Annotated in this window: 40 protein-coding genes; 24 read left to right on the top strand and 16 right to left on the bottom strand. The window is 41.8% G+C overall.

Annotated elements, in window-relative coordinates; genetic code table 11:
- Window positions 1–9: 9 nt before the first annotated feature.
- The 3 genes from A3775_RS07790 (at window position 10) to ilvB (ending at window position 4,282) form a co-directional block, all read left to right on the top strand.
- Entirely contained in the window at window positions 10–585 is a 576-nt protein-coding gene (locus A3775_RS07790) for a hypothetical protein (protein ID WP_066424429.1), read from the top strand.
- A 182-nt stretch (window positions 586–767) separates the two neighbouring features.
- Window positions 768–2,033, top strand: a complete 1,266-nt coding sequence (locus A3775_RS07795; protein WP_066377849.1) for an MFS transporter — start codon at window positions 768–770, stop codon at window positions 2,031–2,033.
- Window positions 2,034–2,383: 350 nt separating this feature from the next.
- A complete protein-coding gene (gene ilvB, locus A3775_RS07800) occupies window positions 2,384–4,282 on the top strand; it encodes a biosynthetic-type acetolactate synthase large subunit (RefSeq protein ID WP_066424431.1) in 1,899 nt (632 codons plus the stop codon).
- A 659-nt stretch (window positions 4,283–4,941) separates the two neighbouring features.
- Here ilvB and A3775_RS07805 read toward each other — a convergent pair.
- The 4 genes from A3775_RS07805 to A3775_RS07820 all read right to left on the bottom strand — a co-directional run bounded on the left by A3775_RS07805 (window position 4,942) and on the right by A3775_RS07820 (window position 9,219).
- Window positions 4,942–6,057 (bottom strand): Gfo/Idh/MocA family protein, encoded by a 1,116-nt coding sequence (locus A3775_RS07805; RefSeq protein ID WP_066424432.1) that lies wholly within the window; start codon window positions 6,055–6,057, stop codon window positions 4,942–4,944.
- A 199-nt stretch (window positions 6,058–6,256) separates the two neighbouring features.
- On the bottom strand, window positions 6,257–6,724 hold the full coding sequence (locus tag A3775_RS07810) for a DUF4870 domain-containing protein (protein ID WP_066383981.1): 468 nt from the start codon (window positions 6,722–6,724) through the stop codon (window positions 6,257–6,259).
- Window positions 6,725–6,795: 71 nt separating this feature from the next.
- The gene (locus tag A3775_RS07815; protein WP_066424433.1) at window positions 6,796–7,959 is read right to left on the bottom strand and encodes a DUF1822 family protein; all 1,164 of its coding nucleotides are present in this window, start codon (window positions 7,957–7,959) and stop codon (window positions 6,796–6,798) included.
- An 84-nt stretch (window positions 7,960–8,043) separates the two neighbouring features.
- Window positions 8,044–9,219, bottom strand: a complete 1,176-nt coding sequence (locus tag A3775_RS07820; RefSeq protein ID WP_066424434.1) for a sigma-70 family RNA polymerase sigma factor — start codon at window positions 9,217–9,219, stop codon at window positions 8,044–8,046.
- A gap of 82 nt (window positions 9,220–9,301) precedes the next feature.
- Between A3775_RS07820 and A3775_RS07825 the strand changes: the two genes are divergently transcribed.
- A complete protein-coding gene (locus tag A3775_RS07825; RefSeq protein ID WP_066424437.1) occupies window positions 9,302–10,096 on the top strand; it encodes a hypothetical protein in 795 nt (264 codons plus the stop codon).
- Between the two features lie 134 nt (window positions 10,097–10,230).
- On the opposite strand, the gene A3775_RS07830 is transcribed toward A3775_RS07825, so the two are convergent.
- The 3 genes from A3775_RS07830 to A3775_RS07840 all read right to left on the bottom strand — a co-directional run bounded on the left by A3775_RS07830 (window position 10,231) and on the right by A3775_RS07840 (window position 12,076).
- Window positions 10,231–10,638 (bottom strand): hypothetical protein, encoded by a 408-nt coding sequence (locus tag A3775_RS07830; protein ID WP_066424439.1) that lies wholly within the window; start codon window positions 10,636–10,638, stop codon window positions 10,231–10,233.
- Between the two features lie 266 nt (window positions 10,639–10,904).
- Window positions 10,905–11,336 carry a CAAD domain-containing protein gene (locus A3775_RS07835; RefSeq protein WP_066383969.1) on the bottom strand — a complete coding sequence of 144 codons (432 nt, stop codon included), beginning with the start codon at window positions 11,334–11,336 and terminating at the stop codon, window positions 10,905–10,907.
- 215 nt (window positions 11,337–11,551) lie between these two features.
- The gene (locus A3775_RS07840; RefSeq protein WP_066383966.1) at window positions 11,552–12,076 is read right to left on the bottom strand and encodes a signal transduction histidine kinase LytS; all 525 of its coding nucleotides are present in this window, start codon (window positions 12,074–12,076) and stop codon (window positions 11,552–11,554) included.
- Window positions 12,077–12,550: 474 nt separating this feature from the next.
- On the opposite strand from A3775_RS07840, the gene A3775_RS07845 reads away from it, so the two are divergent.
- The 6 genes from A3775_RS07845 (at window position 12,551) to A3775_RS07870 (ending at window position 22,044) form a co-directional block, all read left to right on the top strand.
- A complete protein-coding gene (locus A3775_RS07845) occupies window positions 12,551–15,703 on the top strand; it encodes a hypothetical protein (protein ID WP_066424441.1) in 3,153 nt (1,050 codons plus the stop codon).
- Between the two features lie 556 nt (window positions 15,704–16,259).
- Complete coding sequence (locus tag A3775_RS07850) at window positions 16,260–17,030, top strand: pentapeptide repeat-containing protein (RefSeq protein WP_066383963.1); 771 nt, start codon at window positions 16,260–16,262, stop codon at window positions 17,028–17,030.
- Between the two features lie 98 nt (window positions 17,031–17,128).
- Window positions 17,129–17,752, top strand: coding sequence for a TenA family protein (locus A3775_RS07855; RefSeq protein WP_066424446.1), 624 nt, complete (start codon window positions 17,129–17,131; stop codon window positions 17,750–17,752).
- Window positions 17,753–18,101: 349 nt separating this feature from the next.
- Window positions 18,102–19,793: a dihydroxy-acid dehydratase gene (gene ilvD, locus A3775_RS07860; protein WP_066424447.1), complete on the top strand. Its 1,692-nt coding sequence runs from the start codon at window positions 18,102–18,104 to the stop codon at window positions 19,791–19,793.
- A 239-nt stretch (window positions 19,794–20,032) separates the two neighbouring features.
- The gene (locus A3775_RS07865; RefSeq protein ID WP_066383954.1) at window positions 20,033–21,346 is read left to right on the top strand and encodes a cytochrome P450; all 1,314 of its coding nucleotides are present in this window, start codon (window positions 20,033–20,035) and stop codon (window positions 21,344–21,346) included.
- 29 nt (window positions 21,347–21,375) lie between these two features.
- Complete coding sequence (locus A3775_RS07870; RefSeq protein ID WP_066424450.1) at window positions 21,376–22,044, top strand: hypothetical protein; 669 nt, start codon at window positions 21,376–21,378, stop codon at window positions 22,042–22,044.
- A gap of 108 nt (window positions 22,045–22,152) precedes the next feature.
- Here the strand turns inward: A3775_RS07870 and A3775_RS07875 are convergent, their stop codons facing one another.
- From A3775_RS07875 to topA, 7 genes are all read right to left on the bottom strand, one after another.
- Window positions 22,153–23,295, bottom strand: coding sequence for an FAD-binding oxidoreductase (locus A3775_RS07875; protein ID WP_066424453.1), 1,143 nt, complete (start codon window positions 23,293–23,295; stop codon window positions 22,153–22,155).
- The gene (locus tag A3775_RS07880) at window positions 23,296–24,204 is read right to left on the bottom strand and encodes an isopenicillin N synthase family oxygenase (protein ID WP_066383945.1); all 909 of its coding nucleotides are present in this window, start codon (window positions 24,202–24,204) and stop codon (window positions 23,296–23,298) included.
- Between the two features lie 277 nt (window positions 24,205–24,481).
- Window positions 24,482–27,118, bottom strand: coding sequence for an HD family phosphohydrolase (locus A3775_RS07885; protein ID WP_066383943.1), 2,637 nt, complete (start codon window positions 27,116–27,118; stop codon window positions 24,482–24,484).
- 131 nt (window positions 27,119–27,249) lie between these two features.
- Entirely contained in the window at window positions 27,250–28,188 is a 939-nt protein-coding gene (locus tag A3775_RS07890; protein WP_066383940.1) for a hypothetical protein, read from the bottom strand.
- A gap of 57 nt (window positions 28,189–28,245) precedes the next feature.
- The gene (gene aroQ, locus A3775_RS07895) at window positions 28,246–28,695 is read right to left on the bottom strand and encodes a type II 3-dehydroquinate dehydratase (RefSeq protein WP_066383937.1); all 450 of its coding nucleotides are present in this window, start codon (window positions 28,693–28,695) and stop codon (window positions 28,246–28,248) included.
- A gap of 19 nt (window positions 28,696–28,714) precedes the next feature.
- Window positions 28,715–28,852, bottom strand: a complete 138-nt coding sequence (locus A3775_RS24605; RefSeq protein WP_197480108.1) for a hypothetical protein — start codon at window positions 28,850–28,852, stop codon at window positions 28,715–28,717.
- 315 nt (window positions 28,853–29,167) lie between these two features.
- Window positions 29,168–31,801 (bottom strand): type I DNA topoisomerase, encoded by a 2,634-nt coding sequence (gene topA, locus A3775_RS07900; protein WP_066424455.1) that lies wholly within the window; start codon window positions 31,799–31,801, stop codon window positions 29,168–29,170.
- A gap of 1,082 nt (window positions 31,802–32,883) precedes the next feature.
- On the opposite strand from topA, the gene A3775_RS07905 reads away from it, so the two are divergent.
- The 12 genes from A3775_RS07905 (at window position 32,884) to A3775_RS07960 (ending at window position 46,120) form a co-directional block, all read left to right on the top strand.
- Window positions 32,884–33,195, top strand: coding sequence for an RNA-binding protein (locus tag A3775_RS07905; protein ID WP_066383934.1), 312 nt, complete (start codon window positions 32,884–32,886; stop codon window positions 33,193–33,195).
- Between the two features lie 201 nt (window positions 33,196–33,396).
- Window positions 33,397–34,641 (top strand): hypothetical protein, encoded by a 1,245-nt coding sequence (locus A3775_RS07910; RefSeq protein ID WP_066383933.1) that lies wholly within the window; start codon window positions 33,397–33,399, stop codon window positions 34,639–34,641.
- An 87-nt stretch (window positions 34,642–34,728) separates the two neighbouring features.
- A complete protein-coding gene (gene rpmI, locus A3775_RS07915) occupies window positions 34,729–34,926 on the top strand; it encodes a 50S ribosomal protein L35 (protein WP_066383932.1) in 198 nt (65 codons plus the stop codon).
- Window positions 34,927–34,952: 26 nt separating this feature from the next.
- Window positions 34,953–35,309 (top strand): 50S ribosomal protein L20, encoded by a 357-nt coding sequence (gene rplT, locus A3775_RS07920; RefSeq protein WP_066424457.1) that lies wholly within the window; start codon window positions 34,953–34,955, stop codon window positions 35,307–35,309.
- A gap of 12 nt (window positions 35,310–35,321) precedes the next feature.
- A complete protein-coding gene (locus A3775_RS07925; RefSeq protein WP_066424459.1) occupies window positions 35,322–36,149 on the top strand; it encodes a transporter substrate-binding domain-containing protein in 828 nt (275 codons plus the stop codon).
- Window positions 36,150–36,276: 127 nt separating this feature from the next.
- Window positions 36,277–36,801, top strand: coding sequence for a tetratricopeptide repeat protein (locus tag A3775_RS07930; RefSeq protein ID WP_066383922.1), 525 nt, complete (start codon window positions 36,277–36,279; stop codon window positions 36,799–36,801).
- Between the two features lie 528 nt (window positions 36,802–37,329).
- Window positions 37,330–39,309 carry a primary-amine oxidase gene (locus A3775_RS07935; RefSeq protein WP_066424461.1) on the top strand — a complete coding sequence of 660 codons (1,980 nt, stop codon included), beginning with the start codon at window positions 37,330–37,332 and terminating at the stop codon, window positions 39,307–39,309.
- A gap of 291 nt (window positions 39,310–39,600) precedes the next feature.
- The gene (locus tag A3775_RS07940) at window positions 39,601–39,948 is read left to right on the top strand and encodes a hypothetical protein (protein WP_156481578.1); all 348 of its coding nucleotides are present in this window, start codon (window positions 39,601–39,603) and stop codon (window positions 39,946–39,948) included.
- Window positions 39,949–40,179: 231 nt separating this feature from the next.
- Window positions 40,180–41,706: a ferredoxin:protochlorophyllide reductase (ATP-dependent) subunit B gene (bchB, locus tag A3775_RS07945; protein WP_066383917.1), complete on the top strand. Its 1,527-nt coding sequence runs from the start codon at window positions 40,180–40,182 to the stop codon at window positions 41,704–41,706.
- Window positions 41,707–42,175: 469 nt separating this feature from the next.
- Window positions 42,176–43,372 (top strand): site-2 protease family protein, encoded by a 1,197-nt coding sequence (locus A3775_RS07950; RefSeq protein ID WP_066424466.1) that lies wholly within the window; start codon window positions 42,176–42,178, stop codon window positions 43,370–43,372.
- Between the two features lie 344 nt (window positions 43,373–43,716).
- Window positions 43,717–45,399, top strand: coding sequence for a serine/threonine-protein kinase (locus tag A3775_RS24985; protein ID WP_231866964.1), 1,683 nt, complete (start codon window positions 43,717–43,719; stop codon window positions 45,397–45,399).
- Window positions 45,400–45,505: 106 nt separating this feature from the next.
- A complete protein-coding gene (locus A3775_RS07960; RefSeq protein WP_066424467.1) occupies window positions 45,506–46,120 on the top strand; it encodes an HD domain-containing protein in 615 nt (204 codons plus the stop codon).
- Window positions 46,121–46,369: 249 nt separating this feature from the next.
- Here the strand turns inward: A3775_RS07960 and A3775_RS07965 are convergent, their stop codons facing one another.
- Both A3775_RS07965 and A3775_RS07970 read right to left on the bottom strand, forming a co-directional pair.
- Window positions 46,370–47,089, bottom strand: a complete 720-nt coding sequence (locus tag A3775_RS07965; protein ID WP_066424468.1) for a biotin/lipoate A/B protein ligase family protein — start codon at window positions 47,087–47,089, stop codon at window positions 46,370–46,372.
- 17 nt (window positions 47,090–47,106) lie between these two features.
- Complete coding sequence (locus A3775_RS07970) at window positions 47,107–47,583, bottom strand: YbjN domain-containing protein (protein WP_066383894.1); 477 nt, start codon at window positions 47,581–47,583, stop codon at window positions 47,107–47,109.
- Window positions 47,584–47,832: 249 nt separating this feature from the next.
- Here A3775_RS07970 and A3775_RS07975 point away from each other — a divergent pair, with 249 nt between their 5' ends.
- Window positions 47,833–48,879 (top strand): aromatic ring-hydroxylating dioxygenase subunit alpha, encoded by a 1,047-nt coding sequence (locus tag A3775_RS07975; RefSeq protein WP_066424469.1) that lies wholly within the window; start codon window positions 47,833–47,835, stop codon window positions 48,877–48,879.
- Window positions 48,880–49,177: 298 nt separating this feature from the next.
- The coding region (locus A3775_RS07980) for a DUF4351 domain-containing protein (protein WP_231866965.1) at window positions 49,178–49,526 on the top strand (349 nt) is incomplete at its 3' end.

Consider the following 49,526-nt stretch of genomic DNA (forward strand, 5'->3'; position numbering starts at 1 on the left):
TGAATTGAAATGACTATAATTATTTGCCCTGGAATTCATGAAGCAGATTTAACTGAAAGCTTTATTTCAGGGTGTTGGGGTGGTTTAACGACAGATATTTTTAGTCAAGAGAGAGAGAATATATTAGTTGCGCCTGTACCGGGGGTGTTGGCGGTATCGTCATGGCATATTTTGCAGTTTGTACGCGATCGCTTACACTCTAGTCTAGAATCGCCAGTCATCTTCATCAGCTTTAGTGCTGGTGTAGTCGGAGCGATAGGTGCAGCTTGGCAATGGCAACTTTTGGGTGGTCATGTCAAAGCATTTATTGCTATAGATGGTTGGGGGGTACCATTATGGGGTAACTTTCCCATACATCGGCTCAGTCATGACTATTTTACTCATTGGAGTTCATCTTGGCTCGGTAGTGGGCAAGATAACTTTTATGCAGAGCCAGCAGTTGACCATTTAACTATATGGCGATCGCCCCAAATAGTACAAGGCTGGTGGGTAAATTCCTCCCAAGGTGAAATTTCTCCCCCAAAAAACCGGCTCACGGCTGCCGAATTTCTACATTTATTATTAAAACGCTATGAACAAAAATGATCCGGAAAACAATATAAGCACAAAGGAGTGAGAAATAGAGGATTTTGGGCTACAGAGTCAAGATCATAAATCAGATGAGCCAGGGAGCAGGGGAGAAGAACTTTTACCCAGTCCCCAATCCCCAGTCCCCAATCCCCAATCCCCACTCCCCATCTACCCTAGTAAAAATACCAACGTGAATCATGTTTCCAACTGAACCGGCGGATGTCAATATCGGGTTTGGCGCACTGCTAAAAAATCGAAATTTTATGCTCCTATGGATAGGACAGTTACTATCCCAATTAGGCGATAAAGTTTTTTTTGTTTTAATGGTGGCTTTGCTGGAAAATTACCCACCGCTTCCGGGTTTAGCAGAAAACTCCATGTACTCAATTTTGATGGTGGCATTCACTCTACCAGCAATTTTATTAGGTTCTGCGGGTGGTATTTTTGTTGATCGCTTCTCTAAAAAGCTGATTTTACTAGGCTCGAATATATTACAGGCTATATTGACGCTATTAATAGCATTTGCGCCGCGAGACTTTGTGATTTTTTTAATTCTGACTTTTGCGATTTCTGCCTTAGCACAGTTTTTTGCACCCGCAGAACAGGCGGCGATTCCGGTTGTGGTGCCAAGAGAAAATTTTATGGCGGCGAATGCTCTTTACAGTAGCACAATGATGGGGGCGTTAATTGTTGGTTTTGCGATAGGGGAGCCGATATTGAGTTGGGCAAAGGCTTGGTTAGGTGCAGGGTATGGTCAACAAGCGGTAGTAGGTGGATTATATTTATTGTCAGCAGTTGCCTTTCAGTTTGTTGATTTTAGATCAGAAAACAAAACTGTGAGCGATCGCCGCACATTAATCACTCCTTGGGCAGATTTTAAAGCTGGCTTACGTTATCTGACAAAAAATCGCCTTGTATTAAACGCCATGCTGCAACTGACGACTTTATACTGTGTGTTTGCAGCTTTAATGGTACTCGCAATTAGATTAGCAGCAGATTTTGGTTTACAAGAAAAACAATTCGGCTTTTTCTTAGCAGCAGCCGGAGTAGGTATAGTATTAGGTGCAGCTAGTTTGGGACATTGGGGCGACAAATTGCACCATAAACCCTTACCCTTAATTGGATTTTTGGTAATGGCATTAGTTTTAGGACTATTTACCTTTACACATAATCTTTTGCTAGCTCTAGGACTTTGTGCATTATTGGGTATTGGTGCAGCCTTTATCGGCGTACCCATGCAAACCCTGATACAACAGCAAACACCACCAACAATGTATGGTAAAGTATTCGGCTTTCAAAACCATGCGGTAAACATAGCCCTATCAGCACCGTTAGCAATTACCGGGCCATTAACCGATGCTTTAGGCTTGAGAACTGTATTAGTAGGAATGAGTTTTTTAGTTGCGGCTGTAGGTGTGTGGGCGTGGCAAAATACCCGCAGAGTCTTGCAAGATGTAATTTAGTTATTAGTCATTAGTTATTAGTTATTAGTCATTAGTCATTAGTCATTAGTTTTTCTCCCCCTGCTCCCCTGCTCCCCCTACTCCCCCTACTCCCCCTGCTCCCCCTGCTCCCCCTGCTCCCCCTGCTCCCTCCACCCCAAGTCAGGGAAAATTAACTCAAAAGATGTGCTTTAGTCCTAAACTAAAATTATGATTTATGTTGTGTGGACAGTTTTTAGCATGATTGCGCTACATCAGCCACATCCAGAAGACATAAATTTCAGTCATAATTAGGTTGAGATTTTCAATTAGAATTGAAATATTAAATACAGAATTCCCGCATAAACTTAGCTATCCTCTGAGGTTTGATCGTGACTGTGAGCTTGCCTTCCCCGACTAGTCCCTCACAAACAGAGCAAAATAAACACTCTGCCAGTTCTACATCATCAGTTGTCACCCCGAAACGGGTAACAGGTGGTTCTGCACTACTGGATAGCCTCCTGCGCCACGGTGTTGAATATATTTTTGGCTATCCTGGTGGAGCTATACTACCAATCTATGACGACCTCTACAAAGTCGAAGCAACTGGCAGCATTAAACATATTCTAGTGAGGCACGAACAAGGGGCGGCTCATGCTGCTGATGGTTATGCCCGTGCGACTGGAAAAGTGGGTGTGTGCTTTGGTACTTCTGGCCCTGGAGCGACTAACTTGGTAACAGGTATCGCTACAGCATACATGGATTCGATTCCGATGGTGATTGTCACCGGACAAGTACCCCGGAAAATGATTGGTACAGATGCTTTCCAAGAAACAGATATTTACGGAATTACTCTACCCATAGTTAAACATTCCTATGTGGTACGTGACCCGGCTGATATGGCGCGGGTTGTGGCTGAGGCGTTCCACATTGCTAGTACAGGTCGTCCTGGGCCTGTGTTAATTGATGTGCCTAAAGATGTGGCGTTTGAAGAATTTGATTATGTGCCTGTAGAACCGGGTTCTGTGAAATTACCGGGTTATCGTCCGACTGTCAAGGGTAATCCTCGGCAAATCAACGCCGCAATTCAATTAATTCAAGAAAGCCGTCGTCCTTTACTTTACGTTGGTGGGGGTGCGATCGCATCCGGCGCACACGCTGAAATTCAAGAACTAGCAGAGTTATTCAACATCCCCGTCACTACCACCTTGATGGGTATCGGTGCATTTGATGAACACCATCCCCTGTCTGTGGGAATGTTGGGTATGCACGGTACTGCTTACGCTAACTTTGCGGTGACGGATTGTGATTTGCTGATTTGTGTCGGTGCCAGGTTTGATGACCGTGTAACTGGCAAGTTAGATGAATTCGCTTCCCGTGCTAAAGTAATTCATATCGACATCGACCCCGCAGAGGTGGGTAAAAACCGCGTCCCAGAAGTACCCATTGTTGGTGATGTGCGGAAGGTGTTAATTGACTTGTTGCGTCGCTGCAAACAAGCTAATATCAAACCCACACCTAACCAAACTACCGAATGGTTGAATTTAATTAACCGTTGGCGTGAAGAGTATCCTTTGGTAGTTCCACACCATGCTGACAGCATCTCACCGCAAGAGGTAATTGTAGAAGTCGGTAGCCAAGCACCCCACGCTTTTTATACTACTGATGTTGGTCAACATCAAATGTGGTCGGCGCAATTCCTCAAGAATGGCCCTCGACGCTGGATTTCTAGCGCAGGTTTGGGAACTATGGGTTTTGGTTTACCTGCGGCTATTGGTGCGAAGGTGGCTTTTCCCGATGATGAAGTCGTTTGTATTAGCGGTGATGCTAGTTTTCAAATGTGTTTGCAAGAGTTGGGTACTGCTGCACAATATGGCATAAATGTCAAGACCGTAATTTTAAATAACGGTTGGCAGGGGATGGTACGCCAATGGCAACAAGCTTTCCACGGGGAACGCTATTCATGCTCAAATATGGAAGTAGGGATGCCAAATATTGAGTATTTGGCTAAAGCCTATGGAATTAAGGGGATAATAGTGACAGAGCGTGAACAGTTGAAGGATGCGATCGCCCAAATGTTAGCCCATAATGGCCCGGTAATTTTGGATGTTCACGTTACCAAAGACGAAAACTGTTATCCAATGGTAGCTCCTGGTAAGAGCAACGCTCAAATGATTGGTTTACCCAAGCAACCACCGAAAGCCAGTGTAGAACCAGTTTATTGTAGTCATTGCGGTACAAGCAACGCCTCTGACCATAAGTTCTGTTCTGAGTGCGGGACTAAGTTGTAGTTAGCGGCTGTGGTGATAATTTGAAGTCTTCAGTAGCAACCAGGAATTTGAGATAATTTCTGGTTGCTTGCTTTTTGCGGTGAAGAAACTGGATGGAATTGATATTGAACGCAGATGGACGCAGATAAACGCGGATAAAGACAGATAAATCAATCTATTTGATAATTATGAGCAACTTCACATAAAGTTGGTATTACCTATAAAGGGAATGGGGGAATTATGTAGAGACGTTGCATGCAACGTCTCTACATTTGTAGGGTTAACAGCTAGTTAGTGTTTTACTAACGAAACCTAACAAATGGTTACATTTAAGTACGATTTATGTCTACTGATTCACTGAAAAACCAGCCGCTCGCTAGACAATTTTGAGACTAGGGGAGCATAAACAGTGCTATTATTGATAGGTATTTAGGTGATAACCAAGCCTAAATACTTAATAGTAGGGTGAGATCCACCCGATCTTAAAGCCTGTAGACTGAGTAGTGCCGACACTTTCAGGATGAAGCAGGAAGAAAAAGCTACCTCGTGTTAGCATTAGTTAGCTTTTTTGGATCGGAATACGTTAATTCTCTTGTAGGATGGGCATCTTGCCCGTCCTAGCTTCGGGGCGGGCAAGATGCCCACCCCACAAGATGGATAATTTATTTGTTGGAAAGCCCTTATAGTTCTAAACTTGGGACATTAACCCAGTTACCAGTATTATGAGATTGATGAGATAAGTCCATCAATAATTGGGAATAAAGGCCTTCTTTGAGGGATGGTATGGTTTGCGTTTGGCTGTCTATTCCTTCTACCCATTGGTTAACTACTCTGAGAAATGCACAAATGCGTCCGTCTGGGTAATGTTGGGGGAATAATAATCTTTGGGGTATTTCGATTTCTTGCAGGGGTTGACCGGGCTGTGAACCCCAAACTTTAAATCCATGTATATAATCTTTTTGATTGTCGCTGCCTAATACTAGAGTACCGCGATCGCCATACACTTCTACCCAATGGGTGCGGGAAGCATGAACTACAGAACTAATGGCAATTTGACAAGGTGTACCATTCGCTAATTCTAAAGACAGCAAACAAGTATCATCTGTCTCTACTGGTTTTATTTCACCGCTAGCAGGTTCTACCCTTGTAGAAATAGCAGTAGTTAAGTAGGCGTTTAATCTTTTGACTCCACCGAATAACCAATAGATATAATCAAAAGCATGAGAACCTAACGCACCTAACGCACCCCCTCCTTTCTCCTGAGATGAATACCAATTCCAAGGGCGAGAACTATCGGCACGAGAAGAACCTAACCAATCTATTCTAATTAAACGTTGGTTTCCTACATAGTCGGTTGTCAATAATTCCGCGAACAATTGCCACGCAGGAACAAAACGAAACTCAAAGTCTACAGTAGCAATCACACCTTTCGCTTTGGCTAATTCATACAATTCTTTCGCTTCAGCAAAATTTAAAGTTACGGGTTTTTCTAATAATAAATGTTTCCCGGCTTGCAATACTTGCTTTGCCATTTCATAATGGAGAAACGGCGGTGTAGAAATGCTGACTGCTTGCACTGTTGGTAAAGTGAGAATATCAGCCAGGGTATCACAAGCATGGGGAATATTATGAGCTTCTGCAATGGCTTTGGCTTTATTAATATCTCGGTGATAAATCGCAACTATTTCTGTGCGATGATGGGCTTGAAATGCGGGAATGTGGACTTTTTGACCAAATCCAGTCCCAACAATTGCTACTCCAATTTTACCCTGATTTGTTTGTATGCCAGAAACCATATATCTTATTGGTTAAATTTACTCTGTATTTCATAAGTCAGCATACAGAAAAAAGGGGCATTAGTCATTAGTCATTAGTTATTAGTCATTAGTCATTAGTCATTAGTCATTAGTCATTAGTCATTAGTCATTCTCCCTCATCCCCCTCATCCCCAATCCCCAATCCCTTCCAATCCCTTCCAGTCCCTTCCAGTCCCCATTACCTCAAGACTCGCATGGTGAAGGGATAGCGGTAATGTTGTCCATTATAGGCTTTGGTGGCTGCAAAGGTGACTAAAAATAATTGTAATAACAGTAGGGCGAATATAAAAGATATCCAAATTAATACTAGGGTGTCTAAAACTGTTGTGACTTGATTGACTTCACCGTTAGTTGTAACGGCAATACCACAACTGGTGAGAACTAATAGTAAGGATATTACTATGACAATTACTATATAAAAGGTGAGGGTGATTTGAAAATTGAGCGATTCTTTACCCTGAAAATCTACCCAAGGATATTTGACTTTTCTCAATTGCCAAATTGTGAACGGTATTAAGATATTTAAGGGCAGAAATAAAGGAATACCCCAGAAGACTAAGGTACATAAAAGTATCCATGCTAATAATGCTGAGAGATGACACAACATAGCCCAGATACGCATTTGTTGTAGGTGTGTTTCTCTCATGGCTGTTTATCTGATGTGGATTGATAAAGAATGCTTATCCACATTAACAATAAAAAAACACCACCAACAGCCTAGAATCTCAAAATTTCTCGGTCATAATTTTCGGGATGAGGTTCTATTTCCCAGACTATACCTTCGCCAGTATCTAGGGCAACTTCAACGTAGAGTTGTTCGACTGCGGTTGTGGCTATGTCTTCGTTGTTGGGAAAGGGTTGTAAGTCTTCTGTCAGCAGTCTGAGTTTAAAACCGCCGGGAATAACTGCGCCTAGGGTGGCATTTCGTAACTCAAACCGCCAGTAGGGTGCTTCTGATTCGCCTTGGGGTGAAATTAATAGTTCGTAGGTTTGTCCAGCGATCGCCAACCTCCGAGATAATGTTACTGTTGGTTGTACTGCTTCTACACTCCTAGCAGCCGCACTTAATTGTAAGTTCCATCTTCCCCAACCTATCGCCTCAGCTATTTGGGAAACTCCGTTTTCTAACCATTGCACGACTGAACGCTGTTCTGCAAGCCCTAAGCGGCGTTCATACAGGCTAGTGCGCCAACCACCATGTTCTATGAGTCCCCCCCACATCTCAAAAGGCACGGCTAACCGGGGGTTGATAACTTCGGGGTTGCCTAAACGAGTAATTAAGTTTTGGGCTTGGGTTAGGGGTATGCTGGCTAAGGGTGCAACTTGGCTACGTGTGGCTATTTGTGAACAAAATTGTAACTCTACAGGTAGCACGCTGATGTCAGTTGTCATCTGACTCGCATCTATAGTATAAGTGCGATCGCCTGCATCATATCTACCTTGATTCTTCAATATTGCATGGGTACTATAACCCCAAACCCTCACATAACCCCCATCCGCTTCTACTTGCACCGCTAAATAATAATCTCCCACCCAGCTAGGTAAATCTACCCATTCTTGCGGTACACGCAACCCACTGCAATCAATAGTTTCACTGGGAACTAAGATAAATCTAGTTCCGTCTAATGTGATGGCAGTTCCATTTACCAGTTCCCAAATGCTGGCTAGAGAATTGGTATGAGGCCAAATCTTTGCTTGGGGTGTAAAATCTTCTTGCAACCACGGCAAGACTGCACTCAAGCATTTTTCGTTTAAGTCGGCTTGATACCAAGCACTCGGATGGGAAAAAGACTGATTGACTTGATTTTCGGGATGGTTTGGAATTTCTAAAATCAAGTCGCTGGTATCAGCAAAGGTAAAAACGCTAGGGTTTGCAGTCATGGCACATAGTCCGAATCACTTCAAAATTCACAAGTTCAGATTTAGCCTAGAGTTCTAGGTTGCTAGCTTTGGAATGAGCATAATTTAGGAATGAGAGACATTATAGTGATTCTGTAACCAGTCTTCTATTAATGTACTCATATCCTTGAGTATGTCTGGTGTCAAGGAAATATGCAGGGTATCTTGACTCCAGCTTGCCAAAGTCCGCAATAAAGTTTCTTTAACTTTTGTCAATCTCCGGGATACGGTGTATTGTTTGATATCTAATTGTTGAGCGATCGCATCCTGATTCAGCTTTTGATTATAGTATAAAATTAAAATCTGTTGGACTTGAGATTCTAGTTGAGAAATCGCTGAAACTAACACTTGATTAATTGCTAATTTTTGCGAATTTCTGGCTTGTTCTTCTTCCTGGGCAATAATTTCTTGTATTAAAGATGGTTGTTCTGTACCTGGGAGATTATCCAAAACTTCCGAGGAATTATCATCACCCTTAGTTATATTTAGTGAGTCTAGGGTGGGATAAAGATACTTACGTACAGCTTTCGCCGCATTCAATAGCCATTTTTCTAGAGTTTGGGGATTGGCTGAGGGTGTGTTTTGGGCGTTGTAGGCTTGAGCGATCGCTTCCCAGGTGGTATCATCTGGACGAGCCAATTGACGGGAGTTAGCCGCTTTTGTCGGCACATACAGGGTTTTAAAACAATTCCAAGCCTGGATATATGCCCTAACTTCCGTTGGAGATAAACCAGCATTTTGCAAAGATTCCCCTAACCGCTTTTGGCTAGTTTTGCGTAACAAACCCCAATCTGTGCAGATATCAACTTCTTGACGTTGGCGTAGGGTTTCGCGGATGGCACTCCCAAAAATAATGCTGGCGTAGTTTTTCAGAGTGCTGCTGTGACTGGGATTAAAGGCTGTGAGGACTCGATCAACTTGGGCGATCGCCACTTGAAAACAGTCTGACAGCTGATACTGTGTACTGGTAAAACTAGCGGCTGTTTTTTGGGATATCCAATAACAAGATTCTTGCAGATAAGCTGTGAGATGTTGCTTGGCTAAAGATTGAGTTTCGGGAAGCTGCCAAAACTTAAACCAATACAACGTCCAAAAATATTCCGAAGTTTCCTTGGGGGTTTGCTGGAGACAAGTTTGGATACTACGACGCAAACGTGATTCTATCGCCCATCGATGGAAGCGATCGCCATCAAACTGCACAAAAGTCGAAAAAATTTCCATGATACTTTGCCGAGGTTGCATAAAAAACTCGCAGCCAACCTAATAAGACAACAGCAGGAGTTAAACAACACCTGCACAAACTTTACTACAAGGCAAAAGTATCATGTTTCGCCTCAGACTTAAATCTTTAACACTTGCTAGCATAGTTGCTGTCACCTCTGCAACTCCTGTTTTTGCCCAAGTTCCCATAGTACAAGACTTGCGATTAACGCCAACCACAAATTTTAATTGTGGCCCCCATTTGCGTACTTACATCGTCAAACCTCTGGATAATCGCCAAGGCTTTGGTATCCGTTGTGTCAAATTTAGCAGAAGTAGACGAGGAACAGCTATCCCGCGATTAGCTTGGTATGGCGAAGGTAACTGGAGGGGTGCAACCTACCGCCACGTAGGACAAGCTATATATAGAGGTAGGAATCTTGTGGGTTTTGCCTCAGATATTCACGGAAACGGCGAAGATATCAACAACAACTTCCCAGGAAATTTGCAAGTACAAATTTTGGGCAATGGTTCAACAATTCGTGTCACTGGTGCATGGAATGAACAATGGCAATTAGTCAGAACCACCAATTATAGACCTTTACCCAGACCAAAAACCTGTGGTAGATACTTTGATGAATACCAAGTATCTGATCTCGCAGGTAGACGCAGAGGTGAAGGCTTGCGTTGTGTTCTGCGAGTAGGGTTAAAAAACACTACTTGGTTTGGCAACGGTAATTGGGGAGGTTCTACCTATTCCCATCTAGGAACCCGTGCCGTTAATGGTTACGGTGCTAGTGATATTTGTGGTACTAATTTCGGTAGTATTTGTAATACCTTTGGTTGGGGTTCCTTGAAATTAACACCTGTTCCTGGTGGCGTGAATGTAACAGGGGCTTGGAGTGAAAAGTGGCGGTAATTAATGCAAAATTGAAAATTGTTTTGCTAATATCTGGCACCATCATTAATCACTGTAGGGTGGGCATTGCCCACAATGAAAAAATCAGGTTTTGAGCGAATTTTTAGCAATGCCCACCGCATAAAACCTAGGTGTTAAATTAAACCAGGGCCTTTTCCTCTAACATCATTTTGTTCTGTTAATTCGCCTTCTTTATCTTCATTCACTTCTGCTAATTCTTGCATTCGTGCGGCGGCATCTTCTTCTGCTTTTTGGGTGGCATCACCAGGAACTTCATAATACATTTCCGGTTCAATAGGATAGTTATTTAATAAACCTTCCTTGTCTACTGTGTAGCCATCTGTAGTGTGAATACTTGCAGCATTTGTTTGATCATCTGTAGGTGCGGCTGCTTCTCTTTCTTCTGTGGGGACTGTTTTATATAAATCTCCTTCTCTTTCTTTGCGGGCAGCAGTTTCAGCAGGTACAATATTTCTATCATAAGTATCTACTTCTGCTCTTTCAGACGAATCTATTGCTTTATTAACTGCTTCATTTGCCATGATCTACCTCCTCAATTAAAAATTTGTTAAAACTTCGAGAACTAGATTAGGCTTTTTCACTTATTGAATCTACTATCTTGAGAGGTGTTATAAAAATAAAATTAATAATTTTATCTATCTCAAGATATATACAGTCCTAAATATTTTCTAAAAAAAATAAATACCCAACTTCTTCCAGAAATTGAGTATCTGCGGTAGTTAATACCAGTTCTCTATAATGATGTAGAGACGTTGCATGCAACGTCTCTACAAACCAGAATAAAATGTTAACCAAAAAATTGGCTTTTCACTGAGTTAATTTCTGCTACCAATTCTTTGCGATTTGAAGCTTTGAGCAGATAACGGAAGATAAACCAAGTTGAGTAACTAAGTCCAATCACTTCAAAAATTGGCTCTAACAGAGGAATATCGTTGATGGCATCTAATAAAGCTAGTAATACTTTCAGTGTGACTAACACTGATAGAATTAATAAAACTGTGACAATGGGGCGGTTATATTCTTGATAAAAATTACCTACATAAGCAGGTAGTTTCGCCAATAAATCAGCTACTTGTTTTGCTATTTGCTGCCATTGAGAACTGGTGTCAGTGGCAGGTGGTAGCTTAGGTACATTCACATTATCTGCCTTGGGCAATGCTATTGTACCTTGTGGTAAATTGGTGTTTAAGGATTCCATTGGCTGTTGTTCTGTTTCCATAATTTTTCTACTTTGGTAATTACAAGAGTTTTGATCAGATGTAAATAAACATAATCATTTGCGTTGTCAATTGTCAATGAAACTAGGTTATTAGTTATACTGACTACTGAGAGTCAGGGTCATTAGTTATATTTATTTACATTCATCTAATTTTTTAGCAATTCAATATAATCTACTTGAACGATCGCGGTTTAAAATCGTAGTGGCAGATTGAATCAGTAAATCTCATATTCCTCCACACCACAGCGATGTAAAATTACCTCGGCTTGCGAGATTTCTGCATTTGTGCCATCTATCATCATTAAATAGTGTCCTTGTCGTACACGCCCTTCATAAACTCTGGCTCGTTCTTCTGGGATTCCTAAACTAATCAACCCACCTAGTAAACCGCCAGTTACAGCACCAATACTAGCACCAGCCAGAGTAGTTGCGATCGCTGTTGCTGTTGCACCTGCCAGGATTACCGGGCCAATACCAGGAATTGCTATTGTACCAAGACCAATTAATAAACCGCCTAAACCACCTAATACACCCCCAGAAATTACTCCCATTCTTACACCTTCGTCAACCTGTTCCTGCATTTGCAACTCAGGACTGACAAATTTACCGTCTTCATCCCGCGCAATTACAGAAACTCTATCCATTGGAAAGCCAATATTTTTCAATTCATGTAGTGCTTTTTCAAAGTCTTGATGGCGAGAAAATACACCTACAGCACGTTTACGTATATCTATAACCATTCTGCTTTCTCCTAAATATATCCAACAAATAAATATTTAATTTTTTCAATTTTTATCAACACTATTTCTTATATTTAATAATTTTGTTCTGCAATTCCTCAACCTCTTGGTTGAATATATATGTCTATCATTAGTTGTAATTTAGTCGATATGAATCAATTTATTTTTGTTAAGTAATGTAAATTCATGTAAGGACTAAAGTCCTTATTACAAACCTTTAATTATTTATGATATTATCCTTGTGATTTGCGGCGATGCACTGCTGAAACTTCGCTTAAACTATGATTTTTTCTTTGTGTGCAGTGCATTGCCCTACTATGATTGAGAATGCTGTAAGTTGAAGTATAACTTTTGATATGTCAAATTACTACCTACGAAAGTGTAAGGTAACTGGAATTAATAAATAGACTGATGAATAAGTCATTTCTTGCTGAAATGAATATTTCATCTATCGGTCGTCAGAGATAAAATACTATGTTTCAAATTTGGGAAAAGCTATGGCTATCTCTTGGTATAGTACCTGCAACGAGATGGCCGGATTTTATCGCACCTGTAGAACCTGTTGCTGTTTTTTCTGGTTCTAAATTTTTAGTGGCTTTTTTAGCTGGTACTTTAATGGCGGTGGCATTTCATTTATTATTAACTAACCTCTCTGTCGCTGCTAGAATATCTACTTTAGGTACTGATGTTTATCCTGAGTCAGATTCAGAAACTTTTGGCGGTAAAATTCGCAAAGTTGAGGCTAAAGTCGGTACTTGGAGCATTATAAGTGCCAGTATAGCTTTATTTGCTGCTTGTTTTTTAGCAGTCAAACTGACTTTAATTGAAAGTGCTTTGTTAGGAGCTATTATTGGTGTGGTGATTTGGTCTACCTATTTCTTATTGGTAGCATGGTTGAGTTCATCGGCAGTAGGCTCTTTACTAGGTTCTATCATTAGCACTGTTAATTCTGGTTTACAGTCGTTAATGGGAACAGCAACTACAGTTATTGGTGCTGGTGCTGCACAAAGACAAGCTGTGTCTACTGCTGAAGAAATTACAGCCGCAGTGCGACGAGAATTAACTGCTGGTTTGGATGCGGAAAGTATTACTAATACTTTGAAAAATTCTTTTTCGGCGTTACCCACACCAAAATTAGATTTAGGAGAAGTTCGCAGTCAGTTTGATAAAATCTTGAATGATGTAGATTGGCGTTCGCTACAGGCGGGGCGTAGCCCATCGCTTGCTGAGGGTGACGTACTCAAAAATGTTAATCGCCAAACTTTTGTAGATTTAATTAGCGATCGCACCAATTTATCTAAGTCAGATATTAACAACATCGCTGACCAATTAAACGCCGCTTGGCAACAAACTTTTTCACGCCGCAACCCTACAGAACAAGTCATTAATTTACTACAATCTGCTACCCCCGAAGAGTTAAAATCAGAAAATTTAGGCGCAAGATTACAGCAGTTAGTGACTGTCGGTAAAGGCGGTAATGGTCGTAATGGTGTCCTCAAGCAAGCTATGCAGTTTGGGGTAGGTGCTGCTATTCCTGCTGTTTTAGACCGAGTGGATATTTCTGATATTGATGTCGATAGAATCAGCCACCAATTACAACAGTTAAAAGATAAGGTTCAAGATATCGACGTTGATAGAATTACTCACCAACTACAAGAACTCAGAGATAAAACCACTGAGCAAATAACGTCACGATTTACAGCACCAACTGACAACACCATCAAAACAGATGTTAAAGACTACATCTTAAATTCTTTTCCTTGGCATTTCAACCGCATCACCATTAGAAATGAGTTTCCAGAAGTCATTTATGACCCCGAAGCAGACCCAACAAATGTGCGTCAGCAACTAGAAAAAATCCAACCAGATGATTTTGTGACCTGGTTGCAACAACGAGGCGACCTCAACGAAACTAAAATTACAGAAATTTCACAGCAGATGGACAGCATCCGCCAAGAAATTCTAGAAACTGTACATCATTCTGAAATAGCGGAAAAAGGTCAAGAAATTCGTCTTCGCATTGAAAATTATCTGCGTGCAACTGGTAAAGACCAACTGAAACCAGAGGCGATTCAACGAGATTTTACGAATTTATTAAGAGAATTCGAGGATGAATTCGCCGATTTTAGCACTCGCTTACAGGGTTTTGACCGGGAAGCTTTTGTACAGCTACTTTTGCAACGTCAAGACTTTAGCGAGGAGGAAGCTAATAATATTGTTAGTCAATTGGAAGGTATCCGCGATGATTTCTTAAATCAAGCCAGAGAAAGACAAGAACAAGCCACAGCTAGAGTTAATCAACTATGGCAAAGAGTAGAAGACTATCTCCGAAATACTAACAAAGATGAGTTAAATCCTGAAGGTATCAGACGCGATTTTCAAGCGTTGTTGCAAGATCCCCAAGTAGGAATTAGACAAATCAGATCACGTTTATCTGAGGTTGATCGTGATACGTTTGTAAAATTGCTCAGTCAGCGTCAAGATTTGAGCGAGGAGCAAATTAATCAAATTATTGATCAGTTAGAATCTGTGAGGGATAATGTTTTACAAGCACCACAAGCGGCTTTAGAACAAGCTAGAGAACAATATGACCGCACGATCACAGCTATTGGTGACTATCTCCGCAATACTAATTTAGAGGAACTCAACCCCGAAGGTATTAGACGCGATTTAGAAACTTTATTCAATCAGCCGCGAGAAGGTGCGGAAGCATTACGCAACAGGTTGGCGCAAGTTGACCGCGAAACTTTGGTTAAACTCCTCAGTCAACGCCGAGATTTGAGCGAAGAGCAAGTTAATCAGACAATTGACCAAGTACAAGATGCGATTCGCAATATTATCAGAACTCCCCGCAGTTTAGCACAACGCGCTACCCAACGGGTGGGGAATTTTGCCGCTAGTTTGGAAGACTATCTACGTCACACCAACAAAGAAGAACTCAACCCTGAAGGTATTAAACGCGATTTAAGATTACTGTTGCAAGACCCGCGCTTTGGCATAGAAAATTTAAGCGATCGCCTGGCTAAATTTGACCGTTCTACAATGGTGGCATTATTGTCGCAACGTGAGGACATTTCCCAAGAGGAAGCTAACCGCATTGTTGAACAAATCGAGTCAACTCGTCATACTATTGTCGAGCAAATCCAGCAACTCCAGCAACGGGTACAGTCAGCCATTGACCAAATTTTTGCCAGGATACGCAACTATCTAGATTCTTTAGAACGTCCCGAACTCAGCTATGAGGGTATTAGGCAAGATTTTACTAAGTTGTTTGATGATCCACAAGTGGGATTTGAGGCTGTGCGCGATCGCCTGAGTCATTTTAACCGTGATACCCTAGTAGCTATCTTAAGCTCTCGTGAGGATATTTCCCCAGAAGACGCTAACCGTATTATCAACCAAATCGAAGCCGCACGGGATAGCGTACTGCACCGCACCCAACGCATTCAGGAAGAAACCCAAAAACGCCTGAAAGCTGTACAACAGCAAATGAGAAAGCAAGCCGAAGAAACTAAAAGAACCGTTGCGAGTGCGGCTTGGTGGCTATTTGGTACGGCGTTGACTTCGCTGGTTGCCAGTGTAATTGCTGGTATCGTAGCCGTGACTGGTTTACCTTTACCTGGCTGATACAACAGTTTTCGACTAATTAAATCATTTGTAGAGACGTTGCATGCAACGTCTCTACATTTTTTTGTGGTTTATTGACGTGCAAATTTCTGTATATTTCTGCTGACGCACCCTACAGCAAACTGATTTGTTTGCATAATTCTTGGTGGTGCTGGCGATATATATCACAAATATGTTGTAATCGCCTGATGGATATTACTGATATGATATCAGCGATCGCCTATTTTTAAAAAATATAAATTATACCTAGTATTTTGTATAAGTATCAGTTATGATTGTCTTGTGGTGGGGAGTGTAAATTATGCTAGAGAAACTGTTTTTAGCAGCCATCCTAACATTGACTTTCTGTTTATTTACACAAGTGTATGGCTGGCCTGCGATAGAGATGACTGAACAAATAAATATATACTACAACCAGGTGATGACTCTGAACGAAATTGATCAATAACTTAGGTCTTTACGGAGGGCAATCAGTTCAGGTAACACCTATCATAAACTTGGGTATAAATTTGTATGGGTTAATTTGAATACAGAGCAGATAATCACCTAAGAGATTATGAAAAACCTAATTTTGACCACCTCCGTATTTTTAACTACTATTAGTCTGACAGCCACTGCTCAAGCCGCTAACCCCGAACATCTCCGACAGTTATTGTCTACAAAACAATGTCAAAATTGTGACTTAACTGGCGCAGGTTTAGTCATGGCTGACTTATCAGGAGCGAATTTAAGCGGCGCAAACCTGGCAGGTGCTAATTTAAGTCGCGCCAACTTAAGCGGTGCTGATTTGCGGGGAGCTAACTTAGGTGGTGCGGGTTTATTTGGTGCAAACTTGAGCAATGCTAAACTAGGCGGTGCAAATCTCGCTAGTGCTGACTTGAGAAGTAGTTATCTCGCAAATACAGAATTTACTGGTGCTTATTTAGAAGGGACAAACTTTCAAGGTGCGCTAGGTATCCCGTTACAAATTGCCACAGCAGAACAGTTTTATGCTTGGGGTGTCGCGGAAGCACAAAAAGGCAATCAAAAGCAAGCTATCGATTATTTTAATCAGGCGATCGCCTCTCAACCAGAATACGCAGGTGCATACTTAGCCCGTGGTATTGCTAAATTTCAAATATTTGACCGTCAAGGCGCATTCCAAGATGCACAAACGGCGGAAAAACTGTTTACCACTCAGCAAAACGCCACCGGAACACAAACCGCCCAAGCTTTTATCAAAGAACTGCAAACCCCCTACACAGAAAAAATCAGCGCAGGTAAACCTAGTTTCTTTGACTTTGTAGGTAGTCTCGGTTCGGTGTTACTGCAATTTCTGCCTTTTTAAACGCGGAGGGGCGCGGAGGTAACGCGGAGGAACGCGGAGAGGATGAGGGAAGGGAGGGAAGGGAGGAAGAAAGACTAATGACTAATGACTAATGACTAATGACTCTATCTACTGACTTGTGGACAGCAAACCAAGACTTGGCCGCAGCTTGCTTAAAGCATCCTTTTGTGCAAGGCATTGGTAACGGTACTCTAGAACAGAGCAAATTTGCTTATTATGTAGGACAAGATGCTTTTTTCCTAGAAGCCTTTGCTCGCGCCTATAGTGTTGCTGCGGCTAAAGCTCCTGACTGGGCAGGTTTCACCACTTTTCACGCTTTAGCTGGGGGAGTTTTACAAGAATTGCGACTGCATGAAAGCTATGCGGCTCAGTGGGGGGTGAATTTAAAGTCTGTAGAACCGGGAATGGCTACCCGTCGTTACACTGATTTTTTATTAGCTACTGCTTGGGGTGGGGATGTCGGTTTAACTGCGGCGGCGATGTCTCCCTGTATGCGTCTGTATGCTTTTTTGGGGGAACAGTTAGCTAGTCATGGCATTCCTGAGCATCAATATGCTGACTGGATTCGTACTTATAGTAGTGCTGATTTTTTGCCGTTGACACAGCAATTAGATTCTTTGGTGGAGAATTACGCTACAGTTACAGCGTCAATTTATTCTACTTATCGTTATGCGATGTCATGCGAACTGGAATTTTTTCAGGCTGCATGGATGGTTGTTTGAATTTTTTAAACGCGGAGGAGCGCGGAGGTAAACGCGGAGGAACGCGGAGAGGATGAGGGAGGGGAGGGAAGCTCTTAAGGGCAGGTTTTTAATAAAGTAATGAGTGAGGACTGTAAGGTTCACGAAATAATCAGAATTTCATCCACCCGTACACCCTTACACCCCTACACCCCTACACCCTAAAACCAGTATTTTTGGGCGCAGTGTAAAAAACCTGCCCTTGAAAGGGGGAGGGAAGGGAGGCAGAAAAATTTTTACCCAGTCCCTTCCAGTCCCTAATCCCCCATAAGCGTGAGAAAATTTGATATACAATCGCAACACAAGCGGTTACGGTACGGAAGGAAAAACGATGTCGGATAATTTTAGAAGTAAGGTTGTCACTCAAGGGGTGCAGCGATCGCCAAATCGCGCTATGCTTCGTGCGGTGGGTTTTCAAGATGAAGACTTTACCAAAGCAATTGTCGGTATTTCTAATGCTTACAGCACTATCACCCCTTGTAATATGGGGATTAATAAGTTAGCACTTAGAGCTGAAGCTGGTATTAGACAGGCTGGTGCGATGCCGCAAATGTTCGGCACAATTACTATTAGTGACGGTATTTCAATGGGAACTGAGGGGATGAAATACTCCCTGGTGTCACGCGAAGTTATTGCTGACTCTATTGAAACCGCTTGTAATGGTCAAAGTATGGATGGTGTGATTGCCATCGGTGGCTGTGATAAAAATATGCCAGGGGCAATGATTGCTATGGCGCGGATGAATATCCCTGCTATCTTTGTCTATGGTGGTACGATTAAACCTGGACATTACAACGGTAAAGACTTAACTGTTGTGAGTTCTTTTGAAGCTGTGGGTGAATACAGTGCCGGTAAGATTGACGATGATGAACTGTTAGCTGTTGAACGTCAAGCTTGTCCTGGTGCTGGTTCTTGTGGTGGGATGTACACCGCCAATACCATGTCCTCAGCTTTTGAAGCTATGGGGATGAGTTTACCTTATTCTTCCACTATGTCGGCGGAAGATGATGAGAAAGCTGATAGTACCGAAGAATCAGGTAAGGTATTAGTAGAAGCCATTCGCAAGCAACTTTTACCCCGACAAATTATCACCCGTAAATCTATAGAAAATGCTATTTCTGTGATTATGGCGGTGGGTGGTTCTACCAATGCAGTATTACATTTTTTGGCGATCGCTCGCGCTGCTGGTGTAGAATTAAATCTAGATGACTTTGAAACTATCCGTGGTCGTGTCCCCGTTTTGTGTGATTTGAAACCAAGCGGTCGTTATGTCGCCACAGATTTACATCGAGTTGGTGGTATTCCCCAAGTCATGAAAATGTTGCTGGTGCATGGTTTACTCCACGGTGACTGTATCACTATCACCGGGAAAACCATCGCCGAAGTCTTAGCAGACATACCCGACGAACCACCCGCTAACCAAGATGTGATTCGTCCTTGGCATAACCCCATGTATCCCCAAGGTCATTTAGCCATCCTCAAGGGTAATCTGGCATCAGAAGGGGCAGTAGCAAAAATTACAGGCGTGAAAAAGCCCAGCATTACCGGGCCAGCACGGGTATTTGATTCTGAGGAAGAATCTTTAGATGCCATCCTCGCCGGGAAAATTAAAGCTGGTGATGTAATTATCATCCGCTACGAAGGCCCCAAAGGCGGCCCCGGTATGCGGGAAATGTTAGCCCCCACCTCAGCAATTATCGGTGCTGGTTTAGGCGACGCTGTAGGTTTAATTACTGATGGGCGTTTCTCAGGCGGTACTTACGGGATGGTAGTCGGACACGTTGCACCAGAAGCAGCCGTTGGCGGTAATATTGCCCTAGTCGAAGAAGGTGATAGCATTACCATTGATGCACATTCCCGCCTCTTGCAAATTAACGTTTCTGATGAAGAATTAGCCCGTCGTCGCGCTAACTGGAAACCCCGTCCACCCCGTTACACCAAAGGTATCTTAGGCAAATACGCTAAATTGGTAGCTTCTAGCAGCGTCGGTGCAGTCACGGATTTAGACTTATTTAATGAATAGTCAATAATTCTTGACTAAAAGATGAGCCGTGTCTTTGGTAACACCTGAAAATAGAGTTTTCCAAGTCTCGGACTCATCTTTTTTTGTCAGGACTTACGCAACTGCCATATTAGTAGGGTGCGTCAGATATCAAACATAAATTTATTGACAACATTTAACCAGTCTGACGCACCCTACAAGACATATTGAATGTCACACTTACGTAAGTCCTAATTATGTACTTTCAAATCACTTGATAGATGAAAAACAATCAAATTCCTCCCGGAAGTTTTGGTTTACCAATATTAGGTGAATCGGTTTCATTTCTGTTTGACTATAAATTTATTGAAAAGCGATATCATCGCTATGGCGATATTTTTAAAACTCATCTTTTTGGCAGACCTACTGTGGTGATGGCTGGGCCAAAAGCTGTAGAATTTGTGCTTTCTAGCCATATTGAGCATTTTTCTTGGCGTGAAGGATGGCCGGAAAACTTTAAAATCTTGCTGGGCGAATCATTATTTTTACAAGATGGTGAAGAACACCGCAGAAATCGCCGTTTAATGATGCCAGCTTTGCATGGGCCAGCCTTAGCTAATTATGTGTCTACAATGGCAGATATTACACAAAACTATCTCAAAAAATGGGAAAAAAAACAAGAATTTACTTGGTTTGATGAATATAAACAATTAACATTTGATATTGCTAGTCAATTATTATTGGGTACTAAACCTGGTGCAGAATGTGTCCGTCTGAGTCAGTTATTTAACACACTGAGCAATGGACTATTTGCTATTAATCTTTTACCCTTACCATTTACCAAATTTAACAAAGCTCTAGCCGCACGTAATCAGATTTTAGAGCATTTAACGCAGGTAGTCAGGGAACGTCAGCAAAAACCTACAAAAGATGCTTTGAGTTTATTAGTACAAGCTCAAGATGAAGATGGTAACAGTTTACGTGAGAAAGAATTAATCGCCCAAGCTGTGCTTTTATTGTTTGCAGGACATGAAACTACAACTTCGATGTTGACTTGGTTATGTGTAGAATTAGCCCGTCATCCAGAAGTTATGCAACGCGCTAGAGAGGAACAATTACAGCTTGCTAGTCAAGGTGAATTAAGCTTAGAACAGTTAGGAAAAATGCCCTATTTAGAGCAAATTTTATTAGAAATTGAAAGATTACATCAACCTGTAGGGGGCGGTTTTCGTGGTGTAATTAAAGACTTTGAATTTAATGGGTTTCATGTACCTGCTGGTTGGCAACTCTTGTACTCAATTTTGATGACTCACAACCTAGAAGAAATTTACCCAGAACCAGAACGTTTTGATCCAGAACGTTTCAGTCCCCAGCGTCAAGAACATAAACAGTATCCTTTTAGTTTAATTGGTTTTGGGGGCGGGCCACGCATTTGTATTGGTCTAGCTTTTGCCAAAATGGAAATGAAAATTGTTGCAGCCCATCTTTTACGCAGTTATGATTGGGAAATCTTGCCTAATCAAAGTTTAGATACAGCGCGAATTCCCACAAATCGCCCTAAAGATGGGTTGCGGGTTCGGTTTCAGCCTTTGTAAAATATGAAAAACTTCCCATAGACACCAATATGTCCACAGAAGTATTGCAAAGTTGGCAAACAGTTGTCAACTCTGCACAGCAATTCGGGGAATCTTTACAAGAAACTGCCACAAAAACTATTGATCATGCTAAAGGTTATGTAGACCAAAATTTGCAAGTGGCTGATCAATTTAAGGCGACAACATCCACAGCTATTCAAACAGCAATATCAGCTTCTATTCATGACTGGCTAGTACAACACCCAGGATTTTTAAGGCTAGTACAAATTCTAGCTTGGGGAACTAATCACCCAATTATTAGTTTAATAATTTTGCTGTTTGGGCTAACACTCATCTGGAGCATAATTAAAGCAATTATGCGCTTGATTGAGACTGCTAGTTGGTCAATTCTGCAAGTACCATTAAAATTAATTGTCGCTTTCATTAAAGTTAGTTTTCTATCTTTAAGCAAACTCGGCATTTTTGCTTTTAAAAACTTTACTCATAACCAGACAATAGATAACACACCTGATTTATTATCTCCTAATTATCAAACATTTACCCCAGATAAACAGCAGAGACTCGCAGAAATTTCACGTCGTTTAGACGAAATTCAGCAAGAACAAAAAGAACTGTTACAAGAAGCCGCTAGTTTAATTGCTGATGATAAAATAAATATCAAAATCGCAGAAGTCAATTTAACCAGTAGTCAAACTTAAGCGATAATAATTTTAATGCGGTGTCGTACTTTCGTCAAAATATAGTTTTTGTGGTGTGGGCATCTTGCCCGCACTGGACGGGCTAGAAGCCCATCCCACAAGAGAGTTTTAATTAGGTGATAATTGGGTAATTATCTCATCTTGATTACCTGTTAAATATTGAGCAAATCTCTGTGCTAACGGTGGTACAAAAACTAGAGGGTTGCTAAATCCAGAGAAAATATGCACCCCTGGAAATCCTGGGATGCTACCAATCAAAGGGAGACTATTACTACTAAATGCTACTAAACAATGATGCCATGTTCCCGGCAAGTTACCTAACGCTGGTAAAACTTTCTTAATACTTTGTCTTAACCAATATTCACTTTCTTGTGCATTGACTTGAGCATCAGCATCTGTGAGAATACGACTGATTTGACCCAGGCGTAAACTACCATCGAGAAATTGAACTGCACCTACATCTAATATCGGTGATACTGGTTGATGATTGGGTTGATTCCACAACTGCTCATCTTGAGTTGATGCAGATTCTAATTTAAATCTTTGCAGATTCGCTGGCATAATTAAGCTGCGTAGCTGTAAATCAATGGGTGCAGTGGCGATAATTTCTGCATGGGTAAAATACAGCTTGATGGGAATACCTGCGGCTTTTAGCAACTGTCGGCTTAGTCCACCAGCACATACTACCACATTCGCGCTGTGATAAGTTCCGTTAGTTGTGTTTACGCCATTTGCTAAGATTTGCACGACTTCGGCTATTTCTATCTTGCCACCACTACGTATAAAGGCTTGAATATAGGCTTGTGCGGTTTTTTCTGGATGAATATGTCCATGTTTGACAGTTAAAGCACCGGCGATCGCCTCTCGATTTAACTGTGGTTCTAATTCACAAGCTTCTGATATACTCAGTAAACGCGGAGGTACTGCACAGTGAGCATATAATTTCGCGGTTGCTTGTGGGTTACTGTCTGCGCTGATGGTGAGTAATAAGTCTAATTCTCGTAACTCAATATCCGCGTCTAATTCTGAAGACAAAACTTGATAACGCGCGATCGCTTCCTGGCATAATTGACGAGTAAGTGGTGTAGTTCCAGACCAATAAGCCAGTCCACCATAACTGTAACGGGTAGCATTTTCTGGTATTGCGTCTTTTTCTAATAACAATACGTTAAAGCCTGTTTTGACTAATTCATAAGCAAGTGCAGCACCCGTAATACCACTACCAATTACAATCAAGTCATAGGTTTTCATTTAGTATGTTGCTTGTAGACGACTTAAGAGATATTCTCCCGCAAGGATGGGAGGATAAATTGCTGGTTGTTGTTTTGTGCAAGTTTCCAAACAAGTAATTTCTGTGTCATCATTTGGATGACAGAAAAACGCTAGAGAATAACGCGACTGTTTGATTCTTTCATCATTGGGAATCATGACTCTATGCTTAGTTGAACAAAATACATGATTTGTCCATCGCTGCATTAAATCACCCGTATTTACTAACACTGTACCAGGTATTACGGGTGCTGCAATCCATTCTCCCTGAGTTGTCTGCACTTCTAACCCGCCGATGTTATCTTGAAATAATAAAGTAATACTCCCATAATCGGAATGTTCCCCAGCACGCACTTGTCCCGCTTGGGGTGATGTTTGCAATGGTGGATAATGTAGCAGTCGCAATGTATGATGATGTTGATTGTGTCTGGTGGTGAAAAAGTCTGCTGGTAATTTTAAGGCTAAAGCAAAAGCTTGGAGTACAGTATTCGCTAATTCTGTACAAGCTTGATAAAATGCAAGAATTACCGGATTTTGTGCTGGTGAAACAGAAGATAACCCAGGTTTAAATAATTCTTGATTGTTGATATTAAACGCTTCTTTTAAATCTCCTGGTTGTTCAGGGTTAAGGCGTTCTCTTTCTACACCAACATAACCTATATTACTAAATTCATCACTCCAGGCTAACTGTTGCTTGATAGCTAAAGGTGAGTTAAAGAAAGATTGACTCAGTGAGAAAACTTCTTTTAATAAGTCTGGAGAAATTCCGGTATTTTGTAAATACATGAAACCAATTTCATGACAAGCTTGATAAATTTGTTTAACTACGGTTTGCTGGTTGGCTGTATGATTATGTTTAAACTCTGCTAAATCAATTAGTGGAATTATCATACTTTTAATCAGTAAGTCGGTGGGAATAAATATAATTATGTTAAGTAATGTAAACTTATGGAAATCGCTTTCGTAGTAAGGACTTTAGTCCTTAAATAAGGACTGAAGTCCTTACTACAAACTTTAATTATTTACACTGTGTTACTTAACATTGCTTTTAAACCTATGATTATTCGCCGTGAAATACAATGGAATCGGAGGGTTCAGAGGAAGAAAAACTAATGACTAATGACTAATAACTAATGACTAATGACTAATAACTAATGACCAATGACTATTAACTATTAACTTTATTCTTAGCTTTTAATTGTGGGTAAGCAATGCGTTTATGATGGAATTGTTGCCAAACTTCTACGAAGATTTCAGCGATTTGTGTCATTTCTTCCCTTGTTAATCCTGAATCTCTCAGTTGATTATCTTGCCATCTAGCACGGAAAATATTATTGAGCATGGTGAAAGCTTGCTCAGGATTCACATCTTTGAGCGATCGCAGTGCAGCTTCACAAGCATCCGCTAACATCACAATCCCGGTTTCCCGTGATTGGGGAATCGGGCCATCATACCGAAAATCAACTTCATTTACCTCAATGCTGGGGTCTGCTTGCGCCATTTGTTGCGCTTGATGATAAAAATACGCTATCAGCATTGTACCCTGATGTTCGGGAATAAACGCTTGAATCGCTGTTGGTAAGCGGTGTTTCCGCGCCATGACTAAGCCTTCGCTAACGTGCTTTTTGATGATTTCTGCACTTTTCCAAGGATCTTGTATCTCTGTTTCGTGTTTGTTCGGCCCGCCCATTTGATTCTCAATAAATCCTAAAGGGTCGTGCATTTTGCCGATATCATGATATAATGTCCCAGCCCTGACTAATTCCACATTACATCCTAATTTTTTCGCTGCCGCTTCCGCTAGGGTGGCTACTGATAATGTGTGTTGAAAAGTTCCTGGTGTTTCTGTGGCTAGGCGTTTGAGTAAGGGACGATTGGGATTTGCTAATTCTGCTAACCGAATCGGGGTAACTACATCAAATAACTTTTCTAGATAGGGACTCAAGCCTAAAGCCACAATACTCCAAGCCAAACCAGATAAAACTAATAATCCTGCTGCTTGCAGCACAATATACCAAGCTGAACCAAAGGCGGCACCAATCAGGAGTTTCATAATTAAGTAAACACCACCTTGAGTCAAGGCGATCGCTACACCCAACAGCGCGAATTCTTCCCGCGATCGCAATCTTTGAGCAATACAACTACCCAAAATTCCGCCCACAGCACCAGCTAAGAGTGTAATTGCACTCACTTCTAAGCTTACTGGTAACAACAGCAACAGTAATACTATGACTGTCACCCCCAAGCTACGCCCATAAAAGCTACCCAACAGCAACCCTACACCCCCCCAAGTAGTGTAAGGTAAACCCATCGCCAGCACTCCAGGGGTACTCAGGGTTAATAGTAAAACTAATAAGTGATCCCGTTGTCGCAAGTGGTATTTAATATTTCTTTCTACCAACACAAAAGTACCAATTGCTCCCGTCACTAAAGTTGCTAATTGCAGCAACCCTAGCCAGTTATTTTCTCGGCGAATCAGTTGATAATGCTCTAGTATTTCAAAATGCTGTTGTGTAATCCTGTCTCCCTTATTGACAATGATCTGACCTCGCTTGACATTAATTAACACAGGTGTAACATCAGCTGCGGCTTGTTGCGCTTGTTTTATGCTTTGTTCTTCGTCTTTTTTTAAATTAGGCTCTAAGACGGCTAGCAACACTTTGCTGGCTAAAGCTTCCGCATTTTTAGGTACAAAAGCTTGTACTTGTAAGCTGACGGCATTTCTTAAAATACTATCTGGTAATCCCCAAGGAATACCTTGGGTAAGAATGCGTTCTGCACTTTGATGAATTCCTGCTTGTGTTTTTGTCCACTCATGATCTGGCAATTGCAGCAGGACTGTTTGATTGTAGACTGTTTGTGTGGTAATCGTATTCAGTCTGAGTAGTTGAGCATGGGCTTGGCTGTATGCTTGACGAGCTTGAGTAATCCGAGCTAAAAGTGTGGATAAGTTCTGCTCGCTAGTGGTGATGCGATAAGCTACTAATTCGGCTAATGCTTGCGTCAACTCACTTTTGCTAGCAATATTAACGGTTTGATTGCCCTGATTTTGACTGTTTTGACTGCTGGTAAATTTATTGTTCCTAGCAGGTTGATTGATTGTATTTTGTCTTTGGATAGCAGTATTTTCAATAGAGGTTAATAACGCCTGCCATTCCGACTCAGAGCAAGAGCGTAGATAATGCTGGGTAGGTATAGACAACACCGAAGCATCGTAAAACGGAAAAGAACCAGCTATGTTACGAATGGTGTTACCTTCATCTAGGATTTTTTGTAACTGTTGATTGATATTTTCAGTAATTTCCGCATCAATCATTAATACTGGTGTGGAAGCTTTACTGGCATTTTTGCGTTTATCTGCGGTTCGCGTCTTATCTTCAATCGTGTCAGCATAAGGCGCGTTAATTGTCTGCGGTGCAATAGTTCCTACTTTTAATTGGGGTTGGTTGTATAATTTATTTCCTATTACACCAGTCAGTGATACAACTGCGATCGCTAAAATCAACGAAGAACGCTTTTCGTGTGCCCAGGCTAGACCTACTGCATCAATCCTACTTTGATTTTTGCCCAATTTTGTCATTGCTCTGAGGTCTATTTTGCGTTTTTGGTGTTCGCTATTGTAACTATTTTTTAATAAATTGAAGAGTATATTTTTGAGGACAAATTTTGGGGATGCGTTCCTAGAGGTTTGACGTTTTTCATGTACACTCACAAGAAATCTACCTTTACGGCTAATTAATTTATACCTTCGCCGCCAATGGCTCAATTGCTGATTTAAAGACTGAAAAAATAGCTGTCTTTTCATTACCTCTAGCCGTAAACAAGAAGCAGGGGAGCGGAGGGAGCAGGGGAGATGTTTCCCCACAATTCTCTAATTTTGTAGGCGTAAGCCTAGCCGTAGGCTATGGGTGAATGTTCAGTGACTCTCACCCATGCTCAACGCGCCCGGATGACGCGAGGAGCTGCATAAACGCAAGGTGAAGCTTGTCCATCAGACATAACACATTCTTCTGCTTGAGATTCTAGAGCATTGAGAGCAGGATCATACACTCCCGACCAAACAGCCGCCAGTGCATCAGCCAATTCTAGCATTGGCGAAATTTGGCTCAGTTCGTCGGTGGTTGCATCTGCTGATACCAGTGCAACTCTCCAATTGACAGGAATACTGACACTGCTGTTATAAGTTCCAGATAAAACACCAGTGATAGCACTGATAGTTGGGGAATGTAAAATCCTCGGTTTTTGTCGCCAGCTACCATGCTCAGGATTAGCCCGTGAAACCGCTAACCGAAAGTCTTCTAAGGTACTGAGAAAGTAGTAAAAAGCCAGAGAAACGCTCAGAATTAGCTTGTCTTCTCTATCCAACTCGGCTTGTACTCTTTCTAACCCTGCTGAGGCTGCTAACAAATTATGTAATTTAATTAAGTTTTGTGGGATTGAGGTAGGAGTCTCGCCAATAAAGGTAATGATTTGTGGGATTAAGGTTTGGGGTTGTAGTTTTTCTGTGAGTGATTGCGCGATCGCATACCCTATAGCTAGAATACTATCCCTCACCACTAGATTGTCATGCCATTTTGACAGTCTCAGTAAATTTTGGTGTAGTTTTACTGGATTGTCATGAAAAAACAATGATATGGGAATTGAGGCGAAAATTACTGTTTTCGGCTTTAAATCCGTAAATTTATGTGGATAAAGCTCTAACCAATTATCTATATCTAATTTGCCCAGTTTAATTAAACTCGTAGCACCGGGAACTACTGCTTGAGCCAAGTCAGAATGAATCTGCTGGTTTGCCTGGTGCATCTGCGCTAAGGTTTCCCCTAGTAATCCGCCCAGTAAAGCACCTCGGAACCGATTTACAAGTGAATAACGCATAGTCTCCAGAAGTAAAAAGTTAAAAGTTAGTTATTTTACCTTTTTACTTTTAACTTTTTACTGAGTTACATGATGCACCAAAGCTTGTAAACCTAACAGGTAACTTTGTACACCAAACCCACTGATTTGACCAATGACTACCGGGGCTATGTAGGAATGATGGCGGAACTCTTCTCTGCGGTAAATGTTACTGAGATGCACTTCTACCGTCGGTATATTTACAGCAGCGATCGCATCTCTTAACGCCACACTCGTATGAGTATAAGCCCCGGCATTTATCAGAATTCCTTGATGTTTTCCTAATGCCTCATGAATTGCATCCACCAACACGCCTTCATGATTTGACTGCACAGGAAAAACCTGTGCTTGTAAATTTTTTCCTGCTGCTTCTAACAGACAGTTAATTTCTGCCAAGGTAGTAGAACCATAAACTCCTGGTTCTCGTTGTCCCAGCAAATTTAGGTTTGGCCCATGCAGCACCAAAATACTTAAATGTTTTCCTGTCAATTATTACACCTGCGGCCTCTTATCTACGACGCGATCGCTCATCTACAGGGATCGGAATCAGTTCTGGTTCCGGCTCTACTTCAGGCCCTAGTAGGGCTTCAATCAGCTTACGCGCCAATTCTTTTAGCTTTTCCAGTACCTTATCTATATAGTCCATTAAACTGACTGCTCCTGAGAGACTACCTCAATTTTAATTAACAGCTACGCAGAAACTGGCGTAATGTTGCACCTCTGGCTGGCAACCAGGCTGATACACACTTTTGTATTTTGGGCATAAACCAATTTTAAAAATTTAGTGTTGTGATCTGCCTTACTTTTTAGAGTATCACATTCGCCACTGATTGAACTGTATTATTCAATGGACAATGGGCAGGGGGCATGAGGAATTGGACATTAGCCAATAGTTAAAAGCCATCACATCAAAATATATTCAGTGACTAATGACTAATGACTAATGACTAATGACTCATAACTAAGCCTTTGCCGTTTTTTTCTTGCTGGTTGTCGTGGACTTGGATTTAGTCGTGGTGGATTTAGTTGACTTGCGGGTTTTGCTAGTCGAGGCTTTAGCGGCTAGCAATTCCAAGGCTTGAGATAAGGTGACATCTTCCACAGATACACCTTCTGGTATCCCCACGTTAGTCTTGCCGTGCTTAATGTAAGGGCCATAGGGGCCGTCGTAGATATTCACTGGTGCATCATCATCGGGATGAGTACCCAATTCCCGTAAAGCCGCTTTCGACTTACTACTGCTAGCACCACGGGTTTTTTTCTGTTCTGATAACAATTCCAAAGCCCTGGCTAGGGAAATTGTCAAGACATCATCACCAGCTTTTAACGAACGGTAATCTTTACCGGCTTTTCCTTGGTCATGGACAACATAGGGGCCAAAACGTCCTAAACTAGCTTGGATTTTACAACCTGTTTCTGGATGTACTCCCAAAGTCCGGGGGAGTGACAACAAACCAATGGCTGTTTCTAGGGTAATGGTTTCGGGAGTCACACCCTTGGGCAAAGATGCTTGCTTAGGTTTGGGGTTTTCCTCTGTCTTGTCCCCTAACTGCACATAAGGGCCATAAGCTCCAATTTTCACGTAAATCGGTTCACCCGTTTCCGGATGACGACCTAGTTGATCTGGACCGGCGGTTTTTTGTCGTAGCAAGACTTCTACCTGTTTAGGGTTGAGGTCGGCTGGTGTTAAATCTTTGGGAATGGAAGCGGTAACTACACCGTCACCATTTTCGACTTCAATGTAAGGCCCATATTTACCAATACGGATTTTAGCGGCTAAATTTTCTAGTTCTACAGTTCTGGCTGTATTCGGATCAATTTGGCTTTCTTGTTCTTTAACCAGGGTTTCCAAACCTTGCTCCCCTAAATAAAAATCCCGTAGGTAGGGTAGCCAGTTAGCTTCACCTTCGGCGATATCATCCAAAGTTTGTTCCATTTTCGAGGTGAAACTAGGGTCAACGATATCGGGGAAATGTTTTTCTAACAAGTCGGTGACGGCGAAGGCGGTAAAGGTAGGAATTAGGGCATTATTCACCAGTTGGGCGTAACCTTTATCGAGGATAGTGCCGATAATGCTAGCGTAGGTACTAGGACGACCGATACCTTCACTTTCTAGGGTTTTAACTAGGGTAGCTTCGGTGTATCTGGCTGGGGGTTGGGTTTCGTGACCGATAGCTTCTAAATCTTGACAATTGGGGTGATCACCAACTTTCAAGTTAGGTAGAATTACTTCCTGGTCTTCTAATGCGGCTTCTGGGTCATCAGAACCTTCCACGTAGGCGCGGAGATAGCCAGGAAAGTCGATCCGCTTCCCGGAAGCGCGGAAACCAGCATCTTCAACTTTTAACTGGACGGTGATTTGGGTTTGGCGGGAGTCAGCCATTTGACAGGCGACGGTACGCTTCCAAATCAAGTCATACAGGGCTAATTCCCGACCACTTAAGCCGGTTTCTTGGGGGGTGCGGAAACTGCTGCCGGCGGGACGAATGGCTTCGTGGGCTTCCTGCGCGCCTTTAGATTTGGTGGTGTATTGTCGGGGTTGGGGACTGAGGTATTCTTTGCCATAGCGTTGTTCGACACAGCTACGGGCAGCTGCGATCGCCTGTTCTGACAAATGCACCGAGTCTGTACGCATATAGGTAATATACCCTTGCTCATACAAGTTTTGAGCAATTCGCATAGTATCCCGTGCAGACAGACGCAGTTTGCGGTTTGATTCTTGCTGCAAGGTGGAAGTGGTAAACGGTGGCGCAGGTTTGCGGGTTACGGGGCGTTCTTCCACTTCGGCAACTGTCCAGGGTTTATCGGTCAGTCGTTCCTTGAGGGCGATCGCCTGCTCCTCAGACAACAGCACCACATTGCGCCCGGCGGCGATTTGCCCGGTGGATGGGTCAAAATCCGCCCCCGTTGCCACTTTCGTGCCTCCTAGGGTGACTAACTGGGCGGTAAATGGGCTTTTATTGTGCTGTAGGTAGGCTTTTAAATCCCAGTATGTGCCTTCTCGGAAAGCCCGACGCTGACGTTCTTTGTTGACTAACAACCGCACAGCCACAGACTGCACCCGTCCGGCAGATAATCCCCAAGCGATTTTTTTCCACAAGAGGGGGGAGAGGGTATAGCCTACTAAGCGGTCTAAAATCCGGCGAGTTTCCTGGGCGCGGACTAGCTGCTCATCGATATTCCGGCAATTTTTCAAAGCCTTGGCGATCGCGTCTTGGGTGATCTCATGGAACACCATCCGCTTAGTTGGCACTTTCGGCTTGAGCAACTGGTATAAATGCCAACTAATGCTTTCACCTTCCCGGTCTTCGTCAGTTGCCAGGATCAGTTCATTTGCTTCCTTTAAAGCATCTTTAAGCTGGGTGACAACTTTCTTTTTGTCTTTAGGTACAACATATACAGGTTCAAAGTCTGCGTCCACATTTACCCCAAGCTGCGCCCATGCTTCCCCTTTGACAGCAGCAGGAATTTCACTCGCCGACTGGGGTAGGTCACGCACATGACCCATCGACGCTTCTACCCGATAGTTTTTTGGCAGGTAGTTGCGAATGGTACGAGCTTTAGTTGGAGATTCGACAATGACGAGAGTTGACATGGAGATTTCAAAAAAAGAGTAGCTGCGAAGCTAAACAGTCAAATTGATGTAATTTTGGCGAAATGTCAAGATGAAAATCGTACTTACTGTAGTTTAAGCCTCATGAAACCTTGACTCATAAGGCGAAAATCCTGCCAATGTTGGGTGCAGTCCTTGATAGAGGTTAAGGTAGAACATCGCTGGATGTGAATTTTTCAGCTATTTCTAATCTTTAACTTATCAGAGGCAGAATTGGCGACTACTGTTTTCACGATACCCCACCAGTCAAATACAGGAATAAGTTTTGTCAGCATCTGGGGGTGTAGGGGGGCAGGGGAGGCAGGGCGAGAAGACTTTCCCCAAAATTCATTAATTTTTTAGGCGCAAGCCCAGCCGCAGGCTATGCGTGAATTTTAAATTGTGAATTGATTTGTCCCCAATCCTTGTTTCCTCAGTCTGTGCCAAAATTAAATCAAATTTGCCAGAAAAAGCGTAGTGGTGTTTTTACTTATCCCCAACCTTAGCATTAGCGTAGCCAGAATCCCCCAATTCTCATTCAGGGAGTGCTAACGAATACAGCAAAGTCCACCCCAAAACCATCGCCATCTCAATGGTCAAGAACATAGACAAAGGCCGCACCGCAACGGGTGTTAATTCAGGGTATTAACTGCACCCGCATCTGTGAACAATTACCAGCAAGTGAATTTAGATAGTTGGGTAGAATATACCCTTTTACAGATTGACAATCCCATTGATATCGAGGCAATTTACTTATTAAAAATAACTGCTTTGCCGCACGGGAGCGAGTCACCTTTTGCTGATTCCTCCTGCTACTAATTCAGCATGGGAGGCTATTTGCAGGGTGAATAGGAGTCTTGACACAGATGATTTAGCTGTGCCAAATTGATTTATCTATAGTCATAAAACCCTGTATTCTACCATACATGAAACCAAATATTTAAAATGAGACTTTACGAACCATGAAGTTGTGCTAAAATATAATAGGAGAAGTTAAGTTCGGCGATACGTATCTTGTTGTTAGTCATAATTGCAAGCGGCTCTCCGGATCAACATCTCTGCCCCAATGGATTCTGGAGAGTTTCATGTCAATCTACGTAGGGAACCTATCCTACAGCGTCACTCAAGACGACCTCACTAAAGTATTTTCCGAGTACGGAGAAGTTAAGCGTGTTCAGTTACCTACAGACAGGGAAACTGGACGCGCTCGTGGCTTTGGTTTCGTTGAAATGGAAACTTCAGCTGCTGAAGATGCTGCTATCCAAGCTTTGGACGGTGCTGAATGGATGGGTCGTGTAATGAAAGTTAATAAAGCTCGTCCACGGGAAGAGAAAGGCACTCGTGCAGGCGGTGGTGGTTGGGGAAAAAATAATGGTGGATACTCACGACAATATTAAGTCTTGAGAAAATTCAACCTTTAACAAAAATAACTTATCCCATAACTGGCGGTTCGGTCATTTACTGAACCGCTTTTTGGATTTGTCGGTAAAATACTTGATGATTTCTAAATACCAAATTCTTAACAGGTATTGTAAAACTTATTGAGAATTGTGACCGTCAACTCTATGAAGACGATACATATCTGATCAGAAGTTACGATGAAATCGAGAAATCAAAGATTGCCTTTGGTGAGTAAGAAAGGCTGGGTTTTTGGTCTGGCATTCACAAGTCTAGTATTATCTGGGTTTGATGTGGCTGGCAAAAATACAGCGATGGCATCTCCTACACCAGAAATTATACAATTAGCGCAACGCTCCCAGAATCGCTTACCGCGCAACATTGCCAATGCTATAGTTAGGGACGCATCACAGCGTTCAGGGGTAGCAATTAGCAATATTACCATTTCTCAAGCTACAGGCAAAACCTTTGCTAATTCTTGTATATTTAACTTTGGCGAGGTTTGCACTAGGGAATATCGACCGATTGAAGGCTGGGAAGTGATTGTACAGGTACGGAATCAATCATGGACATATCATGTCAATCAATCTGGTTCCCAAATCCTGTTAGATCCTCAAGTGAGTGTAGAGGGAAATACCCTACCCGAAGCGATCGCCAATAATGTTGTGAGGGATGCTAGTAGACGTTCTGGTGTCTCAAGACGAGAAGTAGAAATGATCTCAGCCAAACCCAGAACTTTTAGTAATTCCTGTGAGTTGAACTTTGAGGAAATTTGCCCACAAATATATAACCCCATTTTAGGCTGGGAAGTAGAGGTTAGGGTGCGGAATCGTGTCTGGGTTTATTACGTAGACCGCTTCGGTTCTAAAATCGTTCTAGATCCCAAAGTCAGTCAACAGGGAAATCATACACTACCTAGAACGATCGCTAGTAATATTCTCGTTGATGCAGCTAGGCGTTTTGATGTCACCATACCTGAAGTAGAAATCACTGGCGTTAGCCGCAACACCTTTGCTAATTCCTGTGTATTTGCATTTGGAGAAGTGTGTACTGAGGAATATCAACCCATTGAAGGCTGGGAAGTCACAGTCAGGGTGCGGAATCAATTTTGGACTTATCACGCTAGTGAAACTGCTTCTCGACTGGTTTTAGATCCCAAAGCGATGACAGAGGGAAAAAATACACTACCCAAAGCGATCGCTAATAATATTTTGGATGATGCCATCAAACGTTCTGGCTTATCTCAACGACAAGTAGAAATTACCAACATCACAGCCAAAACTTTCGGTAATCCTTGTGAGTTCAACTTTGGGGAAATTTGCACCAAGGAATACAACCCCATCTCAGGCTGGGAAGTCATTGTCAGAGTGCAGAATCAATTTTGGACTTATCATATCAATCAAATAGGTGATCGAATTGTCTTAGATCCCAGATTTGTAGGTTAAGTTTAGCAGTCCATTGCGTTTAGCTTTTAGTTTCAAACTTGTTTGATTAGTATATAATGAGGGATTGTGTCGAATTAAAGTCAATCCATGCCTAAACTGAAAACACGCAAAGCCGCCGCGAAACGGTTCCGCGCCACTGGTAGCGGTAAAATCGTCCGTCGCAAAGCTTTCAAAAACCACCTTTTAGAACACAAAACCACCAACAAAAAGCGTGGCTTGTCTAAAATGGCAGTCGTTAACGAACGCGACGAAGAAAATGTCCGCTTGATGCTGCCTTATTTGTAAAATAGTAGACTCTTTAGGAATAGAATATGACCCGTGTAAAACGCGGTAACGTTGCTCGTAAACGCCGCAATAAAATCCTTAAACTAGCTAAAGGTTTCCGTGGTTCTCACTCGACTCTGTTTAGAACCGCCAACCAACAGGTAATGAAAGCACTACGCAGTGCTTACCGCGATCGCAAAAAGAAAAAGCGCGATTTTCGCCGCCTGTGGATTACCCGCATCAACGCTGCTGCTAGACAACATGGTTTAAGCTACAGTCAGTTGATGGGCAGTCTGAAAAAAGCTAACATTCAACTCAACCGTAAAATGTTGGCACAGTTAGCAGTTCTCGATCCGGCTGGCTTCAGCAAAGTTGCTGAATTGGCAATACAAGTTAAAGGTTAACGGTGAACAAGGATGAATAACAGATGTAACAGATGGCAAAAAATTAGTCGGTTACATCTGGTATTGTCCGTTACCATAATTTGCCTTTTCTGCGTGTTTTTCCCAACAGGCTTGACTGCATCTGCCGCAGAAATGCCAGAAATTCAACGAAGGGGTTATATAATTGTTGCAGTTAAAGATAACTTGCCGCCTTTGGGATTTCAGGATGCAAGCGGCAAACTGCAAGGCTTAGAGATTGACTTAGCACAGCGTTTAGCGGCGGATTTGTTGGGGAAAGCCGATGCTGTAAAATTGCAACCAGTGAAGAATCGCGATCGCTTACCCTTAGTTTACAATCATCAAGTAGATATGGCGATCGCCAGAGTCACAGCCACCGAATCACGCTCACGCTTAGTGAGTTTTAGTGTTCCCTATTATTATGATGGTACTGTCATAGTCACCAACAACGACTCAATCAAACAGTTGAGTGATTTGAAACGTCAGAAAATAGCTATCTTAAACCATTCTAGTACAATTGCTGATATTCGTTATTACATCCCCGAAGCGAAATTAGTAGGGGTGAGTTCTTACGCAGAAGCGCAAGATAAGATAGAAAACCAAGCTGTAGTAGGGTTTGCCGCAGATGCTAGCGTATTGAGTGGTTGGGTGAGAGAAAATAACCAGTATCGGATATTACCGACAAAATTATCAACAGCACCCTTATCTGTAGTCATGCCCAAAGGATTACAGTACGATGAGATGAGGCGGAAAGTCAACGAAGCGATCGCCAGCTATATCGGCAAGGGCTGGTTAAAAGAACGGATCGAATATTGGGGGTTAGTCGCGTCGCTACGCTCCTAATTCAAAATTCAAAATTCAAAATTCATTATCCCCAGTCAACAGTCAACAATCAACAGTCAACAGTCAACAGTCAACAAAAAACAGATAATAGATATAGAAGCAAGTTTAATATTTTGATTTGAAGGCAATGGATAACAGTCTAGCGGTTGTTTATCTCTCTGTGTTGGTGGGTTTACTAGCATTTACAGTTGTGACTGTTTTTCGCCAACTGTTCAAAACTCGCAAACGTGAGAGTGCTTTATCGCGCTTACGCAACAAATTGACTAAAGAGAAGGGTACAGTACAAGAATACTACGAACTAGCTTGTATTTATTCTGAGAAAAAAGTGTTTAGCCAGGCTTTACCGTTGTTTCAAAAAGCCCTGAAAGCTGCCGAAGAAGAAGGAGAAGAAAATACTGCTCCTATTTACAATGGTTTAGGTTACGCTTATTTTGCTCAAGAGCAATATGATTTAGCGATTCGTCAGTACAAAGAAGCACTAAAATTGAAACCAGATTATGTAGTAGCACTCAATAATCTGGGTCATGCTTACGAGCGTAAAAAATTGAATGCTCAAGCGTTACAAATGTACGAAGAAGCCCTAAAATTTCAACCGAATAACGCCACAGCAAAACGTCGTGCTGAGTCTTTGCGGCGTTTAGTAGTTGCTTAACATCAAACTTTGTAGTGTACCCCTCCGGGGAAGCAAGCTACGCGTAGCGTCCGCACCAGAGGACTTTAGTCCTCTCCAAGCGATACTACGCTAACAAGATAACGTAGAAATTGTTTGTAGTGAGGACTTTAGTCCTCTCCAAGCGATACTACGCTAACAAGATAACGTAGAAATTGTTTGTAGTAAGGACTTTAGTCCTCTCCAAACTAACAAGATATAGCAGATTGAACCGAATAAAACACATTATTATCTGCGTTTATCTGCGTTTATCTGCGTTTAATTATTTTTCTGCTCACTCTCGTTCAACACCACTGTAAGGACTAAAGTCCTTACTACGAACAGAATACTTGAACGCTTCACTCTCGTTCAACACCACTGTAAGGACTAAAGTCCTTACTACGAACAGAATACTTGAACGCTGATACATCCCCGATTTTTTGAAAAAGTCGGGGATTTAATTGTGCTTTAATGCGGTTTTTTGTCTGATTTTTGGAAATAAATAACAATCAATTTCCAAACTGCTGAAACATGAATAAGCGAATTAGGCTATTTTGTTGTTTAGCCATTAGTATTATTGTCGGGTTTGTTCTCTCACTGAAATTAATGGGGACAGTTACCGCACAACAGCCAAAAATAACACATCCCCTTACAGCATTAACAGAGGCGGAAATTAAAACGGCTGTAGCGGTAATTAGAAAAGAAAAGCCTTTGAGTGATATGGCTGGTTTTCCCCTAATTGCGTTAGCTGAACCAGATAAAAACGAGGTGTTGAAATTTACACCGGGGCAACCATATCAGCGTCAAGCTTTTTTGGTAGTGTATGAGCGATCGCAAAATAAAACCTATGAAGGTGTTGTTGACCTGAAAACGCAACAAATCACATCTTGGCAGGAAATCCCCAAAGTACAACCTGCAATCATGGCTTCAGAATACGAGATAGCAAGGCAAGTTGTCAAGTCTGATCCTCGATGGCAAGCAGCGATGAAAAAGCGGGGAATTACAGATTTTAACCAAGTGCAGATTAGTTGCTGGGCGGCAGGAATTTTAAGCCAGGAAGAAGCCGCAGCAGGTAGCCGCATTTGTCGGACTTTATTATTTTATAGAGGCGGCTGGAATTATTACGGCAGTCCCATAGAGGGTGTATTAGCCACAGTTAATTTAAATACAAACACAGTCAGCAGTTTTATGGATAACGGCATAGTTCCCATATCTAAAACAAATTGGAACTATGATTTACAGTCGTTAGGTAAACTGCTGTCACCGCCAAAACTGTTAAAAATTCTGCAACCGAATGGTAAGACTTTCCAAATTAAAGGTAATGAGATAACTTGGCAAGGTTGGAAATTTCGCTACATGATGCACCCCCGTAGCGGGTTGGTGCTATATCAAGTCAGCTATCAAGACGGTGAAAAACAGCGTCCTGTATTATACCGCGCCAGTTTATCGGAGATGGTAGTACCTTATGGTGATCCTAACCCCACTTGGTCATTTAGAAACGCCTTTGATGTCGGGGAATATAACCTAGGGTTACTTGCCAACACAATGGAGTTAGGGAAAGAAGTTCCTGAAAATGGCGTATTACTTGATGCTGTGTTTGCCAATGAAGAAGGCGAACCTTATACAATGCCGGGAGTAGTGGGTATTTACGAGCGCGATCGCGGTATACTCTGGAAGCACTACGAATATAACACCCAACGTAATGATGTCCGCCGTAACCGAGAATTAGTCATCACCATGACTGCGGCAATAGACAACTATGATTACACCACTAATTGGATATTTCATCAAGACGGGACAATAGAAGTAGAAAACGACTTAACGGGGATTGTCTTAGCACAGGGAACGACTGAGGAACAAGAGACATTTAACAATTCCTATGGACGAATGATAGCAAAAAACACCTTTGGCGTAAATCATCAACACTTTTTTAACTACCGCTTAGATTTTGATGTTGATGGACAAGCTAATTCTGTCATGGAAATGAACGTCAATAGTTTACCAATGGGGAAAAATAACCCTGTAGGAAACGCCATCATCGTAGAAGATACCCCATTAAAAACAGAAAAAGCGGCAGTAAGGGATGCAGATATCAAACATAGTCGAGAATGGATGATAACGAGTGCAGACAAAAAGAACAATTTAGGTGCTGCACCTGCATATATGTTGATGCCTGGAAGTAATACAATATTGTTTCCCGTAGAAGGCGCAAAAATTCGTCAGAAAGCTGGCTTTGCAACTCATCATTTTTGGGTGACAAAATATCAACCTAATGAATTATATGCAGGTGGTGATTATCCCAATCAAACCGCACCAGGGGAAGGCTTACCAAAATATACTGCTGACAATGAAACATTGACTAATGAGGATATTGTGGTATGGTACACAATGGGTATTACTCATGTCCCTAAACCAGAAGACTGGCCAGTAATGCCAGTTCATAAACTAGGATTTAAAATAAGTCCGAGAGGATTTTTTAGTCGTAACCCTGCGCTGAATTTACCAGAATAGCTGAGAGATAAATATAGCTATATCTGGCATCATTCTCAATTAGTGAAAGGCGATGCACAGCCAATAACGTAAAACTAAGGTTGCGAGTAAATTGCCAGCAATGCCCACCCTACAAAAACTCGCATCCAGTTAAAATCAAATTAACTTTTGATTAAGATGACAATTTTTGCGATTTTCTGCTGAAGATTTGGGAAAACTAAATTAGCAGTATTTCCCGAAGGTATGAGAATCAAATCCTTAAACCAAACCCATCTACTTCTGATAATCTCCATCCTGCTGGCTATTTTCTCAGTGTCATCTGTCGTCAGAGATATCTTTACAGAAAGACAGAGACAACAAGCGAAACAGCGACTAGAAGATAACTTAAAACAAGGTGAATTACTCGTCAAACAAGATAAACAAAAAACAGCAGAATTTGCCCAAGTAAATAACCAACTCAAAGAATGCAACGTAAAACTCAAACAACTAGGACTTGAGAAATTTCCAGAAGAATGTAATAACACATTAACCCAAGCCCAAACATTAATCAAAGACATCGAAACAAATAAACAAAAATACGAACAACTTCTGCAACAAATCAAACAAGATTATTGCCTAGCTTACCCAGACACAGAAAATCAAGATTGCAAAAAACCTTAACACCCAAAAAAACCTCCGCGCCCCTTTGCGTTTACCTCCGCGCCCCTTTGCGTTTAAAAATCTTATAAAAGTAATTAATACCTACAAAAACAGATAACAAAAAATTGCAGAACTTTAAGAATCATGTAAATTAAAAACCATCAACTGGTTTTAAAGACAAAATCAATCAAAATCAAAGAAGTAATCAAGCCCTTATAGACCAGTTATTTAAAATAACGCGGGAGAATATTAATGAAACTAGCTTACTGGATGTATGCAGGCCCAGCCCATATTGGTACACTGCGAATTGCTAGCTCATTCAAAAACGTTCATGCAATAATGCACGCACCCCTGGGCGATGATTACTTTAACGTCATGCGCTCCATGCTATCGCGAGAAAGGGACTTTACGCCAGTTACAGCTAGTGTAGTTGACCGCAACGTTTTAGCGCGTGGTTCTCAAGAAAAAGTAGTTGATAACATCACCCGCAAAGACGCAGAAGAACACCCAGACTTAATTGTATTAACACCCACCTGCACCTCTAGCATTTTGCAAGAAGACTTGCACAACTTTGTCGAAAGGGCGCAGTTAGAAGCGAAAGGTGACGTAATGCTAGCAGATGTTAACCATTATCGGGTTAACGAATTGCAAGCAGGCGATCGCACCCTACACCAAATCGTGCAATTCTACATTGAGAAAGCCCGTAAAAAAGGCGAACTCCCCACCAACAAAACCGAAAAGCCCTCAGTTAACATCATTGGTATTTCAACCCTTGGTTTCCACAACAACCACGACTGTACTGAACTAAAAAGGTTGATGGCTGACTTAGGAATTGAAGTCAACGCCGTCATTCCCGAAGGTGCATCAGTTCACGAATTGAAAAATTTACCCAAAGCTTGGTTTAACCTTGTACCGTACCGGGAACTAGGCTTAATGGCGGCTAATTATCTGCAAGCAGAATTCGGTACACCTTACGTAGACATTGCCCCAATGGGTGTTGTAGAAACTGCCAGATGTATCCGCAAAATTCAGGAGATAATTAACGCCCAAGGTGCTAATGTTGATTACGAAGAGTATATCAACGAGCAAACCCTGTATGTATCTCAGGCTGCTTGGTTCTCCCGTTCCATCGACTGTCAAAACTTAACTGGTAAAAAAGCCGTGGTGTTTGGCGATAATACCCACGCCGCCGCCATGACTAAGATTTTATCACGGGAAATGGGGATTCATGTAGTGTGGGCAGGAACATACTGTAAATATGATGCTGACTGGTTTCGGGAACAGGTAAGCGAATACTGCGACGAAGTGCTGATTAGTGATGATCATGGTACGATTGGGGATGCGATCGCTCGCGTAGAACCTGCGGCTATTTTCGGTACGCAAATGGAACGCCACATCGGGAAACGGTTGAATATACCTTGTGGTGTGATAGCTGCACCTATCCATGTGCAGAACTTCCCCATCGGTTATAAACCATTTTTAGGTTATGAAGGTACAAATCAAATTACAGATTTAATCTACAATTCCTTTACTTTAGGAATGGAAGACCATCTGTTAGAAATCTTTGGCGGACATGATACCAAAGAAGTAATTACTAAGGGAATATCTGCCGAATCTGATTTAAATTGGACAAAAGATGGTTTAGCAGAATTAAATAAAATTCCTGGTTTTGTGCGTGGTAAAGTGAAGCGAAACACCGAAAAATTTGCACGCGATCGCGGTATTAAAGATATCAGTGCTGAGGTACTTTATGCAGCGAAGGAAGCTGTGGGTGCTTAGAGGATAAAACCTAACCCCAAGGGGGAATTGTAGAGACGTTTCATGAAACGTCTCTACATTAATTTTTTGTTTCGCGCATACCGCTAAAGCGGAACCGCAGGCAAGGCGCATACCGCAAGCGGATCTCGCAGAGTAGGCGCAAAGAAGAACGTAAGAAGGGTTTGTAGTGAGGACTTTAGTCCTCTCCTAAAGACGCTACGCCCAAAAAATCAGGACTAAAGTCCTTACTACGAGCTTAAAATACTATGTTAGTTGGGTAAGTACGATATAAGTTGAAATCACTATTGACTGAAATTTAGATTTTTCTGTTTTTTAAAGGCTGAAGTCGATTTGATTGTCTATTCTAGGATCTAGGGTAGATCAAGCAGCAACCGCGCTTTTATCTATCTATTCAATAAAAAATTTGTATGTAAAACACACATACCTGTGTGGTATGTCTGCTGAAAATCTTTAGGTTCAGGGCGTTGTAATGCAAACAAATTGGAAAATCGGGTCTTTATTTGGTATTCCGCTATTTTTAGACCCTTTATGGTTTTTAATTTTGGGATTAGCGACTCTCAATTTTGGTGTAGCTTACCAAGAATTGGGAACTGTCACAGCTTGGAGTGCAGGGTTAATCATGGCACTGTTGCTGTTTGCATCGGTATTATTGCATGAATTGGGTCATAGTTTAGCGGCGCGATCGCAAGGAATTAAAGTTAATTCGATTACCCTATTTTTGTTTGGTGGTATCGCAGCGATAGAAGAAGAATCAAAAACACCGGGTAAAGCGTTTCAAGTCGCCATTGCGGGGCCGTTGGTGAGTATTGGGTTGTTTTTGTTACTGCGATTAGGGAATAATGTAGTTCCTGATAGTAGCCCAATTAGTATGATGGTGGGAGACTTGGCGAGAATTAACTTAGTTGTTGCTTTGTTTAACTTGATACCAGGGCTACCTTTAGATGGAGGACAAGTTTTAAAAGCTGCACTCTGGCAAATTACCGGAAATCGCTTTCAAGCGGTACACTGGGCGGCAAAGGCAGGACAACTTTTAGGATATGGTGCGATCGCCTTGGGATTTGCGGTAGACTACTTTACTAGAGAGTTAGTCACTGGATTGTGGATAGCGTTGTTAGGTTGGTTTGCAATTCGTAACGCCAACAGCTACGACCGTGTTACCACATTACAAGAAACCTTACTCAAAGTCACAGCCACCGATGTAATGACTCGTGATTTTCGCGTCATCGATGCAGACCAAACCTTACGTAGTTTTGCGGATGCTTACCTGTTAGAGACAACAGCCCCAGAAGTTTATTTTGCAGCTTCCGATGGACGTTATCGGGGAATGGTCGCTATTGAAGATTTACGCTTAGTCGAAAGAAGCGCATGGGAAACGCAAACTCTCCACAGTATTGTGCATCCCCTGACCGAGATACCCACAGTTGCGGAATCAACATCTATAGCAGAAGTCATCAACAAATTAGAAAATGACAACTTACCACGTATTACTGTACTCACACCTGCGGGTGCTGTGGCTGGGGTAATTGACAGAGGAGATATAGTTAAAGGATTAGCGCAGAAGTTAGGCTTGCGGATGACGGAGGACGAAATTAAGCGCATCAAAGAAGAAGGTAGTTATCCGCCTGGGTTGCAATTGGGCGTAATTGCTAAGTCTACCGTGAATTGATTTTGATGGGAATTATTCAACGCCGATGCACGCAGATAAACGCAGATAATTAGCCAGTGTTATCCGTGTTTATCAGCGTGTATTTTAACATTTTGCAGTAGGGTGGGCATTGCTTGCAAGTTGCTAAGACCTTGATACCGTTTCTTGATGTAGCTTGCGTGGCGTAGCCATAGATGTACTTTATTCTGCACTGTAGAGACGTTGCATGCAACGTCTCTACATTATTTATTTGATGCAACTTCATAGAGAATTGGTATGAGTTTGGCTGCGTCTAGAATTGCTTGCAACAGCACCAAGTTCTGCTTATGCGAAAATAGATACCAAGGAAACTACGGTTTTTATTTATGGTGTGGAATCCAGGGCAGCAGTTATTTGGCGATCGCTATACAATCGAGAGACAATTAGGCGAAGGTGGAATTGGCATCACCTATCTTGCCAAAAATCGACAGGGTAATTTGCGCGTAATTAAAACCCTGCGTCAAGCCATACTCAATCATCCTGCTTGGATAGCGCATCAAAGTAAACTCAAGCAAGACTTTAAAGAAGAAGCATTACGCCTAGCCTTATGTCGCCATCCCCACATAGTAGAAGTGGAAAATGTTTTTGATGAAGGTGACTTACCATGTATGGCAATGGAGTACATCGCCGGAGAAGATTTAGGTAAGCAGATCACCGAAAAAGGAGCATTATCAGAAGCAGAAGCACTCGAATATATTAGGCAAATTGGCGATGCTTTGATACTTGTTCACGAAAAAGGCTTGCTGCATCGGGATTTAAAGCCAAATAACATTATGATGCGTGCAGGGAAGCCAGAAGCCGTACTGATTGATTTTGGTCTTGCTAGACAATTTATATCTGGTGCAGTTTTACACCATACAGAGAATCTTACTGACGGTTACGCGCCACCAGAACAGTATGCACCAGTAGAAGAAAGGGGAGAATATATTGATGTTTACGCCTTAGCCGCCACCTTGTATTCTTTGCTGACTGGACAGTTACCTATGCCAGCACCAGCTAGACTGCAAAATTTTACCCTAAAACCACCAAAGGATTTAAATCCCAGCGTTAGCGACAGGGTGAATGAGGCAATTATGAAAGGGATGGCGTTAAATTACAAGTTTCGCCCCCAGTCGGTGCAGGAATGGTTGGATTTATTGCCAGATACTACACTGTCAACAACCGAATGGTATAACGAAGCAATTATAATCTTAGGGCCAAGACCTTCTGGAAAGAGTGTCTATCTAGCGACTTTAGCTTATCTACCATACTTGGTAAAAACAGGTATATTACAGTCTATTGAACCGCTCAATGGCCAAGCTAGAATATTAATTGAACGGGCAAAAGACATTTTAGCTGAAGGCTCACAATTGCCTCCGCCATCAGCACCTTACCATACAATTGAGTTACCAGTGTATAGCCTATTAATTACTCTGAATTCTAATATTAATACAATTATAAGTAAAGAAATCCAACTTTGTTTTACGTGTGTACTATATCCGGGAGAAATATTTAGTTCATTATCTAATAATGACCTAAATTGGATAAGTGAATATCTTGATGACTGTGCCATTACAAAATATTTAGCCTTAATAATTGATGCTACATCAAGGGAAGATAGAGAGACTGCTCAAGGTTTGTCTATTTTAGAGAGTGAGTTGAACAGACGAGTTCCTGTCAGTGAACAATCTCAATATCGGATAGCAGTTATGTTTTCTCATTTTGATCTACCGGATGTATATCCTTACAGAAACAATCTCAACGGATTTATTGATATGAAGTTTCCTGAAACACAGATGGTTTTGCACAAATGGAGTCATAATTGGAGTTGTTCAGTTGCTTATTTTGCCTATTCTGCATTTGGTATGATGGAAGATATGAGTGAACCAAATTGTGAGGTAGTGGTGCAGAATGAATCTGGAGTAAGTGCAGTTATTAAAAATTCTAAAAGTTGGAAACCTTTTGGGTTAGTTGCACCAATATATTGGTTATTAACTGGAAAATATAACAAAGCATTAGCTGATATCTAGTAAGCATAAATGATTATGGGATAGATCCCCGACTTCTTTGAGAAATCGTGGATCTGGGTATTGGCGAAACCGTTAAGCTGAGTAAAGTAATTCTTGTAACATCCCCGTGTCCATTAACCGCCTGACTCAACAAATCCAATTCATCATCGAAATTGACCGCCTGAAGCTAATACTGCGCCAAACCTTACTAACAGACGGTTCGCGTCAAGAAAATAGCGCGGAACATTCTTGGCATTTGGCAATTATGGCATTTACTCTGTCAGAATATGCTCCAGATGGGGTTGATATCTTCCGCGCTATCAAGATGCTATTGATTCATGACTTGGTAGAAATTGATGCCGGGGATACCTTCTGTTACGATGTGCAGGGTAACGAAAGTAAAGCACATAAGGAAGCACAAGCCGCATTGCGTCTGTTTGGACTGTTACCACCAGAACAGGGGGAAGAACTTCATCAACTGTGGAATGAGTTTGAAGCGGGAGAAACACCCACAGCTAAATTCGCCGCCGCTTTAGACCGCATCCAACCTTTACTGCATAATCAACAAACCCAGGGAGGTACTTGGCGCATTCACGGAATTAGGCGAGATCAGGTGATGAAACGGGTAGCACCAGTAGAAACAGGTGCGCCGGAACTTTGGCCGTTTGTCTTGCAATTGATTGATGACTGTGTGGCGGCTGGTTATTTGCAAGAAACGCCTGTTCTGAAGGCTGAAGATTAGGCGTGGTTTGGTAATGCACAGTTTTGTGGTGTTGATTTAAGGGATGAATTATGGTCACGCAGAGGCGCAGAGGGACTTTTATATTTGATTTTGATATTGCCCACTAGCTTACAGATTGAAAAACCCCTCTCCAAACCTCTCCCCTACAAGGAGAGAGGCTTTAAAAGCCGGATTATTTGTCGAAACCGAAGATATTTAAGCCCCTCTCCGCGTCGGAGAGGGGTTGGGGAGAGGTCATCAAACTTACTATTAACTTAAAATATCATCCCACTCGGATAAACATAGGGGTTGTATTTCCATCTCTATATCAAAACAATCCCTCGCCGCAGCTGTCAAAGCTGTGATAATCTGGTCTACAGTCAAACTTGGCGGTAACTGCACAGGCTGAAAAGTCTCCCCACCAAATACTTGAGTAAATAATTCTGCATCTGGTTGCAATCGCATAGAACCATGTTGCAAAATTGCGCCACCTCGTCTTAATTGTGCGCTACCTATTAATTTAGCTCCATCTGGTAAGACTAAATCTGCACCTGTAGCTGTCCCGAAGCAGTTGGGGTTATGAATGTAGCCACGTCCGGCTGTACCATAATCTAATTTTACGCCGATCGCTCGCCATCCTTGCAGCAAAAATTCACAAATCTTTTGATAAGTTTGCAAACGATTTCCAATTAATCCAGAGGTAACAACAGTATAAGTTAAATCTCCTTGGTGTAACACTGCCCTACCACCTGTAGGACGACGCACTAAATCTAATGTGTGATTTTTCCAGGTGAGGTTTTCCCAATGTTGCGGATGTTGTCGTTGATGATAACCTAGAGAAATCGCAGGTGGCGACCAAGTGTAAAATCTTAGTGTTGAAGGTTGCTTTCCTGATAGGTGCTGTGTTAGCAACCATTGGTCAATTGCCATCTGCACACTACCAGACGCTGCTAATAAAGGAATTAGTCGCCAAACCTGCTTGTTAGCCATTGAGAATTGGGAATTACTTAAGCTGCTCCAAATTCAGATTGTAAGGCTTCATCATTATCATCTGCGATGGTTGCCACAATAGTAATTAATCGGGAAACTTCCCCTGGAGACAATTCTGCTAAGGTGCGTGTAGAGATGACTACTACTCGATTCTCAATAATACCAAATCTCGCTTCAAAGGTGCTGGAGCAGTTCATTTCCAACAGGTGACGCATTAGCTTCGGTTCATCTTTCGCCGGAAGTTGGAGAACCGCCGACCAAACTGTGATTGTGTCTTCATCCGTTGTTCCTGTAAGCTGGACGAATACTTCTACGCTGCCATATTTGAATTTCCACAAATAACCACCTTCTGCGGGGTGGCTCACCATTGCACTATCATCTTGTTCCAAGGAGTCAATGACGTTTTCAATCACTTCCAAATGGTTAATGCTGGTTGTCTCCACCATTTCATCTAAAGATTCTGGGTTAGTTAGGGTTTCTTGGTAGCTTGTCATACAGATTTTTCTCTCGATATATTCACTGTTTTATCTACACATTAATTTATAGCCTGTGAGCAAAATTAGGTTGAGTTCCTTAAGTAATAGTCTAGACTTTACTTTGCTGTGGTTTAACTATGAAATTTCAGTAAGAAATATTACATTTTCTTTTGTTAGGATTCTTTGTAATATATATCTTACACCAGCTAAAGCCAGTAAATGGTGTAGCAATCTTTCATTCTAACGCCGCAAAGGATGTATAAATCTATGTCCTCTATGTCTCAAATTGTGCCTAGTCGTGATGTCCGTCAATTGGGGATTAACCCGAATCATTGGTATGTGGTAGCACGTAGCGATGAGGTGACAAATAAACCATTAGGTGTGATAATTTGGCATCAGGCGATCGCACTCTATCGAGACAGTCAAGGACAAATCCACGCCCTAGAAGACCGTTGTCCCCACCGTCAAGTTAAACTCAGTCATGGGCAAGTCATCAATGATGAACTGGAATGCGCCTATCACGGTTGGCGTTTCAATCATCAAGGTGAATGTGCAACTGTTCCTTACTTAGCTGCTAATCAAAAACTACCTAATTGTAAAATCCGACGTTACCCAGTCAAAGAACAAGACGGTTTTATTTGGTTATATCCTGGCGATGCAGAACCATCTGTAGAACCTTTAGGTTTACCAGAGTGGGAACATCTAAATTATATCGCCACAGTTTCAGTTATTAACTGCAAAGCTCATTATTCTTATTTAATTGAAAACCTGATGGATATGTATCATGGACATTTGCATCAGGATTTACAAGCATGGGCAGAAGCCACACTTCAAGATATTGATGAAGATGAACACCGTGTTGATGCTCATTACCAAGCCCAGAGTTATTATAAAATAGATAAAATTTGGTCTATCTCTCAGTTATTTTTCCCCGCATTACGCCGCTTACATCCTGAACCTTTGGATGTGAGTTATATTTATCCTCACTGGATGTCTACATTAGGCAAAGATTTTAAAATTTATTGTTTATTGTGTCCAGTGAATGAAACAGAAACCAAAGCGTATTTAATTCATTTCACCTCATTAAATGCTTTTTGGCGATTACATAAATTACCCGTCTGGTTTCGACGGTTTATTAAAAATAGTTTATTTGGTGCGGCGCAAAAGTTACTCGATGGTTTAGTGGTGCAAGATGTGCAGATGATTGAGGAAGAACAACAGGCGTATTTACAAAATTCTCAAATCCGAAATTATGAGTTAAATCGAGCTTTAGTTAGTGTACAAAGGTTGATGAAAAATCAAGTAGAGAAATAAGAATTGGGTGTTGCTGAGATAAATTTACATTTTTGCTCACCAACACCGCTATTATGACTACATCTATGCCTAAATATTTTTTTTGAACTCCTCTGATACAAATTTTATATGAGGTTGCACCACATAAATGATGTAGAGACGTTGCATGCAACGTCTCTACAGTAAACCTTAAATTGTAGGGTGGTTTAAAGCAGCGTGTAACGCACCAATAAATACGGTACGTTACGGCTAATTCCTAGTTTCTCAAACGCTCAAATCCTTAGCACAAAGCAATTCACCCCAAGCTTTATTAGAGCAAGTGGCGACGGCTGTCGATATGATTGAAGAAACAGACGAGCGACAGAATATATCAGCTTGTGTGCAGGTTTTAGCCGGGTTGCGGTTTGAAAAAGATTTGATTAGACAGCTATTTCGAGAGGAAATTATGCAAGAGTCTGTAATTTACCAGGATATTTTGCAAAAAGGATTGCAACAGGGAGAGCAACGAGGGAAGAAACAAGAGGCGTTAGAACTTATTCTACGTCAATTGACTCGTCGCTTTGGTGCAATTGAGCCAGAAATACAACAGCAGATTAGTGCTTTATCGAAAATTTGGGTTGAAAACCCCGTCGTTCTACGACGGCTTTCTGGTATACTAGCAGTAGGTT

This window comes from Anabaena sp. 4-3 (assembly GCF_001597745.1).
GTDB lineage: Bacteria > Cyanobacteriota > Cyanobacteriia > Cyanobacteriales > Nostocaceae > Trichormus.

What these genes read in the sequence shown, in the direction of transcription:
- A3775_RS07880 (WP_066383945.1), bottom strand. Translation starts at nt 24,204, where the DNA reads ATGATAATTCCACTAATTGATTTAGCAGAGTTTAAACATAATCATACA.
- A3775_RS07890 (WP_066383940.1), bottom strand. Translation starts at nt 28,188, where the DNA reads ATGCGTTATTCACTTGTAAATCGGTTCCGAGGTGCTTTACTGGGCGGA.
- rplT (WP_066424457.1), top strand. Translation starts at nt 34,953, where the DNA reads ATGACCCGTGTAAAACGCGGTAACGTTGCTCGTAAACGCCGCAATAAA.
- A3775_RS07925 (WP_066424459.1), top strand. Translation starts at nt 35,322, where the DNA reads ATGAATAACAGATGTAACAGATGGCAAAAAATTAGTCGGTTACATCTG.
- A3775_RS07870 (WP_066424450.1), top strand. Translation starts at nt 21,376, where the DNA reads ATGTCCACAGAAGTATTGCAAAGTTGGCAAACAGTTGTCAACTCTGCA.
- A3775_RS24985 (WP_231866964.1), top strand. Translation starts at nt 43,717, where the DNA reads ATGGTGTGGAATCCAGGGCAGCAGTTATTTGGCGATCGCTATACAATC.
- topA (WP_066424455.1), bottom strand. Translation starts at nt 31,801, where the DNA reads ATGTCAACTCTCGTCATTGTCGAATCTCCAACTAAAGCTCGTACCATT.
- A3775_RS07935 (WP_066424461.1), top strand. Translation starts at nt 37,330, where the DNA reads ATGAATAAGCGAATTAGGCTATTTTGTTGTTTAGCCATTAGTATTATT.
- A3775_RS07825 (WP_066424437.1), top strand. Translation starts at nt 9,302, where the DNA reads ATGTTTCGCCTCAGACTTAAATCTTTAACACTTGCTAGCATAGTTGCT.
- A3775_RS07970 (WP_066383894.1), bottom strand. Translation starts at nt 47,583, where the DNA reads ATGACAAGCTACCAAGAAACCCTAACTAACCCAGAATCTTTAGATGAA.
- rpmI (WP_066383932.1), top strand. Translation starts at nt 34,729, where the DNA reads ATGCCTAAACTGAAAACACGCAAAGCCGCCGCGAAACGGTTCCGCGCC.
- ilvD (WP_066424447.1), top strand. Translation starts at nt 18,102, where the DNA reads ATGTCGGATAATTTTAGAAGTAAGGTTGTCACTCAAGGGGTGCAGCGA.
- A3775_RS07840 (WP_066383966.1), bottom strand. Translation starts at nt 12,076, where the DNA reads ATGGTTATAGATATACGTAAACGTGCTGTAGGTGTATTTTCTCGCCAT.
- A3775_RS07910 (WP_066383933.1), top strand. Translation starts at nt 33,397, where the DNA reads ATGAAATCGAGAAATCAAAGATTGCCTTTGGTGAGTAAGAAAGGCTGG.
- A3775_RS07950 (WP_066424466.1), top strand. Translation starts at nt 42,176, where the DNA reads ATGCAAACAAATTGGAAAATCGGGTCTTTATTTGGTATTCCGCTATTT.
- A3775_RS07795 (WP_066377849.1), top strand. Translation starts at nt 768, where the DNA reads ATGTTTCCAACTGAACCGGCGGATGTCAATATCGGGTTTGGCGCACTG.
- A3775_RS07905 (WP_066383934.1), top strand. Translation starts at nt 32,884, where the DNA reads ATGTCAATCTACGTAGGGAACCTATCCTACAGCGTCACTCAAGACGAC.
- bchB (WP_066383917.1), top strand. Translation starts at nt 40,180, where the DNA reads ATGAAACTAGCTTACTGGATGTATGCAGGCCCAGCCCATATTGGTACA.
- A3775_RS24605 (WP_197480108.1), bottom strand. Translation starts at nt 28,852, where the DNA reads ATGGACTATATAGATAAGGTACTGGAAAAGCTAAAAGAATTGGCGCGT.
- A3775_RS07875 (WP_066424453.1), bottom strand. Translation starts at nt 23,295, where the DNA reads ATGAAAACCTATGACTTGATTGTAATTGGTAGTGGTATTACGGGTGCT.
- A3775_RS07805 (WP_066424432.1), bottom strand. Translation starts at nt 6,057, where the DNA reads ATGGTTTCTGGCATACAAACAAATCAGGGTAAAATTGGAGTAGCAATT.
- A3775_RS07830 (WP_066424439.1), bottom strand. Translation starts at nt 10,638, where the DNA reads ATGGCAAATGAAGCAGTTAATAAAGCAATAGATTCGTCTGAAAGAGCA.
- A3775_RS07865 (WP_066383954.1), top strand. Translation starts at nt 20,033, where the DNA reads ATGAAAAACAATCAAATTCCTCCCGGAAGTTTTGGTTTACCAATATTA.
- A3775_RS07850 (WP_066383963.1), top strand. Translation starts at nt 16,260, where the DNA reads ATGAAAAACCTAATTTTGACCACCTCCGTATTTTTAACTACTATTAGT.
- A3775_RS07845 (WP_066424441.1), top strand. Translation starts at nt 12,551, where the DNA reads ATGTTTCAAATTTGGGAAAAGCTATGGCTATCTCTTGGTATAGTACCT.
- A3775_RS07965 (WP_066424468.1), bottom strand. Translation starts at nt 47,089, where the DNA reads ATGGCTAACAAGCAGGTTTGGCGACTAATTCCTTTATTAGCAGCGTCT.
- A3775_RS07855 (WP_066424446.1), top strand. Translation starts at nt 17,129, where the DNA reads ATGACTCTATCTACTGACTTGTGGACAGCAAACCAAGACTTGGCCGCA.
- A3775_RS07975 (WP_066424469.1), top strand. Translation starts at nt 47,833, where the DNA reads ATGTCCTCTATGTCTCAAATTGTGCCTAGTCGTGATGTCCGTCAATTG.
- A3775_RS07930 (WP_066383922.1), top strand. Translation starts at nt 36,277, where the DNA reads ATGGATAACAGTCTAGCGGTTGTTTATCTCTCTGTGTTGGTGGGTTTA.
- A3775_RS07815 (WP_066424433.1), bottom strand. Translation starts at nt 7,959, where the DNA reads ATGACTGCAAACCCTAGCGTTTTTACCTTTGCTGATACCAGCGACTTG.
- A3775_RS07820 (WP_066424434.1), bottom strand. Translation starts at nt 9,219, where the DNA reads ATGCAACCTCGGCAAAGTATCATGGAAATTTTTTCGACTTTTGTGCAG.
- A3775_RS07835 (WP_066383969.1), bottom strand. Translation starts at nt 11,336, where the DNA reads ATGGAAACAGAACAACAGCCAATGGAATCCTTAAACACCAATTTACCA.
- A3775_RS07790 (WP_066424429.1), top strand. Translation starts at nt 10, where the DNA reads ATGACTATAATTATTTGCCCTGGAATTCATGAAGCAGATTTAACTGAA.
- A3775_RS07885 (WP_066383943.1), bottom strand. Translation starts at nt 27,118, where the DNA reads ATGAAAAGACAGCTATTTTTTCAGTCTTTAAATCAGCAATTGAGCCAT.
- A3775_RS07810 (WP_066383981.1), bottom strand. Translation starts at nt 6,724, where the DNA reads ATGAGAGAAACACACCTACAACAAATGCGTATCTGGGCTATGTTGTGT.